At 73.9% G+C, this 57671-nt stretch carries 45 protein-coding genes and 2 tRNA genes (2 of these 47 only partly in view); 31 read left to right on the plus strand and 16 right to left on the minus strand.

Features of this window, described 5'->3' with window-relative positions:
* Positions 1-36 carry the beginning of an aminopeptidase N gene (gene pepN / locus LG379_RS07785; protein ID WP_225754021.1) on the minus strand. It extends 2547 nt beyond the left edge of the window, so the window shows 36 of its 2583 coding nt (coding positions 1-36); the start codon lies at positions 34-36; its stop codon lies beyond the left edge, outside the window.
* Between the two features lie 152 nt (positions 37-188).
* On the opposite strand from pepN, the gene LG379_RS07790 reads away from it, so the two are divergent.
* The 4 genes from LG379_RS07790 (at position 189) to LG379_RS07805 (ending at position 5405) form a co-directional block, all read left to right on the plus strand.
* Positions 189-845, plus strand: a complete 657-nt coding sequence (locus LG379_RS07790) for a DsbA family protein (protein WP_225754022.1) — start codon at positions 189-191, stop codon at positions 843-845.
* A gap of 314 nt (positions 846-1159) precedes the next feature.
* Positions 1160-2968, plus strand: a complete 1809-nt coding sequence (locus tag LG379_RS07795; RefSeq protein ID WP_225754023.1) for a carbohydrate-binding module family 20 domain-containing protein — start codon at positions 1160-1162, stop codon at positions 2966-2968.
* A 144-nt stretch (positions 2969-3112) separates the two neighbouring features.
* Positions 3113-4711 carry an NAD(P)/FAD-dependent oxidoreductase gene (locus LG379_RS07800; RefSeq protein ID WP_225754024.1) on the plus strand — a complete coding sequence of 533 codons (1599 nt, stop codon included), beginning with the start codon at positions 3113-3115 and terminating at the stop codon, positions 4709-4711.
* 118 nt (positions 4712-4829) lie between these two features.
* Positions 4830-5405 carry a DUF6636 domain-containing protein gene (locus tag LG379_RS07805; RefSeq protein ID WP_225754025.1) on the plus strand — a complete coding sequence of 192 codons (576 nt, stop codon included), beginning with the start codon at positions 4830-4832 and terminating at the stop codon, positions 5403-5405.
* Positions 5406-5447: 42 nt separating this feature from the next.
* On the opposite strand, the gene LG379_RS07810 is transcribed toward LG379_RS07805, so the two are convergent.
* On the minus strand, positions 5448-7457 hold the full coding sequence (locus LG379_RS07810) for a M13 family metallopeptidase (RefSeq protein ID WP_225754026.1): 2010 nt from the start codon (positions 7455-7457) through the stop codon (positions 5448-5450).
* A 79-nt stretch (positions 7458-7536) separates the two neighbouring features.
* On the opposite strand from LG379_RS07810, the gene LG379_RS07815 reads away from it, so the two are divergent.
* A complete protein-coding gene (locus tag LG379_RS07815) occupies positions 7537-7998 on the plus strand; it encodes a ribose-5-phosphate isomerase (RefSeq protein WP_225754027.1) in 462 nt (153 codons plus the stop codon).
* Between the two features lie 10 nt (positions 7999-8008).
* On the opposite strand, the gene LG379_RS07820 is transcribed toward LG379_RS07815, so the two are convergent.
* Positions 8009-9247: a GNAT family N-acetyltransferase gene (locus tag LG379_RS07820; RefSeq protein ID WP_225754028.1), complete on the minus strand. Its 1239-nt coding sequence runs from the start codon at positions 9245-9247 to the stop codon at positions 8009-8011.
* A gap of 112 nt (positions 9248-9359) precedes the next feature.
* Here LG379_RS07820 and LG379_RS07825 point away from each other — a divergent pair, with 112 nt between their 5' ends.
* Both LG379_RS07825 and LG379_RS07830 read left to right on the plus strand, forming a co-directional pair.
* The gene (locus tag LG379_RS07825; RefSeq protein ID WP_225754029.1) at positions 9360-10514 is read left to right on the plus strand and encodes a PP2C family protein-serine/threonine phosphatase; all 1155 of its coding nucleotides are present in this window, start codon (positions 9360-9362) and stop codon (positions 10512-10514) included.
* An 8-nt stretch (positions 10515-10522) separates the two neighbouring features.
* Positions 10523-10837 carry an MGMT family protein gene (locus LG379_RS07830; RefSeq protein WP_225754030.1) on the plus strand — a complete coding sequence of 105 codons (315 nt, stop codon included), beginning with the start codon at positions 10523-10525 and terminating at the stop codon, positions 10835-10837.
* Positions 10838-10881: 44 nt separating this feature from the next.
* Here the strand turns inward: LG379_RS07830 and LG379_RS07835 are convergent, their stop codons facing one another.
* The 10 genes from LG379_RS07835 to LG379_RS07880 all read right to left on the minus strand — a co-directional run bounded on the left by LG379_RS07835 (position 10882) and on the right by LG379_RS07880 (position 22046).
* Complete coding sequence (locus LG379_RS07835) at positions 10882-11421, minus strand: CoA-binding protein (protein ID WP_225754031.1); 540 nt, start codon at positions 11419-11421, stop codon at positions 10882-10884.
* The gene (locus LG379_RS07840) at positions 11418-12800 is read right to left on the minus strand and encodes an O-acetylhomoserine aminocarboxypropyltransferase/cysteine synthase family protein (RefSeq protein ID WP_225754032.1); all 1383 of its coding nucleotides are present in this window, start codon (positions 12798-12800) and stop codon (positions 11418-11420) included. The genes LG379_RS07835 and LG379_RS07840 overlap by 4 nt, the downstream gene beginning before the upstream one ends.
* Entirely contained in the window at positions 12797-14851 is a 2055-nt protein-coding gene (gene acs / locus LG379_RS07845) for an acetate--CoA ligase (RefSeq protein WP_225754033.1), read from the minus strand. Before acs ends, LG379_RS07840 begins: the two co-directional genes overlap by 4 nt.
* A 56-nt stretch (positions 14852-14907) precedes the next feature.
* Positions 14908-15855, minus strand: a complete 948-nt coding sequence (locus tag LG379_RS07850) for an ABC transporter permease (RefSeq protein WP_370634470.1) — start codon at positions 15853-15855, stop codon at positions 14908-14910.
* 101 nt (positions 15856-15956) lie between these two features.
* The gene (locus tag LG379_RS07855; RefSeq protein WP_225754034.1) at positions 15957-17006 is read right to left on the minus strand and encodes an aliphatic sulfonate ABC transporter substrate-binding protein; all 1050 of its coding nucleotides are present in this window, start codon (positions 17004-17006) and stop codon (positions 15957-15959) included.
* Between the two features lie 89 nt (positions 17007-17095).
* Complete coding sequence (locus tag LG379_RS07860; protein ID WP_225754035.1) at positions 17096-17929, minus strand: ABC transporter ATP-binding protein; 834 nt, start codon at positions 17927-17929, stop codon at positions 17096-17098.
* A 465-nt stretch (positions 17930-18394) separates the two neighbouring features.
* Positions 18395-18979 (minus strand): serine O-acetyltransferase EpsC, encoded by a 585-nt coding sequence (gene epsC, locus LG379_RS07865; RefSeq protein WP_225754036.1) that lies wholly within the window; start codon positions 18977-18979, stop codon positions 18395-18397.
* A 4-nt stretch (positions 18980-18983) separates the two neighbouring features.
* Positions 18984-19919 carry a cysteine synthase A gene (cysK, locus tag LG379_RS07870; RefSeq protein ID WP_225754037.1) on the minus strand — a complete coding sequence of 312 codons (936 nt, stop codon included), beginning with the start codon at positions 19917-19919 and terminating at the stop codon, positions 18984-18986.
* A gap of 400 nt (positions 19920-20319) precedes the next feature.
* Positions 20320-21915 (minus strand): glycoside hydrolase family 3 N-terminal domain-containing protein, encoded by a 1596-nt coding sequence (locus tag LG379_RS07875; RefSeq protein ID WP_225754038.1) that lies wholly within the window; start codon positions 21913-21915, stop codon positions 20320-20322.
* A 60-nt stretch (positions 21916-21975) separates the two neighbouring features.
* Positions 21976-22046 (minus strand) — tRNA-Gly (locus tag LG379_RS07880).
* Between the two features lie 98 nt (positions 22047-22144).
* Between LG379_RS07880 and LG379_RS07885 the strand changes: the two genes are divergently transcribed.
* From LG379_RS07885 to LG379_RS07910, 6 genes are all read left to right on the plus strand, one after another.
* Positions 22145-22218 (plus strand) — tRNA-Pro (locus LG379_RS07885).
* Positions 22219-22399: 181 nt separating this feature from the next.
* Positions 22400-23803 (plus strand): trigger factor, encoded by a 1404-nt coding sequence (gene tig / locus LG379_RS07890; RefSeq protein WP_225754039.1) that lies wholly within the window; start codon positions 22400-22402, stop codon positions 23801-23803.
* A 235-nt stretch (positions 23804-24038) separates the two neighbouring features.
* Positions 24039-24617: an ATP-dependent Clp protease proteolytic subunit gene (locus tag LG379_RS07895; RefSeq protein ID WP_225754892.1), complete on the plus strand. Its 579-nt coding sequence runs from the start codon at positions 24039-24041 to the stop codon at positions 24615-24617.
* Between the two features lie 44 nt (positions 24618-24661).
* Positions 24662-25372: an ATP-dependent Clp protease proteolytic subunit gene (locus LG379_RS07900; protein WP_304522426.1), complete on the plus strand. Its 711-nt coding sequence runs from the start codon at positions 24662-24664 to the stop codon at positions 25370-25372.
* A gap of 181 nt (positions 25373-25553) precedes the next feature.
* The gene (clpX, locus tag LG379_RS07905) at positions 25554-26825 is read left to right on the plus strand and encodes an ATP-dependent Clp protease ATP-binding subunit ClpX (protein ID WP_225754040.1); all 1272 of its coding nucleotides are present in this window, start codon (positions 25554-25556) and stop codon (positions 26823-26825) included.
* A gap of 142 nt (positions 26826-26967) precedes the next feature.
* The gene (locus LG379_RS07910) at positions 26968-28170 is read left to right on the plus strand and encodes a Vms1/Ankzf1 family peptidyl-tRNA hydrolase (protein WP_225754041.1); all 1203 of its coding nucleotides are present in this window, start codon (positions 26968-26970) and stop codon (positions 28168-28170) included.
* Positions 28171-28246: 76 nt separating this feature from the next.
* Here the strand turns inward: LG379_RS07910 and valS are convergent, their stop codons facing one another.
* Positions 28247-30934 (minus strand): valine--tRNA ligase, encoded by a 2688-nt coding sequence (gene valS / locus LG379_RS07915; protein ID WP_225754042.1) that lies wholly within the window; start codon positions 30932-30934, stop codon positions 28247-28249.
* Positions 30935-31175: 241 nt separating this feature from the next.
* On the opposite strand from valS, the gene LG379_RS07920 reads away from it, so the two are divergent.
* The 4 genes from LG379_RS07920 (at position 31176) to cofE (ending at position 36498) form a co-directional block, all read left to right on the plus strand.
* On the plus strand, positions 31176-32000 hold the full coding sequence (locus tag LG379_RS07920) for an ABC transporter ATP-binding protein (protein WP_225754043.1): 825 nt from the start codon (positions 31176-31178) through the stop codon (positions 31998-32000).
* On the plus strand, positions 31997-34525 hold the full coding sequence (locus tag LG379_RS07925; RefSeq protein WP_225754044.1) for an ABC transporter permease: 2529 nt from the start codon (positions 31997-31999) through the stop codon (positions 34523-34525). The genes LG379_RS07920 and LG379_RS07925 overlap by 4 nt, the downstream gene beginning before the upstream one ends.
* A gap of 114 nt (positions 34526-34639) precedes the next feature.
* A complete protein-coding gene (locus tag LG379_RS07930; protein ID WP_225754045.1) occupies positions 34640-35638 on the plus strand; it encodes a TIGR03557 family F420-dependent LLM class oxidoreductase in 999 nt (332 codons plus the stop codon).
* A 53-nt stretch (positions 35639-35691) separates the two neighbouring features.
* The gene (cofE, locus tag LG379_RS07935) at positions 35692-36498 is read left to right on the plus strand and encodes a coenzyme F420-0:L-glutamate ligase (RefSeq protein ID WP_225754894.1); all 807 of its coding nucleotides are present in this window, start codon (positions 35692-35694) and stop codon (positions 36496-36498) included.
* 20 nt (positions 36499-36518) lie between these two features.
* On the opposite strand, the gene LG379_RS07940 is transcribed toward cofE, so the two are convergent.
* Entirely contained in the window at positions 36519-37100 is a 582-nt protein-coding gene (locus LG379_RS07940; protein WP_225754046.1) for an HhH-GPD-type base excision DNA repair protein, read from the minus strand.
* A gap of 140 nt (positions 37101-37240) precedes the next feature.
* Between LG379_RS07940 and LG379_RS07945 the strand changes: the two genes are divergently transcribed.
* The 4 genes from LG379_RS07945 (at position 37241) to LG379_RS07960 (ending at position 42715) form a co-directional block, all read left to right on the plus strand.
* Positions 37241-38608 (plus strand): aspartate aminotransferase family protein, encoded by a 1368-nt coding sequence (locus tag LG379_RS07945; RefSeq protein ID WP_225754047.1) that lies wholly within the window; start codon positions 37241-37243, stop codon positions 38606-38608.
* Positions 38609-39116: 508 nt separating this feature from the next.
* Complete coding sequence (gene ssuE / locus LG379_RS07950; RefSeq protein WP_225754048.1) at positions 39117-39686, plus strand: NADPH-dependent FMN reductase; 570 nt, start codon at positions 39117-39119, stop codon at positions 39684-39686.
* Between the two features lie 47 nt (positions 39687-39733).
* A complete protein-coding gene (locus tag LG379_RS07955; protein ID WP_225754049.1) occupies positions 39734-41131 on the plus strand; it encodes an LLM class flavin-dependent oxidoreductase in 1398 nt (465 codons plus the stop codon).
* 114 nt (positions 41132-41245) lie between these two features.
* Positions 41246-42715, plus strand: a complete 1470-nt coding sequence (locus tag LG379_RS07960) for an LLM class flavin-dependent oxidoreductase (protein WP_225754050.1) — start codon at positions 41246-41248, stop codon at positions 42713-42715.
* Positions 42716-42766: 51 nt separating this feature from the next.
* Here LG379_RS07960 and LG379_RS07965 read toward each other — a convergent pair whose 3' ends face one another.
* Positions 42767-43564 carry a MerR family transcriptional regulator gene (locus tag LG379_RS07965; RefSeq protein ID WP_225754051.1) on the minus strand — a complete coding sequence of 266 codons (798 nt, stop codon included), beginning with the start codon at positions 43562-43564 and terminating at the stop codon, positions 42767-42769.
* Positions 43565-43894: 330 nt separating this feature from the next.
* Between LG379_RS07965 and ileS the strand changes: the two genes are divergently transcribed.
* The 10 genes from ileS to ftsY form a co-directional block, all read left to right on the plus strand.
* Positions 43895-47257 (plus strand): isoleucine--tRNA ligase, encoded by a 3363-nt coding sequence (gene ileS / locus LG379_RS07970; RefSeq protein WP_370634471.1) that lies wholly within the window; start codon positions 43895-43897, stop codon positions 47255-47257.
* 26 nt (positions 47258-47283) lie between these two features.
* A complete protein-coding gene (locus LG379_RS07975) occupies positions 47284-48618 on the plus strand; it encodes a folylpolyglutamate synthase/dihydrofolate synthase family protein (protein WP_225754896.1) in 1335 nt (444 codons plus the stop codon).
* 187 nt (positions 48619-48805) lie between these two features.
* On the plus strand, positions 48806-49801 hold the full coding sequence (gene dhaK, locus LG379_RS07980; RefSeq protein WP_225754052.1) for a dihydroxyacetone kinase subunit DhaK: 996 nt from the start codon (positions 48806-48808) through the stop codon (positions 49799-49801).
* A gap of 210 nt (positions 49802-50011) precedes the next feature.
* Positions 50012-50662, plus strand: a complete 651-nt coding sequence (gene dhaL, locus LG379_RS07985; protein WP_225754053.1) for a dihydroxyacetone kinase subunit DhaL — start codon at positions 50012-50014, stop codon at positions 50660-50662.
* Positions 50662-51396: a dihydroxyacetone kinase phosphoryl donor subunit DhaM gene (gene dhaM, locus LG379_RS07990; RefSeq protein WP_225754054.1), complete on the plus strand. Its 735-nt coding sequence runs from the start codon at positions 50662-50664 to the stop codon at positions 51394-51396. Before dhaL ends, dhaM begins: the two co-directional genes overlap by 1 nt.
* A 54-nt stretch (positions 51397-51450) precedes the next feature.
* Positions 51451-51909, plus strand: coding sequence for a DUF4233 domain-containing protein (locus LG379_RS07995; protein WP_225754055.1), 459 nt, complete (start codon positions 51451-51453; stop codon positions 51907-51909).
* Between the two features lie 19 nt (positions 51910-51928).
* On the plus strand, positions 51929-52360 hold the full coding sequence (gene ndk / locus LG379_RS08000) for a nucleoside-diphosphate kinase (protein WP_225754056.1): 432 nt from the start codon (positions 51929-51931) through the stop codon (positions 52358-52360).
* A 65-nt stretch (positions 52361-52425) separates the two neighbouring features.
* The gene (gene smc / locus LG379_RS08005; protein WP_225754057.1) at positions 52426-56070 is read left to right on the plus strand and encodes a chromosome segregation protein SMC; all 3645 of its coding nucleotides are present in this window, start codon (positions 52426-52428) and stop codon (positions 56068-56070) included.
* 141 nt (positions 56071-56211) lie between these two features.
* On the plus strand, positions 56212-56616 hold the full coding sequence (locus LG379_RS08010; RefSeq protein WP_225754058.1) for a hypothetical protein: 405 nt from the start codon (positions 56212-56214) through the stop codon (positions 56614-56616).
* A 145-nt stretch (positions 56617-56761) separates the two neighbouring features.
* A protein-coding gene (ftsY, locus tag LG379_RS08015) for a signal recognition particle-docking protein FtsY (protein ID WP_225754059.1) crosses the window boundary here: on the plus strand, positions 56762-57671 show its 5' portion. 266 nt of this gene lie beyond the right edge of the window; only the first 910 of its 1176 coding nucleotides appear in the window; its start codon is at positions 56762-56764; its stop codon lies off the right edge, out of view.

Raw genomic sequence — 57671 nt, forward strand, 5'->3', positions numbered from 1 at the left:
GCGGGCCTCGGCGCGGGTCAGGTTCTCAGCGGGCACAGCGGGTGCTCCTCGGTGTCAGGGGTGTGACGTCCGGGTGATCCTCCCACGCAGGTGCCGGACCCACGCCGGGAATGCCTGCGGCCGCGGACCGTTGTCTCCTGGTGGACGGCCAGGCCCGCGGACGGGCCCCATCGACACCGAGGAGAACGATGACGACGACGGCGAGCGTGCCTAGCCAGGCAGCGGCACCCGATGCTGAGGCCACGGTCCGGGCGGACTTCTGGTTCGACCCCCTGTGCCCCTGGGCGTGGATGACGTCGCGGTGGATGACCGAGGTGGAGCAGCACCGACCCGTCGACCTGCACTGGCACGTCATGAGCCTCGCGGTGCTCAACGAGGGTCGGGAGCTCCCGGAGGACTACCGTCGGCTGATGGACGAGGCGTGGGGACCGGTCCGGGTCGTCACCGCCGCTCGGCTCGCGCACGGCGAGGAGGTCGTCAAGCCGTTGTACGACGCGATCGGCACGCGTCTGCACCCCGGCGGGCGGCGCGAGGAGATGCGTGAGGTGCTCGCGGAGTCGCTGGCCGAGGTCGGCCTGCCGGCCGCGCTCCTCGAGGCCGCTGACACCGACGCGCACGACGACGAGCTGCGGGCCTCCCACCAGCGCGCGATCGACCTCGTGGGGGACGAGGTCGGCACCCCGGTCGTGGCCATCGACGGCGTCGCCTACTTCGGTCCCGTCATGACGCCGGCACCGAAGGGCGAGGACGCCCTGCGCCTGTGGGACGGGCTCGTCCTCATGACGCAGGTGCCCGGGTTCTACGAGCTCAAGCGCACGCGTACTCAGGGCCCTGTGCTCGACTGACACGCATGGACGACCCTCTCCGGAGGGTGACGACGCCGCCGCCGGGCTCCCGGCGGCGGCGTCGTCCGTTTCGGACGCAATCGTCCTGACCTGCGGCGTCGCGTGTCGTCGGACCGCTCGAAGGAGCGCTGGACGGCCCGGACCACCCCTTGCGCCGGCACCCCGAGGGACCTACCGTTGCAACCCTTCCAGGTTGTTGCGGGAGTTGTTGCAGCCCGTTTGCATGCGCTCCATCCGAGGCCGTCGCACCGATGCGGCGGCTGGCCGTCACCGGGTCATCGAGGACCCGGCCGACCCGAATGGACCGAACACACATGAGGGACACGTCCCCCTTCCGGCGCGCGGGGGCGCGCCGGACGCCACGGGCACGCCGCTCGCCGGCAGCACTCCTCAGCGCCGCCATGGTCACGACCGCGCTCGCCGCGGGCCTCACGGCGGCGCCGCTCGCGGCTGAGCCGGCGGTCGCGGCCACCGCGGCGAGCAAGGGCGTCACGGCCGTGATGTTCCAGTGGCCGTTCGCCGCGATCGCGCGGGAGTGCACGAGCAACCTGGGTCCGGCGGGCTACGGCTACGTGCAGACGTCGCCGCCGCAGGAGCACGTCCGGGGCACCCAGTGGTGGACCAGCTACCAGCCGGTGTCCTACAAGGTCGAGAGCCGGTTCGGCACGCGGGCGCAGTTCGCCTCGATGGTCCAGACCTGCAAGAACGCCGGCGTCCAGGTCATCGCGGACGTCGTCATCAACCACATGTCCGGCCAGTCCGCGGGCGGCACCGGCTGGGCCGGCACGGTGTTCCAGCACTACAGCTACCCCGGCACCTACGGCAGCCAGGACTTCCACGACTGCCGCCGGGACATCACCGACTACGGGAACGCCTGGGAGGTGCAGAACTGCAACCTGGTCAACCTGGCGGACCTCAGGACCGAGTCGGACTACGTCCGCGGACGCATCGCGGGGTACATGAACGACCTCATCTCCCTGGGCGTCACCGGCTTCCGCGTCGATGCGGCCAAGCACATCCCGGCCGCCGACATCGCCAACATCAAGAGCCGCCTCACGAACCAGAACGTGTACATGGTGCAGGAGGTCATCGGAGCGGCGGGCGAGCCGATCAAGGATACGGACTACACGTCCATCTCCGACGTCCACGAGTTCGACTACGCCCGGGAGCTCAAGCGCGTGTTCGCCGGCGGCCAGCTCTCCTGGCTGAGCAACTTCGGCGAGGCCTGGGGCCTCATGCCGTCGGCCAGGGCGGGTGTGTTCGTCGACAACCACGACACCGAGCGCAACGGCGAGACGCTGAACCAGACCTACGCGTCGACCTACACGCTCGCCAACGTCTTCATGCTGGCCTGGCCCTACGGCAGCCCGAGCATCCACTCCGGCTACTCGTTCACGGACTACAACGCGGGCCCTCCCGGCGCCGGCACGGGCACGGTCCCCGCGCCCACGTGCTACAGCAACGGCTGGCGGTGCCAGCACGACTGGCGCGAGATCGAGAACATGGTCGGCTTCCGCAACGCCACCGCCGGCGCCGCCGTCGGCAACTGGTGGACCAACGGGAACAACCAGATCGCCTTCGGCCGCGGCGCCAAGGGCTACGTCGTGATCAACCGTGAGGGCGCCGCGCTGAGCCGTACCTTCCAGACGTCGTTGCCCGCGGGGGCGTACTGCGACGTCGCGCAGGGCCTTCCCACGGGCACCGGCTGCGCCGGCCGCAGCATCACGGTCGACGCGTCGGGCCAGTTCACGGCCACCGTGAACGCGAGCACCCCGCTCGCGCTCCACGTCAACGCCAAGGCGGGCGCCGGCACGACGACGCCCACGACGCAGACGACGATCTCCTTCGGCGTCGACGCGACCACCGTGTACGGGCAGAACGTCCGGGTCGTGGGGAACCACCCGTCGCTCGGCTCGTGGAACGCGGCGGCCGGCGTGCCGCTGTCCTCGGCGGCCTACCCGGTGTGGCGCGCGAGCGTCGCGTTCCCGGCCGGGACCCGGGTCGAGTACAAGTACGTCAAGGTCGACGGCAACGGCACCGTCGTCTGGGAGAGCGGGGTGAACCGGGTGGCCACGTCGCCCTCGACCGGGACGCTCACGCTCAGCGACACCTGGCGCAGCTAGCCGGGACCTCGAACGGCGGGGGGCGGGCGTGACCTGGAGCGCACCGCCCGCCCTCCGCCCTTACCTCGCCGCCGCCGCGGCGGGACCCACGGCCGGACGGTTCTCCCAACGTCCGGCCGTGGTGCTGCCCGCTACCGTTCACCCGTGACCGACGAGGGCGCCTCCACACCAGCAACCCGCCCGTCCCGGGCCCGCTACGACGCCGTCGTCGTCGGCGGCGGGCACAACGGGATGACCGCCGCCGCGTACCTGGCCCAGGCGGGCCGCTCCGTCCTCCTCCTGGAGGCCGGCGACCACCTCGGCGGCGCGACGCGGTCCGCGCGGGTCTTCCCCGGCGTGGACGCGCGGCTGTCCCGCTACTCGTACCTCGTCTCCCTCATGCCGGCCGCGGTGCGCGACGAGCTCGGCCTGCGACTGGACCTGCGCCGGCGCCGGTTCTCCTCCTACACGCCCCTGCCGATCGACCCGGCGCGTGGCCTCCTCGTCGACAACGCCGACGACGACGCCACGCGCCGCTCGTTCGAGGCCGTCGGGGCCGCCGACGACGCCACGGCGTGGCGGGCCTTCGGCGCCCGCACCGCTGCGCTGGCGCGGGCCGTGTTCGGCACGGTGACCGATGAGCTGCCGACCGCCGAGGCGGTCCGGGAGCAGATCGGTGCGCAGTGGTGGACAGACCTCGTCGAGCGACCGCTCGGCGAGCTGGTGGAGCGGAGCTTCTCGTCGGACCTGGTGCGGGGAGTCGTCCTCACGGACGCGCTGATCGGGACGTTCGCCGGGGCGCACGACCTCTCGCTGGTGCAGAACCGGTGCTTCCTCTACCACGTCATCGGTGGCGGCACGGGGGACTGGGACGTGCCGGTGGGCGGCATGGGGGCGGTGGCCGCGGAGCTCGAGACCGCCTGCCGGCGTGCCGGGGTCGAGGTGCTCACCTCGGCCCGCGCGACGTCCGTCGGGACGTCCGGCTCTGCCGTGGAGGTCGCCTGGCACGACGCCGACGGCCGTGAGCACGCGGTCGCGGCCGGCCACGTGCTGGCCGGCTGCAGCCCGCGGGACCTGGACCGGCTGCGCGGTCGCGAGCCCGCAGCCGAGCCCGAGGGTGCCCAGCTCAAGGTCAACATGCTCCTCACGCGGCTGCCCCGGCTGCGCGACCCGGCCGTCGACCCGGCGGCCGCCTTCTCCGGCACCTTCCACGTCCACGAGGGGTACGCCCAGCTGCAGCAGGCGTACGAGGAGGCGGCCGCGGGCCGGGTGCCCGCCGTGCCGCCGTCCGAGATCTACTGCCACTCCCTGACGGACCCGTCGATCCTCGGCCCGGACGTGCGGGAGCGCGGGTGGCACACGCTGACGCTGTTCGGGCTGCACATGCCGGCTCGGCTCTTCCGGGGTGACCCGGAGGGGGCGCGTGCGGAGGCCCTCGCGGCCACGCTGCGGTCGCTCGACAGCGTCCTCGCCGAGCCGATCGAGGACTGCATCGCGCTCGACGCCGACGGCCGGCCCTGCCTGGAGGCGCGCAGCCCGGTCGACCTGGAGACGGACGTCGGGCTGCCCGGCGGGCACATCTTCCACCGTGACCTCTCGTGGCCCTGGCGCGACCGCGACGAGGGCGATGCCACCCCCGCCGCCCGGTGGGGCGTGGCGACCGATGACGCGCGGGTGCTCCTCTGCGGTGCCGGGGCCGTCCGCGGTGGAGGGGTCAGCGGCATCCCGGGGCGCTCGGCGGCGATGGCGCTCCTCGGGCGCTGAGGAGGGGCGGTCCACCGACGCGGCGCCGGTCGCCGGCCCCCGGGCGACATCGCCTCCCACGGCGCGGGCGTGGCATGCTGCCTGAGGCATTCACCCGAACGGACCACAGGGAGCCCTCATGTCCACGCCGCCCGCCGGTCGTCCCGCGCGACGGCTCGGACCCGGTCTCACGGCGTTCCTCGTCGTCGACGTGATCCTGGTGCTGGCCTTCCTCGTCGTGCTGGGGACGACCCTCGCCGGCCGCGACAGCGCGGAACCGGAGCCCGTCGCCCAGCCCACGCAGGCGGCACCCGAGCCGGAGACGTCACCCGAGGAGTCGCCCCAGGAGGAGGCGGAGGAGGTGGGCGAGGTCCGAGCGTTCGTCCTGCCGAGCGGCAACATCCACTGCACCATGGACGAGGCGTCCGCGACGTGCACGATCCTGTCCTTCAGCTACGAGCGACCCGCCCCGCCGGAGGGCTGCGCGGGCCAGGTCGGCAACGTGCTGGCGGTCGACGCGGAGGGGAACGCCGGGTTCACGTGCCAGGAGGGCGAGCCGTCGGGCCCGGCCGAGGGCACCCCGGTGCTGGAGTACGGCGAGCAGACCACGGTGGGCGCGATGACCTGCGCGAGCTCCACGAACGGCGTGCTGTGCCGGCACAACGAGAGCGGAGCCGGGTTCTCGGTCGCGCGAGCCGGCTACCTGTTCTTCTGACGTCTCGCGACCTCGTCCGACCTCCTCACGTCGATCGCTTCCTCACCAGATCCGCACCCGCTCCTCGGGCGCCAAGTACAGGGCGTCCCCCGGCTGGACGTCGTACGCCTCGTGGAACTCGTCGAGGTTCCGGACGATCCCGTTGCACCGGAACTCGTTCGGCGAGTGCGGGTCCGTCGCGAGCCGGCGGATCATCTCCTCGTCGCGACCCTTGGACTGCCACACCTGCGCCCAGCCGAGCAGCACCCGCTCGGCGCCCGTCAGGCCGTCCAGCACGGGCGCCTCCGCCAGCGGTCGTCCGAGGGCGATGCGGTAGGCCCTGAGAGCGATGGACAGGCCGCCGAGGTCACCGATGTTCTCGCCCACGGTGAGCGCCCCGTTGACCCGGTGGGAGTCGTCCAGCTGGGCGGGGGAGAACCGGCCGTACTGCTCGACGAGGGCGGTGGTGCGCTTCTCGAACTCCGTCCGGTCCGCCTCGGTCCACCAGTCCTCCAGGCGCCCGAGCCCGTCGTACTTCGAGCCCTGGTCGTCGAACCCGTGGCCGATCTCGTGCCCGATCACGGCGCCGATGCCGCCGTAGTTGACGGCGTCGTCCGCCTCCGGGTCGAAGAACGGCGGCTGCAGGATCGCCGCGGGGAAGACGATCTCGTTCATCCCCGGGTTGTAGTACGCGTTGACGGTCTGGGGCGTCATGAACCACTCGTCGCGGTCGACGGGACGCCCGATCTTGCGCATCTCGCGGTCCTGCTCGTACGCGGACGACCGCCGCACGTTGCCCACGAGGTCGGCCGGGTCGACGACCAGGCCGTCGTAGGACTTCCACCGGTCCGGGTAGCCGATCTTCGGCGTGAAGGCGTCGAGCTTCTCGAGGGCCCGTTGCCGGGTGGCCGGGCCCATCCAGTCCAGCGCCGTGATGGACTCCCGGTACGCGGCGACGAGGTTGTCCACGAGCTCCACCATCCGCGCCTTGTGGCTCGGGGGGAAGTGCCGCTCGACGTACACCTGCCCCACCGCCTCGCCCAGGGCCGCCTCGACCAGGGACACGCCGCGCTTCCACCGGTCCCGGAGCTGCTCGGCGCCCGTCAGCGTGCGGCCGTAGAAGTCGAAGTTCGCCTGCACGAAGCGCTCGCTGAGGTACGGAGCCCGCGCGGACACCAGGTGGTAGCGCAGCCATGCCTGCCACTGCTCGAGCGGTGCCTCCTGCCAGAGCAGCGCGAAGCCGACGGCGAAGTCCGGCTGACGGACCACGAGGTCCGTCATGACGGACTCCTCGATCCCTGCCGCCGCGACCCACGCGCGCCAGTCGAGACCGGGTGCCGCGTCGGCGAGCGCAGCGAGCGTCATGGGGTTGTACGTGAGGTCGGCGTCCCGGTTGCGGACGACGTCCCAGTGGTGCCCGGCCAGGCGCGTCTCCAGCTCGACCACCAGGTCCGCCTGCCGCCGGGACTCCTCGTCGTCCAGACCGGTGAGGCCGAGCATCCGCGCGACGTGCGGCGCGTACTGCTCACGGACACCGGCGTAGGCCTCCTCCCGGTAGTACGACTCGTCCGGCAGCCCCAGGCCGGACTGGTGCAGGTAGACGACGTAGCGCTCCGGGTCCTTCGCGTCGTTGTCGACCCAGAACACCACGCCACCGGCGCCGCCGGTCCGCTGGAGACCGCCGAGGACCTGCGTGAGCGCCGCCAGGTCACCCGCCGCGTCGATCGCCGCGAGCTCGTCGCGGATCGGGTCGAGGTCGAGCTCCTCGATGCGCGCGGTGTCCATGAAGCTCGCGTAGAGCGCCCCCACCTGCTGGGCGGGGCCCGCCTCGGGCGTCGCGGTGGCGCCGTCGTCGGCGACCTGCGCCCCCAGCGTCTCGATGATCGCCCGGACGTGCTCCTCCGCCCGGTCGTGCAGCGCGCGGAAGGCGCCGTCCATCGCCCGGTCGGCGGGGATCTCGTGGCTGTCGAGCCATCGACCGTTGACGTGCCGGTACAGGTCGTCCTGCGGGCGGACCGCGGGGTCGAGCGCAGTCACGTCGATGCCGCTGCGCGGCGTGGCGGGAGTCGTCATGGGCCCAGGCTAGGTGAGGCCGCAGACACGTCCGCCACGGAGCCGCCCCGCGGCAGGACCGCGCTGGCAGGATGACGCCATGCGCATCCACATCGCCGCCGACCACGCCGGGTTCGACCTCAAGCAGGCCCTCCTGGAGCACCTGCGCGCCCAGGGCCACGACGTCGTGGACCACGGGGCCTTCGAGGACGACCCGCAGGACGACTACCCGCCCATGTGCATCGCCGCGGGACGGGCCGTCGTCGCCGAGCCGGGCAGCCTCGGCATCGTGCTGGGCGGCTCGGGCAACGGCGAGCAGATCGCGGCGAACAAGGTCCCGGGCGTCCGGGCCGTGCTCGCCTGGAACGAGGACACGGCGCGGCTGGGTCGTGCGCACAACGACGCGAACGTCGTCGCGATCGGGGCGCGCCAGCACCCCCGCGAGGAGGCGGTCGCGATGGTCGAGGCGTTCCTCGCCGAGCCCTTCAGCGGCGATGCCCGGCACCAGCGCCGCATCGACCTGCTCGCCGCCCACGAGCGGGGCGAGGACATCACCCGCTGACGGGCGGGCGTCAGAAGACCCAGCTGCACCCCGGCGGCACCGGCCACCCGAAGGCGGTCGCCGCGCGGGCGAGCGCGGCCGGCCGCTGGGCCGTGACGAGGCCCGCGGCCGCGAGCGAGGCCAGGGACGGCCCGCCGAGGTACGCGGCGCCGAGCTCCCGCACGTCGAGCACCAGGTCGGGCGAGCGGTCGACCGGCGTCACGACGGCGCCGTCGGCGCCGCCCTCCAGCCGCCAGCGGCCGGAGTTCGCCGGGACGAGGTCGTCGCGGACCTCCAGGACGACGTCGACGTCGGTCGAGTAACGCCGCGCCGCCAGGGCCGCGGGGACGTCGAGCAGCCGCACCCAGACGTTGTCCGTCAGCCGGGGCTCGGTCGCGCGCAGGTCGACGAGCAGGTGCAGCAGGGCGTCGTCCTGCGTCACCCACGCCTCCGTCGTGGCCATGAGGTCCAGGTCCAGCAGCACGCCCCACAGGGCGCGGGCCACGGCGGGGTCCTCGGCCACGAGGTCGCGGACGCGGACCGTCCCGCGGGGGCCAGCGGCCCCCCAGTCCGACTTGCGCCGGAAGAAGGCGTACCCGACCGGCCTGCCGTCCCGCTCGGCGACCGCGATCCGCAGCGCCTCGGCGCCGTTGCGGAACGCCGGCGGGTCGTCGAGGTACGCGGCCCGGAGCTCGGGCGTCTCCCGCGTCGCCCATCCGGGACGGTCCACGGCCTCGTGGAGCGCCTGGACGATCTGGTCGTGCCGCTCCTCCACCCTCTCCAGGCGCACGCGGACCTGGTCCGCCCCGGGGACCGGTCGGAGCGCGGCCGTACGGGGCACCGTGAGCCGGACGTCGTAGGCCGCGACGCCGTAGCCGAAGCGTCCGTAGATCGCGGGCTCGGCGGCGTAGAGGGCCGAGACGGCCTCACCGCGAGCCAGGCTGCGGGCGACGTGGTCGTGGATCATCGCGCGCAGCAGACCGCGACGGCGGTGCGCCGGGTGGACGCCGACCCACGTGAGACCGGCGACGGGCACCCGCGCGCCCGGCACGGGGAACCGGGAGAAGGGGTAGGACGCGTGGACCGCGACGAGCTCGCCGTCGTCGGTCTGGACGCCGCGTGCCCGCTCCCACGTCAGCGGCGACGGCAGGCCGAGAAGGACGTCGTCGTCGACGCTGGAGGGGAAGGCCCAGGTGTCGAGGCCGACGACGTCGGCGTGGCGGGAGGGGTCGAGGTCGACGGCGCGGTACCCCGCGGGGAGGTGGGTCATGGCGCCCATGCTGCTCCGCAGCCGGGCCGGAGCGCACGACCTTTCCGACGCCGTCCGGCGTGGCGGCGGATGGGTGCTGCCCCGGGGCCACGGGCTGGATACAGTCGCGCTCGTGACGACCCTCCCGCCGGACGACGGTCGCCGTCGGCGCCGCGACGACCGCGGGACCCGACGGCGCCGCGCGCGTCGTCGCGCGGGCGCGGTCCGCCAGGTCCGGTGGGGGCGGCTCACGCGGCGGCACACCATGATGCGCCGCCAGATCTTCGGGACGTCCGGGCTCGTCCTGCTCGCCCTCCTCGCTGCCGCCGGGATGGTGCTCTCGCCGCAGTGGATGCCGCAGTCGGCGATGCTGTTCATCCTGCTGCTCGGCGTCTTCATGCTGCGCGTCACCGGCATGGCCCTGCTGTGCGCGACCGTCCTCGGAGCCCTCGTCGTCATGACGACCACCGGCCTGCGCACGGTGCCTCCAGGTGTCTTCGTCGTGGTCACGCTGGGCGCCGTGGCGGGGATGGTCTTCGTCCGCAGCCGGTCGCGGCTCGGTCTGCAGGGCGCCGCCAGCGACCTCATGCTCGTGGACCTGCGCGACCGTCTCGTCGCGCACGGCCGGATCCCGCCGCTGCCGCAGGGATGGCGGGTGGACAGCGTCGTGCGGTCGGCGAACGCCGAGGCCTTCTCGGGCGACTTCGTCGTCGCGGCGCGCTCCCAGCACGGTCAGATGCTCGAGATCGTCCTCGTGGACGTGTCCGGGAAGGGCCAGGAGGCCGGCGTCCGGTCGTTGCTGCTGTCCGGGGCGTTCGGCGGGCTGCTGGGCGCGATGCCGCGCGAGGCGTTCCTGCCCGCAGCCAACAACTACCTGCTCGACCAGAACTGGCCGGAGGGCTTCGCGACGGCGATCCACGTCGCCGTGCGCCTGGACACGGGGCAGTTCTGGGTCTCGACGGCGGGCCATCCGCCGGCGGTGCAGCTGCACGCGGGCTCGGGGCGCATCGAGCGCCTCGACACCACCGGCGGCCCGGCGCTCGGCGTCGTCGTGGCGCCGTTGTTCTCCGTCCACACCGGGGTCCTGCAGCACGGTGACACCGTGATGCTCTACACCGACGGCCTCATCGAGGCGCCCGGCGCCGACGTGGAGCTCGGCATCGACCGGCTCATGGGCGCGGCGGAGCGCTTCATCTCCACCCGCAGCGGGGGTGCCGACGCGGTCCTCGCCGGGGTGCGTGCCGGCGAGGGCGACGACCGCGGCCTCATCCTCATCCACCGCGACTGAGGGCCGGCGTGGACGAGGAGTACCTGGAGGCCGTCCTGGACCTCGTCGCGGCCATCCCCGCCGGACGGGTGATGACCTACGGGACCATCGCGGAGGAGGTCGGGGGCGTCCTCCGGCGAGGGGGCCCGCGCCAGGTGGGGGCGGTGCTCTCGCGGGCCGGCTCCGGCGTGCCGTGGTGGCGCGTGGTCAACGCGTCCGGCCTGCCGCCCGCGTTCAAGCGCGCCGACGCGCTGGCGGTCCTGCGCTCGGAGGGCTGCCCGCTGTCCGCCGACGACGCACGCGTCCGCCTGCGCGACGCGCTGTGGTGGCCCGACGGGACCTGACCGTGCCTGCCGGCGACCTCCAGGACCTCAGGACCGCCGTCCCCTCAGCGCAGGCCGCGTCGGGAGCTGATCACCCCGGTGTCGAAGCCGGCCAGGTGCAGGCCGCCGTGGAACCGCGCGTGCTCGATCTTCACGCAGCGGTCCATGACCACCTCCAGGCCGGCGGCCTCCGCCCGGCGGGCGACCTCCTCGTGCCACGAGCCCAGCTGCAGCCACAGGGTCCTCGCGCCGACGGCCAGCGTCTCGTCGAGCACCGTCGGCAGGTCGTCGTGCCGGCGGAAGACGTCCACGAGGTCCGGCACGACGGGGAGCGCGTCGAGCGACGGGTACACCGGCCGGCCGAGGATCTCGGTCGCCCGCGGGTTGACGAAGTACACGTCGTACGGCGAGGAGGACAGCAGGTAGGTGGCGACGAAGTAGCTGGCACGCGAGGCGTTCGCCGACGCGCCGACGATCGCGATGGACCGGGTGCGCCGCAGGAGGGCGAGGCGCTCGGGGGCGCTGGGGCCGACCCACGTGCGCGCGGCCGCGCCGGGCGCGGGTGCGGGGGCCGGGAGGGCGCAGGCCTGGGCGTCGGTGGTCACGCGGACACCTCCACGGTCTCGGTGCGGGCGGCGGCGTCGTCGTCGGCGGTGAACGCCTCCCGCGGGCCCACGGCGGCCGTGAGGGCCTGGTCGAGGTCCCACAGGACGTCCTCGACGTCCTCGAGCCCGACGCTGATCCGGACGAGGTCCTCCGGGACGCCCGCCGCGGCGAGCTGCTCCGCGGAGAGCTGCTGGTGGGTGGTGGACCCCGGGTGGATGACGAGCGTGCGCGCGTCCCCGACGTTCGCCAGGTGGCTGGCCAGCTGGAGCGCCTCGATGAACCGGCGCCCGGCCTCGCGGCCGGGGACCTCGACGGTCCCGCGCACCCCGAAGGCGAACACCGACCCGGGCCCCAGGGGGAGGTACTGCTGCGCCCGCGCGTGGTGCGGGTGCGACGGGAGCCCGGCCCAGTTGACGTACCCGATGCGGGGGTCGGCCTCGAGCCACGTCGCGACGGCGCGCGCGTGCGCGACGTGCTCCTCGATCCGCTGGGGGAGCGTCTCGACGCCCTGGAGCAGGTTGAACGCGGACTGCGGCGCCAGCGACGGGCCGATGTCGCGGAGCTGCTCCGAGCGCAGCTTCGTGAGGAACCCGTACTCGCCGAAGTTCTCCCACCAGCTCACGCCGCCGTAGGAGGGCACGGGCTCGGTCATCTGGGGGAAGTTCCCGTTGCCCCAGTCGAACCGCCCGCTCTCGACGACGACGCCGCCGAGCGTCGTGCCGTGCCCGCCGAGGAACTTCGTCACCGAGTGGATGACGATGTCCGCGCCGTGCTCGATCGGGCGGCACAGGTACGGCGTGCTCAGCGTCGCGTCGATGACGAGGGGCACGCCGGCGGCGTGGGCGACCTCCGCCAGGCCGGCGATGTCGGTGATCTCGCCGGAGGGGTTCGCGATGACCTCGGCGTAGACGACCTTGGTCTCGGGCCGGATCGCCGCGGCGTAGTCGGCCGGGTCCGTGCCGGGGACGAACGTCGTCTCCACCCCGAACCGCCGCAGGGTCACGTCGAGCTGGGTGACCGTGCCGCCGTACAGCGACGCGGCCGCGACCACGTGGTCGCCCGCGCCGACCAGAGCGGCGAACGTGATGAACTCCGCCGCCATGCCCGACGACGTCGCGACCGCACCGATGCCGCCCTCGAGCGAGGCGATCCGCTCCTCCAGGGCCGCGACCGTGGGGTTGCCGATGCGGCTGTAGATGTTGCCGTACTTCTGCAGCGCGAAGAGGTTCGCGGCGTCGTTCGTGTCGTCGAAGACGAAGCTCGTCGTCTGGTAGATCGGCACGGCGCGGGCGCCGGTGGTCGGGTCGGGGACCCCGCCCGCGTGCAGCGCGCGGGTGCGGAAGCCCCAGCGGCGGTCGCCGGTCGTCGGTTCGGTCACGGGTTCTCCTTCGACGTGGCCGCAGCGCGGGCGCGCAGGACCGCCTGGATGCGGGTGAGGGACGTCTCGTCCTGCAACGACGTCACGTCGCCGAGACTTCCCCCGGCGACGAGGTCCGCAAGCAGACGACGCATGATCTTGCCGGAGCGCGTCTTCGGCAGGTCCGGGACGACGACGACGTCGCGCGGCCTGGCGATCGGTCCGATCTCCTTCGCCACGTGGGCACGGAGCGTCGCCGTGAGCGCGGCCGCGTGCTCCACCCAGGCCGCGGCGTCGTCGGCGGTGGCGGGCGGCTGCGCCGGGATGACGAAGGCGGCGATCGCCTGCCCCGTCGTGGGGTCGCTCACGCCCGCGACGCCGGCCTCGCCCACGGCGGGGTGGGCGACCAGCGCGGACTCGATCTCGATCGTCGACAGCCGGTGGCCGGAGACGTTGATGACGTCGTCGACGCGCCCGAGGAGCCAGATGTCGCCGTCCGCGTCGTAGCGGGCGCCGTCGCCGGCGAGGTAGTAGCCGTGCCGGGCGAAGCGGGACCAGTACGCGTCGCGGTAGCGCTCCGGGTCTCCCCAGACCGTCCGGGCCATGCCCGGCCAGGTGCGGTCCACGACGAGGAAGCCGCCCGCGCCGTGCGGGACCTCGATGCCGTCCTCGTCCACGACCTTCGCGGAGATCCCCGGCAGCGGCCGGGTCGCGGAGCCCGGCTTGAGCGTCGTGACACCCGGCAGCGGCGCGATCATGGTGGCGCCGGTCTCGGACTGCCACCAGGTGTCGACGATCGGCAGCTCGCCGCGGCCCAGCTGCTCGCGGAACCACACCCACGCCTCCGGGTTGATGGACTCCCCGACGGTGCCCAGCAGGCGCAGGCTCGACAGGTCGTAGGAGTCCGGCACGCCGTCCGGGAACCACGTCATGAGCGTCCGGATGAGGGTCGGAGCCGTGTAGTACACGGTGACCCCGTAGCGCTCGATGATCTCCAGGTGCCGCGCCGTGTGCGGGCTGTTCGGCGTCCCCTCGTAGATGACCTGCGTGAGCCCGTTGCTCAGCGGGCCGTAGATCTCGTACGTGTGGGCCGTGACCCAGGCGAGGTCCGCGGTGCACCAGTGGACGTCGTCGTCCTTGGCGTCGAAGAGCGCCCAGTGCGTCCAGGACGCCTGCGTGAGGTAGCCGCCCGCGGTGTGCACGAGGCCCTTCGGCCTGCCGGTGGTGCCCGACGTGTAGATGACGAACAGCGGGGTCTCGGCGTCGAACGCCTCGGCCTCGTGGTGGTCGTCCGCGGTGTCGACGACGTCGTGCCACCACAGGTCCCGGCCGGGCGTCCACGGGACGTCGGGCGTGGCCTCGCCGGTGCGCCGGACGACGAGCACGTGCTCGAGGTGGTCCAGCCCCGCCGCGGCCTCGTCCGCCGTGGCCTTGGTGGGGACGGCCTTCCCGCGGCGGTACTGGCCGTCGGAGGTCACGAGGACCTTGGCCCGGAGGTCCTCGAGCCGGAACCGGAGCGCGTCCGCGGAGAACCCGCCGAAGACGAGGGAGTGGATCGCCCCGATGCGCGCGACGGCGAGCGTGACCACGACCGTCTCGGCGAGCACGGGCAGGTAGACGACCACCCGGTCGCCCTGGCCGACCCCGAGCGCCGTCAGCGCGTTGGCGGCTCGGGCGACCTCGCGCTGCAGGTCGGCGTAGGTGAGGACCCGCCGGTCGCCGGGCTCGCCCTCGACGTACAGGGCCACCTTGTCCCCGCGACCCGCGGCGACGTGCCGGTCGACGCAGTTCACCGCGACGTTGAGCCGGCCGCCGGCGAACCACTCGGCCCGCGGGACGGTGAGCTGCTCCGGGTCGTCGGTGTGCGGCACGGCGGGTGACCACGTGTGTGCGGTGTCCCAGGGCTCCGCCCAGTCGAGCCGCCGTGCGGCGTCCGCCCAGAACGCGACGTGGTCCCGCTCGGCCGCCGCGGTGAGGCGAGCGTGCTCGTCCGGGCCGACGTTCCAGCCGCCGTCGGGCGCCGGGAAGGTCCGGTCCTCGACGAGGAGGTTGCTGATGGTCGCGGTGCTCATGCCGTCCTCGGGTCGGTCGTGGTGGCGGGCGTGCGGGCCGGAAGGGGTGCGCCGCCTCAGAACCGGCGCAGCAGGCGCTTCTCGACGACGCCGATGAGGGCGTCCGTCGTCTTGCCCAGCACCGCCAGGACGACGAGGGCCAGGAAGATCCGGTCCACGCGACCGTTGTTCGCGGAGTCGTTGAGCAGGAAGCCCAGGCCCATCGACGAGGCGATGAGCTCCGCGGCGACGAGGAAGAGCCACGCCTGGGCCAGGCCGAGACGCAGACCCGAGACCACCGACGGGGTCGCGGCAGGCAGCTGCACGCGCAGCAGGAGCGAGGGGCCCCTGAGGCCGTACGCCCGTCCGGCCTCGACCAGGTGGCGGTCGACGTGCCGCAGGGCCGAGGCGACGGTGGTGTAGACGGGGAAGAACGCGCCGATCGCCACGAGGATGACCTTCGAGTCCTCGTTGATCCCCACCCACAGCACCATGAGCGGCACCCAGCCGAGGGACGGCACGGCGCGGACGGCACCGATGGTGCTGCTGAACAGGGCGTCGGCCCACCGTGACAGCCCGACGACCGCACCGACGGCCAGGCCCAGGCCGGCCCCGAGCGCGAAGCCGAGGAGCACGCGCTGGACGGAGATGGCGACGTGCGTCCAGAGCGACGGCCCGCGGTCCCAGGTCGCGAGCTCGACGGCGGCGCTCCACACGGACGTGGGCGACGGGAGCTCGTAGGACGCGAACTGGCCCGTGACCGAGGTGACGAGGTGCCAGACGACGAGCAGGACGAGCGGGACCACGGCGGACACCGCGATGCGCACGCCGCGCCGGGACAGGGGCTCAGGCCGCGGCCGGCCGCTCCGCGGCTGCGGGCCGGGCCCGGAGTCGTCGGGGCGGCCGCCGGCCCCCTCCGACGACGGCGCGGGGCGGCCCGTGTCGACCGGGTTCAGCCCGCGCAGCGGTCGTCCCTGCCGGTCGACGATGGGGCCCGTCCCGGTGCTTCCGAGGATCGTGTCCATGGTGGTCGTCCCTTCCTGGCCTGCGGGGGTGCTGCTGCGGGGCTGGTGCGCGGTGAGAGGGTGCCGGCCCCCGCCCCCCGACGAGGGCCGGCACCGGTTGGTCAGTCCGTGATGGAGGCCGGGTCGGCCTGCGTCACGAACGAGTCCTCGAAGAGGCTGTCGAGCGCCTCGTCGATCTGCTCCTGGTTGGACACGTCGCCGGACTCGACGAAGATCGGGCCGACGACCTCGAGCACGGCGCGCTGCTCCTCGCCCGGCACGGGGTCGAGGTCGATGACGGTGCGCTCGAGGATGACCTTCTCGGCGATGGCGAGGTCGATGCCCGCGACGTCGGCGAGGATCTGCGCCGTCTCCTCCGGGTTCTCCAGCGCCCACGCCCGCGCCTTCTCGTAGGCGTCGACGACGACCTGGGCGAGGTCCGGGGACTGCTCGAGGAACGTCTCGGTCGCGTTGAGGAAGCCGTAGGTGTTGAAGTCGATGTTCCGGTAGATCAGCCTGGACCCGGCATTCACCTCCGAGTCGGCCATGATCGGGTCCAGGCCCGACCACGCCTGCACGGACCCGTTCTCCAGAGCGGTGCGCCCGTCGGCGTGCTGGAGGTTCTGCACCTCGACGTCCGCCAGGGTCAGGCCGTGCTCCTCGAGCGTCTGCAGCAGGAAGAAGTACGGGTCCGTGCCCTTCGTCGCTGCGATGGACGTGCCGGCCAGGTCCTCGACGGACTGGACGGGGGAGTCGGCCGGCACGACGATCGCCGACCACTCGGGCTGCGTGTAGAGGGAGATCGTCTTGATCGGCGACCCGTTCGCCCGGGCGAGGAGCGCCGCGGACCCGGCGGTGGAGCCCACGTCGACGACGCCGGCACGCAGCGCCTCGTTGGCCTTGTTGGAACCGGCGGACTGCACCCACTCCACGGTGACGTCGTCGCCGAGCGTCTCCTCGAGCCAGCCCTGCTCCTTGATGATGAGGCTGAGCGGGTTGTAGGTGGCGAAGTCGACGGTGAGCGTGTCGCTGCTCCAGCCGTCCTCGCTCGTGGCGCCGGGAGCAGGGGCGTCCGCCTGGGTGGCCGAGCCCTCACCCGCGACGCAGCCGCTGAGCATCAGGGCCGCGGCCACGGACGCGGCGGTGACGGACAGTGCTGATCGGATCTTCATGAGTACCTCTCGGGTGGGGGCCGGCGGGTGCCGGCGGTGCCGGCAGGTGCCGGCCGGTCAGGGGTGGGGGGATCTGGGGAGGGTCCGGCTCAGCGCGCCGCGTGGTGGTGCGGGTCGACGCCGAGGCCCTGGAGCAGCTCGGCGCGCAGGTGCGCGAGCTCCGCGTCGCCGCGGTCGCGGGGCCGCGAGCCCGGCACGTCGACGACGGAGCGAACCGTGCTGGGCGTACCCCTCGGCGCGCCCTGCGGCCGGCCGAGCAGGACGACCCGGTCGGCGAGGTAGAGCGCCTCGTCGACGTCGTGGGTGACGAGCAGGACGGTGGCGCGCTCGACCGCGTGCACGTCGAGGAGGAGGTCCTGCATCCGCAGGCGCGTGAGGGCGTCGAGCGCGCCGAACGGCTCGTCGAGGACCAGGACCCCGGGGTTCCGCGCCAGCGCCCGCGCCAACGAGGCCCGCTGCGCCATGCCGCCGCTGATCTGACGCGGCCGGTAGTGGGTGCACTCGCCGAGGCCGACGAGGCCGAGGAGCTCGTGGACGCGCTGCTTGCCGACCGCCCGGTCCGTCCCGCGCGGGAGGCCGACGGCCACGTTCTGGGCCAGCGTGCGCCACGGGAGCAGCCGCGGTTCCTGGAAGGCGACGGCACAGCGGGTGTCCACGCCGTCGACCGGGGCGCCGTCGATGAGGATCTGTCCCGCCGTCGGGGCGTCGAGCCCGCTCACCTGGCGCAGCAGGGTCGACTTGCCGCACCCCGAGGCTCCGATGAGCGCGACGATCTCCCCGGCGCCGATCTCCAGGTCGACGTCGGCGAGGACCGTGGTCGGGCTGCCGCTGCGGTCGCGAGGGGCGAACGTGCGGCCGACGCCGCGGATGCTGACGGGGTGGGCTGGGTGCGAGCGCACGGGGGCAGGGGTGGTGATGGCCATGGCAGGTCCTCGGGGGGTCGGCGGACCCGTGCTCGTCCGGAGCCGCGCGCGCGCAGGCCAGGACGTCGCGCACGGGGGTGCAGGACGGGGCTGGGGTGTCTGCGCTGGCTACCTAGGTCCGCCGTTGGACCGGGACGTGCCGCGGGGTGCTGCCCTCGAGGGGGCGGGTCGGCTCGTCAGGCGCCAGCGCGTGGCATGCAGCCACACATTCGGGCCATCGGCAGCGCCATCGAGTCGTGGTGACCGATCATGGCGCTGACCTCCCTCCCGTGCCGGCGTCCCGAGTCCGAGACGACGCGAGTCGGCCGCTCGGCCGACGTCGTGACAGTAGGCGCACGGCCGGGACCGTGTAAACCAGCGAGACAGATCGGCTCAGATGGCGAGACGCCCGTCGCGCCTACCGACGCCGAAGGGCCCGTGCTCACGCACGGGCCCTTCGGGTGGGACGGCCGCCGTCCGCCTCAGTCAGATGTAGATCGCCGGGTCCTCCACGAGCTCGGCCGCCGGGGCCGCCGCCGGTCGCGTCCGGATCACCGCGGGCACGCCCACGGCGGTGGCCTCGGCGGGGACGTCCTTGACGACCACCGCGTTGGCGCCGATCTGCGCCCCGTCGCCGATCCAGACCGGGCCGAGGATCTTCGCCCCCGCGCCGACGACCACGCGGTCGCCGAGCGTCGGGTGGCGCTTGCCCCGTCGCATGCTCTTGCCCCCGAGCGTGGACCCGTGGAACAGCACGACGTCGTCGCCGACGACCGCCGTCTCGCCGATCACGACACCCATGCCGTGGTCGATGAACAGCCGTCGGCCCAGGTGGGCACCCGGGTGGATCTCGACGCCGGTCGCCGCCCGGGCCGCCTGCGACAGCAGACGGGCCGGGATGCGCAGCCCGGGGCGCTGCCACATGCGGTGCGCCAGCCGGTACACCCAGACGGCGTGAACCCCGGGGTAGCCCAGGGCCACCTCGAGCCGCGACCGCGCCGCCGGGTCTCCGTGACGTGCCGCGTCCAGGTCCTCGACGAGGTCCTGGAGGAAGAGCCAGACAGGGCGCATGCGATCAGTCCACGAGGTCGGAGTAGAGGATCGAGGAGAGGTACCGCTCGCCGAAGCTGGGCACGATGACGACGATCGTCTTGCCCTCGTTCTCCGGGCGCTTGGCGATCTCGACCGCCGCGTGGATCGCGGCGCCGGACGACAGGCCGACGAGGATGCCCTCCTGCTGGGCCGTCTCGCGTGCCACGCGGACGGAGGTCTCGGCGTCGACGTCGAACACCTCGTCGTACACCGTCGTGTCGAGGATCTCGGGGACGAAGTTCGCGCCGATGCCCTGGATCTTGTGCGGGCCCGGCTGGCCGCCGTTGAGGATCGGCGACTCCGCCGGCTCCACGGCCACGACCTTGACGTCGGGCTTGCGGTCCTTGAGCACCTGGCCGACCCCGGTGATCGTGCCTCCCGTGCCGATGCCGGCGACGAAGATGTCGACCTGGCCGTCCGTGTCCGCCCAGATCTCCTCGGCCGTGGTGCGGCGGTGGATCTCCGGGTTGGCCTCGTTGGCGAACTGACGCGCGAGGACGGAGCCCGGCCGCTCGGAGGCGATCTGCTCGGCGCGGGCGACGGCGCCCTTCATGCCCTCCGCGCCCGGGGTGAGGACGAGCTCGGCGCCGAAGGCCCGCAGGAGGACGCGGCGCTCCTTCGACGCCGTCTCCGGCATCGCCAGGACGACCTGGTAGCCCCGCGCCGCGCCGACCATCGCCAGCGCGATCCCGGTGTTGCCGCTGGTGGCCTCGACGATCGTGCCGCCGGGCGGGAGCTCGCCGGACGCCTCCGCGGCGTCGACGATCGCCACGCCGATCCGGTCCTTGACCGAGCTGGCGGGGTTGTAGAACTCGAGCTTCGCCAGCACGGTGGCACCGGCGCCCTCGGTCACGCGGTTGAGCCGGACCAGGGGGGTGTTGCCGATGAGCGTGGTGACGTCGTCGTAGATGCGGGCCATGGTTGTCCTCGTCTCGCTGGGCCTCGTGGGGCGGGTGGTGGCGGGACGCACGGTGTGCCGGCTGCTTCGTGCCGGCGTGCCTGCCGGATGCTCCTGGCTGCACAACCGTGCGGCGTCATGGGGAATTCCGCGGTGTGCCGCGGTGGCCGGGGCTCGAGCGCTGGCGCGTCCTGGGGGTGCGCGGGATCCCGCGCGTGCTCCAGCGCTCTACGGACAGCAGCAGCCGGCGACGCACCCGCAGGGGCGGCCGACCGTCGGGAGCGGGCACGACGGCGGGGCGGCGGAGGGCCGACGGGTGGGGCGAGCGCTCGAGCTCATGCCTCCTCCTCCCGGCCGTGCGGCGGGTCACCGCTCCTGCGGACGAACCTAGCGGATCCACCGCCCCCACCACAGCGGACGGTCATGGTCCGTCGTCGGGCCCGGGCGCTGCAGGAGCGCGGCCGGCGTCCTGCTGGGCCGCTTCGGCCCGGACGGCGGGCAGCTCGACGTCCACGCACGACATCCGCACCGGGTCGCCGCCCGCGAGCGCCGTCACCCGGGCGGCGGCCTCGGACAGCCGGTCCTCGGGCAGGGCGCCGGCGCGCACCGCGGCGACGAGCGCGTCGCGCATCCCTCGCGCCTGCGAGCCGTCGGTGGTCAGCGCCGCGTCCGCCCCCGCCTGCACGGCGAGGACCACCGACTCCGGGAAGTCCCACCGCTGGTGCACCGCGCCCATGCCGAGACTGTCGGTCATGGCGACCCCCTCGAAGCCCATCTCCCGCAGCGCCGCGTACGCGGCGGGGCTCAGGCTGGCCGGCAGGTGCGGGTCCAGGGCGCGGTAGCCCAGGTGGTTGAGCATGACGACGGGCACGCCGTCCTCGACCGCGCGGGCGAACGGCACGAGGTCGGTGCGCAGGAGCTCCCCGAGCGACGTCTCGACCACGTCGCCCTCGGCGTGGGTGTCGGTCACCGACCGGCCGTGGCCGGGGAAGTGCTTGACCGTGGGTGCCACGCCCGCCGATGCCAGGCCCCGCCAGTACGCGGCGGCGTAGCGGGTCACCACGTCGGGGTCCGCGCCGAAGGCCCGGTCACCGATGACGCCGTCGGCCGGACCCTCGTCGAGGTCGACGACCGGTGCGAGGTTCAGCGTGACACCCAGCTCGGCCAGTCGCGTCCCGGACGCCGCCGCGAACTGCTCGACCTCGGCCGGCGTGCTCGACGCGGCGAGGGACCGCGGCGACGGCCCGGCGCCGACGACCTGCCGTGCGAGGGCCACGCGACCGCTCTCCTCGTCCGTCGACACCACGAGCGGACGCCCGTGCGCGACGTCCATGCCGGCCTGGAGCCCGGTGACGAGGTCCGTCGTCTGCCGCGCCGTGCGGACGTTGGAGGAGGACAGGAACACGCCGCCGACACCCAGCTCCACCACCTCGCGGGCCAGGTCCTGGTCGGCGCTCGTGACGCCGGGCAGACCGACGACGAGGACGGCGGCCGCCCGTTCCTCCAGCGGCGCCGGGACGCAGCCCGGTGCCGCTGGGGACGACGCCGCCGCCTCGGACCCCGCGGACGGCTCCGCGCCGGCCGCCGTCCCCGACGTCGTGCCGGGCGTGGTCCCGGTCGCCGCCGCCGGGGCGGGCCCGGGTCCCAGGCCCGCCGGTGCGGGCAGGGTGCCGCCGGGCAGGGGGTCGGGCGGGGGGTCGGCGACCGCGGACGTCAGGTCCGGGACACCCGGCGCCACGGCGGTGCCGTCCGCGCCCCCACCGTCGGGCGCGGAAGACGGAGGCGCTGCCGTGGTGCCCGGGGCCGCGGCAGCGGGCACGTCGGTACGGGCGGCGCCCGCACCGGATGCCGCGATCGCACCCTGCGTGAGCCCCGCCACGAGGAGGAGGCTCGCCGCGGCTCCCGCAGCGAGCGCGTGCCCGGGGGACCGGGCGTCGCCCGAGCGGTGTCGAGGGGGACCGGCCACGGCGCGCGGACGGGACGACCGGTGCCGCCGCGCGGCAGGAGCGGGTCCCATGCGCAGACCCTAGGGACTCGGCGCCGGGACGGCGCGGCGAGCGAGAGCGGGAGCGGCGGGAGCGGGCGACGGGAATCGAACCCGCGTAGCCAGTTTGGAAGACTGGGGCTCTACCATTGAGCTACGCCCGCACGTGCCGTTCCGGCGGGATGCCGCGGCAGCGGGCCCAGGGTAGCCGGATCGTCGGAGACCACGAAGTCGACGCCCACCCCGCTACGCTCGTCGGGCACGGGATGTGGCGCAGGTTGGTAGCGCGTCCGCTTTGGGAGCGGAAGGTCGTCGGTTCGAATCCGTCCATCCCGACCCTGGTGCCCACGCCCGGTGCCGTACGATCGGGGCGCCGCGCGCGTCACCTCGGCGTGCCTGCGCGTGGGCCACGAGGACCGTCACCCCCGCCCTGCCGCCACCCGCGGCGGGCACGTGGCGAGCACCGCACGAGTCGGGGACCGCCCCCGGATCCGTCGAGCCCTGGGAGACCACTGCTGTGAAGAGCGCCGTCGAGAACCTGGACGCCACCACGGTCAAGCTGACCGTCGAGGTGTCGTACGACGAGCTGAAGCCGAGCATCGACCACGCGTACGAGCACATCGGCTCGCAGGTGCAGATCCCCGGCTTCCGCAAGGGCAAGGTCCCCGCCCGCCTGCTGGAGCAGCGCGTCGGCCGCCCCGCGATCATCGAGCACGCCGTCAACGACGGGATGCCCACCTTCTACCGTCAGGCCGTCTCCGAGGCCGACCTGCGACCCCTGGGCCAGCCCGAGATCGAGGTCACCGAGGTGCCGGCGCTGACGGGCACCGAGGGCGGCATGACCTTCACCGCGCAGGTCGAGATCCGGCCGACCGTCGAGCTCCCGTCCCTGGACGGGCTCACCGTCACGGTCGAGGACGTCACGGTCTCCGACGAGGACGTCGAGGAGCGGCTCACCTCGCTGCGCGAGCGCTTCGGCACCCTCGTGGGCGTCGACCGCCCCGCGGGCGACGGCGACTTCGTGGTCGTCGACCTCCGGGCCGCCGTGGGCGAGGAGGAGGTCGACTCGGTCAGCGGGATCTCCTACCAGATCGGCTCCGGCAACCTGCTCGAGGGTCTCGACGAGGCGCTCACCGGCCTCTCGGCCGGGGAGACGACGACGTTCGAGACGGCCCTCGCCGGCGGCGAGCACGCCGGCGAGACGGCGCTCGTCACCGTCACGGCGACCACCGTCAAGACCCGCGAGCTCCCCGCCGCCGACGACGACTTCGCTCAGATGGCGTCCGAGTTCGACACCGTCGAGGAGCTTCGCGAGGACCTGCGGACCCAGGTCGCGGGCACGAAGGCCCAGTCGCAGGCTGTCCAGGCCCGCGACGCCCTCGTCGAGAAGCTGCAGGACGGTCTGGACATCCCGGTGCCCGCCGGCGTCGTCGAGGCGGAGGTGCACCGCCACCTCGAGTCCGAGGGGCGCCTGGAGGACGACGAGCACCGCGCCGAGGTCACGACGCAGGCGCAGGACGCGCTGCGCAACCAGATCCTCCTGGACACGCTCGCCGAGCAGCTGGAGGTCAAGGTCGGCCAGAACGAGCTGCTGGAGTACCTCGTCAGCGCCTCGCGCCAGTACGGCATGGACCCCAACACGTTCATCAAGACCGTGGACGAGCAGGGCCAGATCCCGACGATGATCGCCGAGGTGGGTCGCTCCAAGGCGGTGGCGGTGGCGCTGCGCCGCGTCGCGGTCGTCGACGCCTCCGGCCGGCCGGTCGACCTCAGCGAGTACATCGGCACGGACGAGGACGACGCCGCCGAGGCCGCGTTCGAGACCGTCACGGAGCCGGGGACGGAGCCGGTGGACGCGACGGACGCCGCCGCCGAGGCCGACGACGAGGACTCCGAGGACGCCGCGGCGACCCAGGCCTGACCCGGCAGCAGAGCACGTCCGACGAGCCCCGCACCACCCGCCCGGTGGTGCGGGGCTCGTCGCGTGCGCCGTCAGCGAAACGGTCCGGGAGCGGGCATCAGGCGTCGGTGGCCCGCGTTAGGGTCGCTGCACACGTCAGTCCCGGGGGACGCCCGGGTGGTCCAGGACGAGGAGAGCCGTGAACGACACGCAGGCAGACCTGACCCCGCGGGGGGCGCGCGGGGACGCGCCCTCGATGGGTCTCAACGACAGCATCTACAACCGTCTGCTGCGCGAGCGGATCATCTGGCTCGGCTCCGAGGTCCGGGACGAGAACGCGAACGCCATCTGCGCGCAGATGATGCTCCTGGCCGCGGAGGACCCGGACAAGGACATCTACCTCTACATCAACTCGCCCGGCGGCTCGATCACGGCCGGCATGGCGATCTACGACACGATGCAGTTCATCAAGCCGGACGTCGCCACCGTCGGGATGGGCATGGCCGCGTCGATGGGGCAGTTCCTGCTCTCCTCCGGCGCGAAGGGCAAGCGGTACGCGACCCCGCACGCCCGGGTGATGATGCACCAGCCGTCCGGCGGCATCGGCGGCACCGCCACCGACGTCCGGATCAACGCCGAGCTCATCCTCCACATGAAGCGCGTGCTCGCGGAGCTCATCGCGGAGCAGACGGGCAAGACCGTCGAGCAGATCAACGCCGACTCCGACCGGGACCGGTGGTTCACCGCTCCGGAGGCCCTGGAGTACGGGTTCGTCGACCACGTCGTCACCCACGCCGGCTCGGTCAGCGGGGGCGGCGGCACGGCCGCGTCCTGACCCGCGCACCCCGCCCGACGGCCACCACACATCGAGGAGCACCTGTGAGCACCGAGCACCAGTTCATCGCCCGCGCGTCCGCGCTGGCCGGAGGCACCGCGGGCGGCGCGGCCCTGCCGTTCGGCGCGCCGTCCTCCCGCTACGTCCTCCCGCAGTTCGAGGAGCGCACGGCCTACGGCTTCAAGCGGCAGGACCCGTACACCAAGCTGTTCGAGGACCGGATCATCTTCCTGGGCGTCCAGGTCGACGACGCGTCGGCCGACGACGTGATGGCGCAGCTCCTCGTGCTGGAGAGCCAGGACCCGGACCGCGACATCATCCTGTACATCAACTCGCCCGGCGGCTCCTTCACGGCGCTCACGGCGATCTACGACACGATGCAGTACATCAAGCCGCAGATCCAGACCGTCTGCCTCGGTCAGGCGGCATCGGCCGCCGCGGTGCTGCTGGCCGCCGGGTCGCCGGGCAAGCGCCTCGCGCTGCCCAACGCGCGTGTCCTCATCCACCAGCCCGCCATGGAGGGCGGTGGCTACGCGCAGGCCTCCGACATCGAGATCCACGCCAACGAGCTCATCCGCATGCGGGAGTGGCTCGAGGAGACGATCGCCCTGCACTCCGGCCAGCCGGTGGAGAAGGTCCGCCACGACATCGAGCGCGACAAGATCCTCACGGCCGCCCAGGCGCACGAGTACGGCCTGGTCGACCAGGTGCTGGAGAGCCGCAAGGCGGCGCTGCTCCCTGCTGCATCGTCCTGAGCGCGGGCGCGGGGCACCGGTCTCCCGGTGCCCCGCGAGGTCGGTCGGAGCGTGGCGCGTCCTCCGTATCGATCCGGACACGTACCGTGCGGCGGGCTGACAGCCTCCGGGACGTGGTGTGGAATGGTGGTTGACGCGGTGAAGGGTGCACGCCGGTGCACCCACCAGGAGGGAGCCAGCTGTGGCACGGATCGGCGAGGGCGCAGACCTGCTCAAGTGCTCCTTCTGCGGCAAGAGCCAGAAGCAGGTCAAGAAGCTCATCGCCGGCCCCGGGGTCTACATCTGCGACGAGTGCATCGACCTGTGCAACGAGATCATCGAGGAGGAGCTCGCCGAGGCGACCGAGGTCGGCATGGTGGAGCTCCCCAAGCCGCGGGAGATCTTCGAGTTCCTCGAGCAGTACATCGTCGGCCAGGAGCCGGCGAAGCGGTCCCTCGCCGTCGCCGTGTACAACCACTACAAGCGCATCCAGGCGGGCGAGGCGGCCCGCAGCGCGGGTGACGACGTCGAGCTGGCGAAGTCCAACATCCTGCTCATCGGCCCCACGGGCTGCGGCAAGACCTATCTCGCCCAGACGCTCGCGAAGATGCTCAACGTGCCCTTCGCGATCGCCGACGCGACCGCGCTGACGGAGGCCGGCTACGTCGGCGAGGACGTCGAGAACATCCTGCTCAAGCTCATCCAGGCGGCGGACTACGACGTCAAGAAGGCCGAGACGGGGATCATCTACATCGACGAGGTCGACAAGATCGCCCGCAAGAGCGAGAACCCGTCGATCACCCGGGACGTCTCCGGCGAGGGCGTGCAGCAGGCGCTGCTGAAGATCCTCGAGGGCACGACGGCCTCCGTCCCCCCGCAGGGCGGACGCAAGCACCCGCACCAGGAGTTCATCCAGATCGACACGACGAACGTCCTGTTCATCGTGGCGGGCGCGTTCGCCGGTCTGGACGAGATCATCACGTCCCGCGCAGGGCGCCGGGGCATCGGCTTCGGTGCGCCCCTGCACTCCGCCGACGACACCGACGTGTTCGGCGAGGTCATGCCGGAGGACCTGCTGAAGTTCGGCCTCATCCCCGAGTTCATCGGCCGCGTGCCGGTCATCACGACGGTCTCCCCGCTGGACCAGTCGGCGCTCGTGCGCATCCTCACGGAGCCGCGGAACGCGCTGGTCAAGCAGTACCAGCGGATGTTCGAGATCGACGGGGTGGAGCTGGAGTTCACCTCGGACGCGGTGGAGGCCGTCGCGGACCAGGCCCTGCTGCGGGGCACGGGCGCCCGTGGCCTGCGGGCGATCCTCGAGGAGGTCCTCCAGCAGGTGATGTTCGAGGTGCCGAGCCGCGACGACGTGGCCCGTGTCGTCATCACCCGCGAGGTCGTGCTGGAGAACGTCAACCCGACGATCGTGCCGCGCGAGGCGCCGTCGAAGCGCACCCCCCGCGAGAAGTCGGCCTGACCTCGGCCTGACCCGCGGGCCCTGCGCGTCGGGTCACATCGACGACCCGCAGGGCTGGCGTCGGCCGCCCCCGTGGACCAGGGTGGGAGGGGACCGACGAGCCGGTTCGGCCGGTTCCCGCGACCCCATCGTGAGGTGCTCGATGAAGCTCGACTCGCTCAAGCCCCTGCTCCACCACGACGGCCCTCTGACCACGGTGTGCCTCGACGTCAGCCGGTCCGAGGACGTCGGGGACAAGGAGATCCGGAGCCGCTGGAACGGGTTGCGGCGAGAGCTGGAGCAGCGGGGCGCGCCGACGCGGACCCTCGACGTCATGCAGGACCTGATCCTGCGTCCGACGCACGTCCCCGGGCCCCACGGGCGCTACCTCGTCGTCTCCGGCGAGCAGGTGCTCTTCGACCACGTCCTGCCCGACCCGCCCGTCCGCGACGAGGCGTTCCACGACGGCTCGCCGTCGCTGCTGCCCGCGGTCCGGGCGGCCGACGAGGCCGTCCGGTACCTGCTCGTGGAGATCGACCGCTCCGGGGCGGACCTCAGCTGGTCCGGTGCCGACTCCCACCGCCCGGACACCGAGCTCGGTGAGGTCGAGGGCGGCCACGACGTCCTGCACAAGTTCCAGGGGGGCGGCTGGTCGCACCGTCGCTTCCAGGCCCGCGTGCAGGACTCCTGGGAGCGCAACGCCGAGGCGGTGGCCGAGGAGGTCGAGCGCATCGTCACCCGCTACAAGCCCGAGCTCGTCCTCGTCACCGGCGACGTCCGCGCCGTCGGGCTGCTCAAGGAGGCAGCCGGCCACGAGACGGCCGCGGTCCTCACCGAGGTGCACGGCGGCGCGCGGGCGGACGGCGTCAAGGCGGAGTCCTTCGCCCGGCACGTCGCCGAGGTCCTCGAGGCGCACCGCGCACGCCGTCGCGAGGGTGTCGTCGACCGCGTCCGCGAGGCACTGGGCCGCGGGGACGGCGCCGTGACGGAGCTCGGCGACGTCGTCGACGTGCTCAGGAAGGGTCAGGTCCAGGAGCTCGTGGTCCTGCGCAACGCCGCGGGGGACTCGGTGGCCCACCTCAACGAGCGGTCGCTGTGGGTCGGCTCGGACCCGTTGCTCCTGGCCACGAGCCGGCGGGACCTCGCGGCGCTCGGTGTGCCCGACGACGAGGCGCACGAGCTGCGGGCCGACATCGCCGTCCTGCGCGCCGCCCTCGCCCAGGACGCGGGCTTCACGTTCGCGCTCGAGGGCAGCGTGACCCTCGTGGACGGGCTCGGAGCGCTGCTCCGGTGGACGGACGCGTCGACGCCGCACGAGACCGCCCCGGCGTACACGGGCGACTCCCACCGCCGCGGCCACCACTGACCCGGACGGTGCCGGGCGGTCGGACCGCCCGGCACCGTCCGCCGCGGCGACGTGGGGACCTACCGACTCCCGGGCGTCACGGCTGCTCGAGCTCGGCGCCGCGCACGACGGCCGTCTCCAGCCCCTCCTCGCCGACGAGCGTCAGCCCGACCGCGCGTCCCGCGGCGCGGACGTCCTGCAGGGCGATCTCGACCAGCGGGAGCTGGCCGGCGGGCACCGCGAGCTCGGCCGTGAGGATGCGTGTCCGCATGGAGACCTTCGCCTCCGACTTGACCTTCCGCAGCGCCGCGAGAGCACGGCCGGCCGCCTCGAGGGTGGCGGGGTCCGCGTCGGCGCCCGCGTCCGCGAGGGCGTCCGGTGCGGGCCACGGCGCCCGGTGCACCGAGCCGCTGCGCCACCACGACCAGACCTCCTCGGTCGCGAACGGGAGCACCGGCGCGAGCAGGCGCAGCTGCACGTCCAGGGCGATGCCGAGCGCCGTGCGCGCGGACACGGTGCCGGGCGTCGGCACCTCGTCGCCCGAGCCGTAGGCGCGGTCCTTGACCAGCTCCAGGTAGTCGTCGCAGAAGGTCCAGAAGAACGTCTCGGTGAGCTCGAGGGCACGCGTGTGGTCGTACGCCTCCAGGGCCTCCGTCGCGCGGCGCACGACGTCCGCGAGGCCGGCGAGCATCGCCCGGTCCAGGGGCACGACGACGTCGGCCGGGTCCAGGGGTCGGTCCAGCGGCACGTCCTCGCCCGCGAAGCCGAGCGCGAAGCGGCTCGCGTTGAGCACCTTGATGGCGAGGCGTCGGCCGATCTTCATCTGACCGACCTCGAACGCCGCGTCGGTGCCGAGGCGCGCCGAGGCCGCCCAGTACCGGACCGCGTCCGACCCGTGCTCCTCGAGCAGCCCCATCGGCGTGACGACGTTGCCCTTGGACTTCGACATCTTCTTGCGGTCGGGGTCGAGGATCCAGCCGGAGATGCCGGCGTGCTTCCAGGGCAGCGAGCCGTGCTCGAGGTGGGACCGCAGCACGGTCGAGAACAGCCAGGTGCGGATGATGTCCTGCCCCTGCGGGCGCAGGTCCATGGGGAAGACGCGCTCGAACAGGTCCGGGTCCCGCTCCCAGCCGCCGGCGATCTGGGGGGTCAGGGACGACGTCGCCCAGGTGTCCATGATGTCGGCGTCGCCGACGAACCCACCGGGGGCGCCGCGCTGGTCCTCGGTGAAGCCGGGGGGCACGTCGCTGCTGGGGTCGACCGGCAGCAGCGCCTCCTCCGGGACGATCGGGTGGTCGTGGTCGACCTCGCCGTCGGCCGTCAGGGGGTACCACAGCGGGATCGCGACGCCGAAGAACCGCTGCCGCGAGACGAGCCAGTCGCCGTTGAGCCCGTTCACCCAGTTCTCGTAGCGGACCCGCATGAACTCGGGGTGGAACTGCAGCTCCGCGCCGCGGGCGAGGAGGCCCTCGCGCAGGCCGGCGCCGGTGCCCTCGTCGCGGCCGCCGTTGCGGATGTACCACTGGCGCGAGGTGACGATCTCGAGGGGCTTGTCACCCTTCTCGTAGAAGTTCGCCATCCGCTGGGTGGGCGTCGGCTCACCCTCCAGGTCCCCGGACGAGCGCAGGGCGTCGACGACGGCGGTGCGCGCCGAGAACGTCGTGCGGCCCGCCATGTCCTCGAAGTGGCGTCGTCCGCTGCCGCTCGTGATCCACTCGGGCGTCTCGCGGGCCAGGCGCCCGTCGCGCTGCACGACGGAACGCGTCGGGAGCTGCAGCTCGCGCCACCACTGCACGTCGGTGAGGTCGCCGAAGGTGCAGCACATCGCGATGCCGGCACCCTTGTCCGGCTCCGCGGCGGGATGGGCCAGCACCGGCACCTCGACGTCGAACAGCGGCGAGCGGACCGTCGTGCCGAACAGGGGCTGGTACCGCTCGTCGTCGGGGTGGGCGATGAGCGCGACGCACGCCGGGATGAGCTCCGGACGCGTCGTCTCGACGTGCACCGGTCCGGAGCGGTCGGCCCGATGGAACGCGACCCGGTGGAAGTGGCCGGGGTACTCGCGGGCCTCGAGCTCGGCCTGCGCGACGGCGGTCTGGAACGTCACGTCCCACAGGCCGGGCGCCTCGGCCTGGTACGCCTCGCCGCGGGCGAGGTTGCGCAGGAAGGCCTTCTGGGCGATCGCCCGGGAGCGCTCGTCGATGGTCTGGTACGTCTGCGACCAGTCCACCGACAGGCCGAGCCGGCGCCACAGCGCCTCGAACTGCTGCTCGTCCTCGACGGTGAGCCGCTGGCAGAGCTCGACGAAGTTGCGGCGCGAGACCGGCACCTGGTCCGCCGCCCGCGCGCTCCTGCCCTCGCCGCCCTCCTGCGGCGGGGAGAAGTCGGGGTCGTACGGCAGCGTCGGGTCGCAGCGGACGCCGTAGTAGTTCTGGACGCGACGCTCCGTCGGCAGGCCGTTGTCGTCCCACCCCATGGGGTAGAAGACCTCCCGGCCGCGCATGCGCTGGAACCGCGCGACGACGTCCGTGTGCGTGTACGAGAACACGTGACCGACGTGCAGGGACCCGGACACGGTCGGGGGCGGGGTGTCGATCGAGTACACGTCGGCCCGGGTGCGCGACCGGTCGAACGCGTACGTGCCGCGCTCGTCCCAGACCGTCGACCAGCGCGCCTCGAGGCCCTCCAGACCGACCTTCTCCGGTACGCGCGACAAGGACGCGCTCGGCGACGTCGGCGACGACGTCGGCTCCGGCAGGGGGGCCGTGGGGGTCTGCTCGCTCATGGGCGCCGATTCTCCCAGACTCCGGGACGCTCGGGGTCCGTCCCCTGAGGTCACCCGGGAACGACCCGGACCGTCCGCACGCTTGTACTCAGGGAGGTCTCCGGGCGCTCCCCGATGACGAGGTCCTCGGCGCTCCGCGAAGATCGGCATCGAGACGAGCACCACCGAGACGACACGGGCCGCAGACGGCGGCCGCACGGCGCCCCGCCGGTCACCGGGGGGCACGACCAAGGACGGACACATGCGAGCACTGGCCGCCGACCCGGGCGTGGGCCCGATCGCCTCGGCGCGGGACCTGGTCAAGACCTACGGCAGGGGCGAGGCCGCGGTCCGCGCGCTCGACGGGGTGAGCGTCGACCTGGAGCGGGGCGAGCTGACCGCGATCATGGGCCCGTCCGGGTCCGGCAAGTCGACGCTCATGCACTGCATGGCCGGCCTGGACACCCCGACCGCGGGCTCCGTCGTGGTCGACGGGGAGGAGGTCTCGAGCATGAGCCAGCGCCGGCTGACGCGGCTGCGGCGGGACCGGCTCGGCTTCGTGTTCCAGGCGTTCAACCTCATCCCGACCCTGACGGCGGAGGAGAACATCACCCTCCCCGTCGACATCGCGCGCGGGCGCCTCGACCGTGAGTGGTTCGACACCGTCGTGGACGCCGTCGGGCTGCGGGACCGGCTCGACCACCGACCGGGAGAGCTCTCCGGCGGGCAGCAGCAGCGCGTCGCGTGCGCCCGGGCGCTCATCGCCCGACCGGCGGTCGTGTTCGCCGACGAGCCCACCGGGAACCTGGACTCGCGGTCCTCCGCAGAGGTCCTGGGCTTCCTGCGCGGCTCGGTCGACGAGCTCGGCCAGGCGATCGTCATGGTCACGCACGACCCCACGGCGGCGTCGTACGCGCACCGCGTCCTGTTCCTGGCCGACGGCCGGCTCGTGGGCGAGCTCGAGGACCCGACCTCGGAGTCGGTCCTGGACGCCCTCCGCGAGCTGTCCCCGGCGCACGCCCAGCCGGCCCACCCCGGCCAGGACCGCCGTCACGCCGACGACGCCGCGGGCTCGGTGGCACGGTGACCCGGGTCGCGCTGCGGGGCATCCGCAGCCACCTGGGCCGCTTCCTGCTGTCCGTCCTCGCGGTCCTGCTCGGGGTCGCCTTCGTCGCGGGCACCTTCTCCCTGCGCACCATGCTGTCGAGCACGTTCACGGACATCATCAGCAGCTCGGTCGTGGGCGACGCGTACCTCCGCGGCGCGAGCGAGTCCGCCGGAGCGACCGACCCCACGACCGGGTCCGGCCGCAACCGCATCCCGCTCGACGTCGCGGCGGACGCCGAGCGGGTCGAGGGCGTGCGGTCGGTGCTGCCCGACGTGACTGGGCCGATCGTCGTCGTCGGCGCGGACGGCACCGCCGTCATCAGCGGCGGGGGCGCTCCGAGCTTCGCGGTCGGCCTGCACCCGCAGGACCCGGCGGCGACCGTCGTCGACGGGCGTGCCCCCGACGGCGCCGACGAGATCGCGCTGGAGTCGGCGAGCCTCGCCGCCTCGGGGCTGGAGATCGGCGACACGACCACCGTGGTCGTCGGTCCGGGCCTCGTCGAGGCGGAGGTGGTCGGCGAGGTGCAGTTCGGGGCGCCCGTGGCCGGGGCCACGATCGTGTTCCTCGACGTCGCGACCGCGACCTCGCTCTACGCCGCTGACGGCACCGTCTCCACCATGGCCGTCTACGGCGAGGACGGCGTGTCCGAGCCGGAGCTCGTCGAGCGGCTCGACGCCGCGATCGACCGTCCGGAGGTCGCGGCGGTCACGGGGGAGCAGCTCCGCACGGAGTCCGAGGCGTCGGTGCAGGAGGTGCTCGGCTTCATCTCGACGTTCCTGCTCGTCTTCGCGGCCGTCTCGCTGTTCGTCGGGGCGTTCATCATCGCCAACACCTTCCAGATGGTCGTCCGGCAGCGACAGCGCGAGTTCGCGATGCTGCGGGCCGTCGGCGCCTCGCCCGTGCAGGTGTTCACGTCGATCCTCGTGCAGGCGCTGGTCGTCGGCGTCCTCGGCTCCGCGGCGGGCGTGGGTGCCGGCGTGGCGCTCGTCGCCGGCCTGCGGGGCTTCTTCGCCTCGATGGGCATGGAGCTGTCGGGCCGCATCCCGGTCGACGGTTTCACCGTGGTCGTCTCCGTCGTCACGGGGACCCTGGTGAGCCTGGTGGCGGCCGCCGTCCCGGCGCGTCGCGCGGCCCTCACCCCACCCGTCGAGGCCATGCGCGACGAGGTCACGACGCACGAGCGCGGCTCGGTGGTCCGTGCGGCCGCGGGAGCGGTGCTGCTGGTGGGCGGCGTCGTCGCGGTCGCGGCCGCCACCCGTGGCGTGGAGGAGGCGGGCACCGTGCTCGGGCTGGGCGCCGCGGCGGTGGTCGTCGCGGTGCTCCTGCTCGCACCCGCCGTCGTGCCTCCCGCGCTGGGCCTGCTCGCGTCGCCGTTCGTCGCGGCCGTGCGCCCGCTCGGCGCGCTCGCGCGGGGCAACGTCACCCGCCTCCCGCGCCGCACCGCGAGCACCGCGAGCGCCCTCATGATCGGCATGGCGCTCGTCGGTGCCGCCGCCGTGCTCGCGACGTCCACCCAGGCGTCGACGCGCGTCATCGTGGAGAACGAGTCGACGTCCGACCTCCTCGTGCAGTCCGCCGCGCAGACCGTGCCGGAGGAGGTGGTCCAGCAGGTCGCGGCCCTGGACGCCGTGGAGCGGGCGGACGCCGTCCGCGTGGGGACCCTCGCGGTCGACGGCGACACGACGTTCGCGGTCGGCCTGCCCCCCGGCGCCTTCGGCACGGCGCTCGACGTCCCCCTGGTGGACGGCTCGTTCGAGGCGCTCGCCGACGGGGCGGTGGCGGTCCAGGAGGGCGCCGCGGAGGACGAGGGCTGGGCCGTCGGCGACGAGCTGGAGCTCGTGGGCTCCCTGGGTGAGCGGGTCGTGGAGATCGGTGCGGTCATCGAGTCCCGGGCGATCGGCGCGCCGGTCGTCCTGCCCGAGGACGTCTTCACCGCCCTCGTCTCGGCGACCGAGGGGTCGATCGACACGGTCTTCGTCGTCGCGGCCGAGGGCGCCGACCTCGCGCAGCTGGAGGACGACGTCACCGCCGTCGTGCAGCCGTACGTCGTGCTGTCCGTGCTGGACAACGAGGCGTTCGCGGACCAGCTCGCGGACCAGGTGGACCAGGTCCTCGTCATCCTCTACGCGCTGCTCGGGCTGTCGATCGTCATCGCGGTCCTGGGCATCGTCAACACGCTCGCGCTGTCCATCGCGGAGCGCACGCGCGAGATCGGGCTGCTGCGGGCCGTGGGGCTGGGCCGGCTCCAGCTGGCGTCCGTGGTCACCATCGAGTCGGTCCTCACGGCCGTCTTCGGGACGGTGCTGGGCGTCGCCGTGGGGGTCGGCCTCGCCGCGACCCTCCCGACGGTGTTCGCCGACGAGGGCCTCAGCGAGCTCGCCGTGCCGTGGGGGCAGCTCGGGGTGCTCGTCGGACTCGCGGTCGTCATCGGCGTCCTCGCGGCGCTGTGGCCGGCGATCCGTGCCGCGCGCATGGACGTGCTGGACGCCGTGTCGTACGAGTGAGGCGGCGCCGTCGGCCGGGACTACGCTCGCAGCGCCGGGAGCGACTGCGACACCCGGCCGACGACGAGGTACCGGCTCCGGCCGGCACGGCACGGACGCGGAGGGTGGTGCGCGGTGGCTCTGACCGTGGGGTACGCGGCGGCGCTGGAGCAGATCCACCCGCGTGAGGTGCTGGAGCTGGCGGTGCTGGCGGAGCAGCACGGGTTCTCCGGGGTCATGGCAGCGGACCACTTCCAGCCGTGGGTGCCGGCGCAGGGGCAGTCCTCCTTCGTCTGGAACGTCCTGGCTGCGCTCGGGGAGCGCACGACCGGTGACCTCGGTCCCGGTGTGACGGCTCCGACGTTCCGCTGGCACCCGGCGATGGTGGCCCAGGCGTCGGCGACGCTCGCGGCGATGTACCCCGGTCGCCACTGGCTCGGCATCGGCTCCGGCGAGGCGCTCAACGAGCACGTCGTCGGCGGCTACTGGCCGGAGGCGCCCGAGCGGATCCACCGGATGTTCGAGGCCCTGGAGATCATCCGCAAGCTCTTCACGGGCTCCCTCGCCGGCCGGGACGTCAAGCACCAGGGCACGTACTACCGGCTGGAGTCGACGCGGCTGTGGACCATGCCGGACGAGGCGCCGGACGTCCTCGTGGCCACGGCCGGGCCGGTCACCGCCCGGCGCGCCGGGCGTCACGCCGACGGACTCATCACGGTCGGCGCGCCGCCGGAGAAGATCGCCCACCTGTTCGCGCGCTTCGACGAGGGCGCGCGGGAGGTGGGCCGCGACCCGGCGACGATGCCCCGGGTCCTCCAGGTCCACCTGTCCTGGGCGGCCACGGACGAGGAGGCGATGGCCAACGCCCTGCGCGAGTGGCCCAACGGCGGCATGCGCTTCCCCAAGGCGGACGTGCGCAACCCGTCGGACTTCGAGCAGATGGCGCGGCTCGTGCGCCCCGAGGACTTCGCAGGCCGGATGGTCGTCTCCGCGGACCCGGACGTGCATCGCGCCGCTCTCCAGCGGTACGTCGACCTCGGGTTCGACCGGATCTACCTGCACAACGTCGGACGCAACCAGCGGGAGTGGATCGAGGTGTTCGGCCGCGACGTCCTGCCCGCGCTGACCCGGTGAGCGGCGCGCAGGCGGGCGGCCCCGCACGGCTGCTGGTGTGGGCTCCCGGCGGGATGGGGGAGGTCGCGCCGGGTGACGACCTCGTCGCCCGCGTCGGCGACCTCCTGGCGGCCGACGGCGGGCTGGAGGACGGCGACGTCGTCGTCGTCACGAGCAAGATCGTCTCCAAGGCGGAGGGCCGCGTGGTCCAGGCGGCGGACCGGGAGGACGCGATCACGGCGGAGACCGTCCGGGTCGTCGCGACGCGCGCGCGCCCCGACGGCACGCCTGCGCTCCGGATCGTGGAGAACCGCCTCGGCCTGGTCATGGCCGCGGCCGGTGTCGACGCCTCGAACACCCCCGACGGCACGGTGCTGCTCCTCCCCGAGGACCCCGATGCCTCGGCGTCGCGGCTGCGGCGGGGGCTGCAGGAGCGCCTCGGCGTGCGGCTCGCCGTCGTCCTCAGCGACACGGCCGGGCGCCCGTGGCGGGACGGGCTCACGGACATGGCGATCGGTGTCGCGGGGCTGCCCCCCCTGCTGGACCTGCGAGGCGGTCTCGACGCGCACGGCAGGCCGCTCTCGGTCACCGTGACGGCGCTCGCCGACGAGGTGGCCGCGGCCACCGAGCTGGTGCGCGGGAAGGCGGAGGGCCGTCCCGTCGCCGTCGTCCGCGGGCTCGGCGGGTCCGTGACCGACGACGACGGCCCCGGCGCCCGGGTGCTCGTCCGGCCCTCCGAGGAGGACCTCTTCCGGCTCGGCAGCGCCGAGGCGCACGAGGAGGGCCGGCGCGAGGGGTACCGGGCGGGCTGGGCGGAGGGGCACGACGCCGGCTACGAGGCCGGCGTCCGTGCGGCCGGCGCCGCTGCGGCGGAGGACTGAACGAGCCCGGTGGCCGCCGGTCAGGCCTTCGCGGTGCGGGCGGCGGCCTTGACGGCACGCTTGGTCTCGCGGACCTTGATCAGGGAATCGGCGTCGGTGACGTCCGCGATGGAGCGGTGCACGTCCGCGGCACCGTAGTCGCCGGCCACCTCCCGCCACCCCGCCGGCGTGACGCCGCGCTGCTTGCCGAGCAGGGCGAGGAAGATCCTGGCCTTCTGGTCCCCGAAGCCCGGGAGGGCCTTGAGGCGCCGCAGCACCTCGCGGGCGTCCGGGTCGCCCTCGCCCCACAGCCGTGTGACGTCACCGTCGCGCTCGTCGACGACCGCCCGGGCCACGGCCTGGATGCGGGCGGCCATCGACCCGGGGTACCGGTGGACCGCCGGCGGCTCGGCGCACAGCGCGGCGAACCGGTCGGGGTCCGCGTCGGCGATCGCGCGGACGTCCCAGCGCCCCATGCGGTCCGCGATCTTCGCGGGCCCCGCGAAGGCCGTCTCCATCGCGACCTGCTGGTCCAGGAGCATGCCCACGAGGAGGGCGAACGGGTCCTCCGTGAGGAGCCGGTCCGCCGCGTCGTCGCCGGTGAGCCACAGGGTCGTCGCCATGGGGCCATCCTGCCACCGGCGCGGGGGGTCGGGTGATCTTGGCGGCGCCGCCACGGCCCTCTCCCGGCGCGCCGGCGCGGGCGGCATACTGCGGTGGGGCGCGCGACGGGGCTCGCCCGCACGACCAGGAGGCGGCACAGATGACCCACGCGGTCGACGAGGCAGGCGGTACCGGGGGCACGACCGGGGCCGGCGGTGCGAGCGACCCCGGTGAGGCGCTGCGGCTGGACCGGGCGCACGTCTTCCACTCCTGGTCGGCGCAGGGTGCGCTGAGCCCGCTGACCCTCGCCGGCGGTTCGGGCAGCGTCGTGTGGGACGAGACGGGCCGCCGCTACCTGGACTTCTCCAGCCAGCTCGTCAACATGAACATCGGTCACTGCCACCCGCGGGTGGTCGCCGCGATCCAGGAGCAGGCCGCCCGGCTGCCCATGGTCGCGCCGCCGCACGCGGAGATCTCCCGCGGGAGGGCGGCGGAGGCGGTCCTGCGGCACGCGCCGTCCGGCATGTCGAAGGTCTTCTTCACCAACGGCGGCGCCGACGCGAACGAGAACGCGATCCGCATGGCGCGGCTGCACACGGGCCGGACCAAGGTCATCTCGACCTACCGGTCGTACCACGGCAACACCGGAGCGGCGGTCGTCGCGACGGGTGACTGGCGGCGGATCCCCAACGAGTACGCGACCGGCCATGTCCACGTGTTCGGGCCGTACCTGTACCGGACGGAGTTCTGGGCCACGACGGCCGAGGAGGAGGCGGCCCGCGCGCTGCACCACCTCCAGCGCGTCATCGAGTCCGAGGGGCCCGGGTCGGTCGCCGCGATCCTGCTGGAGACGGTCCCCGGGACCGCGGGCGTCCTCGTCCCGCCGCCGGGCTACCTCGCGGGCGTCCGAGCGCTCGCGGACCGGTTCGGCATCATGCTGATCCTGGACGAGGTCATGGCCGGGTTCGGCCGGACCGGCGCCTGGTTCGCCCGGGACCACTGGGCAGTGCGGCCGGACCTCATCACGTTCGCCAAGGGGGTCAACTCCGGCTACGTCCCGGTGGGCGGCGTCATCATCTCCGACGAGATCGCGGCGACCTTCGACGAGCGGGTGTTCCCCGGCGGCCTGACGTACTCGGGGCACGCGCTCGCGGCGGCGTCGATCGTGGCCTCGGTCGAGGCGATGGAGGACGAGGGCGTCGTGGAGCACGCCGCGCGCATCGGCGCGGAGGTGCTCGCCCCGGGCCTGCAGGCGCTCGCCGAGCGCCACCCGTCGGTGGGGGAGGCCCGCGGCATGGGGGTGTTCTGGGCGCTGGAGCTCGTCGCCGACCGGACGACCAGGGAGCCCGTCCCGGCCGCCGTCATGGGGACGGTCAGGACCGAGCTGGTCGCTCGCGGCGTCCTGCCCTTCACCGCGGACAACCGGATCCACGTCGTGCCGCCGTGCGTCGTCACGGCCGCCGAGGTCGAGCAGGCACTGGCCGCGTACGACGAGGTGCTGGGCCTCGTGGACGACGCCGTGCGCTGAGCCCCCGCTCGGGCTCACATGATGGGACGCGGCTTCCCGCGTCGTGGTCGGCCTGCCACTGTTCGTCACATGCGTTCCCACCGGCAGCCGACCGTGCACCGCGACGTCGTCGCGGCACGAATGTGCATGCCCGTGGGAACCGCGGACCAGCGCTGAGTCGTCGCCACACACCGACACCACGCCACCGGAGCCCGGCGGCCGTCGCACGGCCTGCTGACGACGCTCCCGGCGCCTGCGCCCGCCCCCCGACGTCACCGCACCGGCCACGGCCGCACGCGGTGACGACTCGCGGTTCCCGCCTCGCCCCGTAGGTCCGCGCACCGCGCCCCTGCGGGGAGCCCTGCCGTCCGCGGCGTCGTCACCCTGCCCGCCTGCGCTCACGCTCGCCCGCAGCCGCCACCGACGACGCCGCGCCCCGGCACGGTCCGTCCGTCCCGGCGCGCTGTCGCGCCCGAGGACCCACCCGCCCGAGCGCGTTGCCGCGCGCCCGTCCGAAGGAGAAACGACGATGGCCTCCGTCCTCGTCCTGACCGGATCACCCTCCATCACGTCCCGCACCTCCGCCCTGGCCCACCACGTCGCCGACGAGCTCGTCCTGTCCGGGCACGACGTCCATGTCCTGGACCTGCGGGACCTGCCTGCCGCGGCCCTGCTCGCGGCCGACACCTCCCACCCGCGGATCGTCGACGCGGTCCAGGCGGTGCTCGCGGCCGACGGCGTCATCGTGGCCACCCCCATCTACAAGGCGTCCTACTCCGGCCTGCTCAAGGTCTTCCTCGACCTCCTGCCGCAGCGCGCCCTGGAGGGCAAGGTCGTCCTGCCGCTCGCCACCGGAGGCACGGTCGCGCACCTGCTGGCCATCGACTACTCGCTGCGCCCCGTCCTCGTCTCGCTGGGTGCCGGTCACATCACCACGGGGCGGTTCGTCCTCGACCAGCACATCGACCACACCTCGGGCGGCCCGCTGCTCGCCGACGAGTCGACGCGGGCGTGCGTCGCCCGCACCGCCGACGCGTTCCGGGTGGCGCTGCGGGAGGCCGAGCACGAGCTGCCGGTCGCCCTGGCGACCCCGGCCTGAGCGACCACCGGGCAGACCCGTCCCCGACGAGCACGAGAGAGATCATCATGACGAAGCAGATCCACGTGAACGCGTTCGAGATGGCCACCCCCGGCCACATCAACCACGGGTTGTGGCGCGTGCCGGGCAACCGGCGCACGCAGTACAAGGACCTGGGCTACTGGACCGACCTGGCCCGCGTCCTCGAACGTGGCCTGTTCGACGCGGTCTTCCTGGCCGACGTCGTCGGGACCTACACGACCTACGGCGGGTCGCGCCGGGCCGCGCTGCGCGCCGGGATGCAGGTCCCGAACATCGACCCGTCGCTCGTCGTGTCGGCGATGGCGTCGGTGACGGAGCACCTCGGCTTCGCGGTGACCTCCACCACGACGTACGAGCCGCCCTTCGGCCACGCCCGGCGGCTCTCGACGCTGGACCACCTCACCCGCGGCCGGCTGGCCTGGAACATCGTCACGGGCTACCTGCCGGACGCGGCGCGCAACTTCGGCCTCAGCGAGCAGATCAAGCACGACGACCGGTATGCCATCGCCGAGGAGTACCTGGAGGTGGTCTACCGCCTGCTCGAGGGCTCGTGGGAGGACGACGCGGTCGTCCTCGACACGGAGAACGCCGTGTACACGGACCCGGACAAGGTGCACGAGATCGGGTTCGAGGGCGAGTACTTCTCCGTCGCAGGGCCCCACCTGGCCGAGCCGTCGCCGCAGCGGACCCCCGTCCTCTACCAGGCGGGCACGTCGAGCCGTGGCAAGTCCTTCGCCGCCCGCCACGCGGAGGCCGTGTTCCTCCTCCCGCGCGACGACGTCCAGGGCCGGGAGGAGATCGCCGACCTGCGTCGCCTCGCCGTCGAGGCCGGCCGCGCCCCCGACGACGTCAAGGCGTTCGTCGGAGCAGAGGTCGTCGTCGGCGCGACGCGCACGGAGGTGGAGGAGAAGCTCGCCGTCCTCCAGCAGTTCCGCGACCTGGAGGGGCACCTGGTCCTCTTCAGCGGCTGGGCCGGCATCGACCTGTCCGGCGACGACGTCGACGCCTACCTCGAGTACCGCGGGGGTGACGCGATGCAGACCTTCGAGCGGATGTGGTCCGAGGGGTCGGAGCGCAAGAAGGTGGGTGAGCTCGTCTCGCACCTGTCGCGCCCGGAGAACGACCCGCGCTTCATCGCCGGGACGCCGCAGGAGGTCGCGGACCGGATCGAGGAGCTCGTCGACGGCACCGACGCCGACGGGCTCAACCTCATCCAGCACCTCTCGCCCGGGACCTTCGCCGACTTCACGGAGCACGTGGTCCCCGAGCTCCAGCGGCGCGGGCGCTACCGCACGGCGTACACGCCGGGGGAGACGCTGCGTGAGCGGCTCTTCGGCGAGGGGCAGACGCGTCCGCGCGCGGGCCACCCGTCCCGGGCGGCCGCCGTCGGGCAGCCGCAGCTCGCGGGCGTCGTCCAGGGCTGACCCGAACCGGTGCCGGGCGGACGCGGTCCGTCCGCCCGGCACCTTCCCCGCCGGTTGCCGCCGGCGGGCACGTCCACCGCCCCGAGGGCCGGTGTCCATCACGCAGGGAGAAGTATGTCCGTCACCACGACGGAGGCGGTAGGCGCCTCCCCTCGCCGCGAGCCGCGGCCGATCGGCTTCAACCTCTTCGAGATGAACTGCGTGGGCCACATCTCGCACGGCCTGTGGGTCCATCCCGACAACACCCGGCACCGGTTCAACGACCTGGACTTCTGGACGTCCGAGGCCCGGCTGCTGGAGGAGGGGCTGTTCGACGCGGTCTTCCTCGCCGACGTCATCGGCGCCTACGACGGCTACCGGGGCGGTCCGGAGACGGCCCTGCGGGAGGCGGTGCAGATCCCGAGCAACGACCCCCTGCTCGTCATCCCCGCCATGGCGGCGGTGACGCAGCACCTCGGCTTCGCGGCGACCTTCTCCACGACGTACGAGCCGCCCTTCGCGTTCGCGCGCCGGGCGAGCACCCTGGACCACCTCACGAAGGGGCGCTTCGGCTGGAACGTCGTCACGTCGTACCTGCCCAACGCCGCGCGGAACTTCGGGCTCGCGGGCGAGGTGGAGCACGACACCCGGTACGCCATCGCGGACGAGTACCTCGACGTGCTCTACAAGCTCTGGGAGGGCTCCTGGGACGACGACGCCGTGGTGCGGGACCGCGACCACCGCGTCTACACCGACCCGTCGAAGGTGCGGTACGTCGACCACGTCGGGGAGCGGTTCTCCGTCGCGGGCCCGCACCTGGTGCAGCCCTCGCCGCAGCGCACGCCGGTGATCTTCCAGGCCGGCTCCTCCCCGGCGGGCCGGGCGTTCGCCGCGCGGCACGCGGAGGGCGTCTTCGTCGGCGGGTACGACCTGGCGTCCTACCGCGACACCGTGGCCGACATCCGCCGGCAGGCCGTCGCGAACGGGCGGGACCCGTACGACGTCCGGACGTACGCGATGGCCGTCGTCATCGTGGGGCGCACGCGTGAGGACGCCGAGCGCAAGGCCGACGAGTTCGCCCTGCTCTCCCGCGCCGAGGGCCACCTCGCCCATGCCGGTGGCGGCGGCGTGGACCTGGCCGCCTACCCGCCGGACACGCTCATGAGCGACGTCCTGGCGGCCGAGGCGGCTGCGGGACGTGACCAAACGAGGCAGGCGCGGTTCCACCGCGCCGACGGCACCGTCGGGGACGCGCTGCGCGAGGTCACCCGCTTCGACCGGGGACCGTTCTTCGCGGTCGGCACGCCCACGCAGGTCGTCGACGCGATCGAGGAGTGGGTCGCCGCCACCGACCTCGACGGCTTCAACCTGCGGCAGTTCCTCACGCCCGGGACGGCCGAGGACTTCGTCGGCCTGGTCGTGCCCGAGCTCCAGCGGCGGGGGCTGTACCGCACGCGGTACGAGGAGGCGACGCTGCGGGAGCGGCTCTTCGGCGCCGGCCGGGCGCGCGTGCCCGACACGCACCCCGCGGCCCGGTACCGCGGCGGGGCGAACCTCGGCGCGCGGTCCGTGGCCTCGACGCTCGAGGAGCTCGTCGAGGCCTGAGCGCCGGACGCGGCGGGTCGGGGCACGCTGGGGGAGCCCCGACCCGCCGCCTCACCACGCCGCGACGTGGACCCGCAGCGCGTCGCGGACGAACGTGGCGCCCGCCTCCCCGCCGTAGTGGGCGGCGAAGCGCGGGTCGGCGACGTACATGTCCGCGAGCCCGAGCACGTACCCCGGATCGGGACGCCCGCCGCCGTGGCCGGGCGTGCCGGGGATGCTCCCCATCCAGCCGACGTGGCGAGCGGCCAGCCGCTGCCCTCGCTCCCCGGCCGGGTCCGCCCCCGACGACGCCGCCTCCGCCCAGTCGCGCCCGAGGTCGGCGCTGCGCTCCTGCCACTCGCGTCGTCCGTCCTCGCCCAGACCGCGCCACCACGCGTCGCCGTCGGCGTACGCCTGTGCACCCCAGCGGCGCTCGACCTCCTCGCGGTGCCAGCTGTGGTCGAACCCGTCGAACATCTCCTCGGCCACGAGCGGGCCTCCTTCCTCCAGTGCGGTGATGGTGCGTTCAACGGACGCCACCTGCCGGGCGAGGCGGTCCGCCTCGCGCCGCAGCTGCTCCCGGTGCTCGCGCAGCGCGGCCAGGGCGGACGTCGGTCCACCGACGTCGCCGACGGCGTCGCGGATGGTGGCCAGCGGCACCCCGAGGTCGCGCAGCACGAGGATCCGCTGCAGGCGCAGCAGCTCCTGCCGGCCGTACCGCCGGACCCCGCCGTCACCGACGGACGACGGCGCCAGGAGCCCGACGCTGTCGTAGTGCCGCAGGGTGCGGCTCGTCACGCCCGTCAGGCGCGCCACCTCCTGGATCGACCACTCCTGCGCCACGGCTCTCGTGCCCGTTCCCGTACCCATGCGGTCCCTCCGTCCCGTCCTGCGTCCACGGTAGGACTTGACGCTGCGTCAACCGCAAGAACCCGTTGCGGCCCTGGGCCGCGGCGCGGGTAGCATCGGCGGTCACAGGCGTCGACCCGGCCATCACCGGCGAGCCTCCGGAAGAACGGGTCGCCCGCCCCCGGGCGGACGGCCTCAGTAGAACCGGACGGGTGGGCCCGTCACAGCCCACGACGAGCGGCCCCGCCGTCGTCGTCCGGACGTCGTGCGTGCACGGTGACCGAGCGGCGGCGTCGACGGCAAGCGAGGTGGTACCGCGGTGACCCGGTGACGGGACGTCGTCCTCGCACGATGTGTCAGCTGACCCACACCGTGCTGGACCCGTGGAGGAGCCTCGTGGCCTACCCGATGCACCGGACCGCCGAGAACGGCGCCCCCGTGAGCGTGCCCGCCTCGCCGGACCTGCCCGCCCTGGAGCGCGACGTCCTCGCCCACTGGGAGAAGGACGGGACGTTCGCCGCGTCGGTCGAGCAGCGGCCGGCGGGTGAGAACGGCGCCAACGAGTTCGTCTTCTACGACGGCCCTCCGTTCGCCAACGGCCTGCCCCACTACGGCCACCTCCTCACCGGCTACGTCAAGGACGTCGTCCCGCGCTACCGGACGATGCGTGGGCAGCGTGTCGAGCGCCGGTTCGGCTGGGACACGCACGGACTGCCCGCGGAGCTGGAGGCCGAGCGCGTCCTCGGCATCACCGACAAGGCGCAGATCGACGAGATGGGCATCGCGGCGTTCAACGAGGCGTGCCGCGCGTCGGTGCTCAGGTACACCGACGAGTGGGAGGCCTACGTCACGCGCCAGGCGCGCTGGGTCGACTTCGAGAACGACTACAAGACGCTCGACCTGCCGTTCATGGAGTCGGTCATCTGGGCGTTCAAGCAGCTCCACGACAAGGGCCTGGCCTACGAGGGCTACCGCGTCCTGCCGTACTGCTGGCGGGACCAGACGCCGCTGTCCAACCACGAGCTGCGGATGGACGACGACGTCTACTCCGACGTGCAGGACCAGACGGTGACCGTGACGTTCCCGTTCACGGGCGAGAAGGCCGACGCCCTGTGGCTCACGGGCGTCCGGGCGCTGGCGTGGACGACGACGCCCTGGACCCTCCCCACGAACTCGGCCCTGGCCGCGGGGCCGGACATCACCTACGTCGTGGTGCCCCACGCCGTCGCGCCCGAGGCGCGCGAGGGCACCCAGAGCGGGCTGCAGGGCGAGCACTTCCTGCTCGCCAAGGAGCTCCTGCCCGGCTACGCCAAGGACCTCGGCTACGCGAGCGCGGACGAGGCGAGCGCCGCCGTCGTCCGCGAGCTGCAGGGGACGGAGCTCGCGGGCGTGCGCTACGAACCGCTCTTCGACTACCTCCTGGACCGGCCCGGGATGGAGAACGGCTTCCAGGTCCTGCCGGCCGACTACGTCACGACCGAGGACGGCACGGGCCTGGTGCACCAGGCGCCCGCGTACGGCGAGGCGGACCAGGAGGTCTGCGAGGCCGTCGGCATCCCGACGGTGCTCAGCGTCGACGACGGCGGTCGGTTCACGTCGCTGGTGCCGGACTTCGAGGGACTGCAGGTCTTCGAGGCGAACAAGCCGATCACCCAGCGGCTGCGCGCGGACGGACGGCTCCTGCGCCAGGCGTCCTACGTCCACGCGTACCCGCACTGCTGGCGCTGCAAGAACCCGCTCATCTACAAGGCCGTCTCGAGCTGGTTCATCAAGGTCACGGACTTCAGGGACCGGATGGTCGAGCTCAACGAGCAGATCGAGTGGACGCCCGAGCACATCATGCACGGTCAGTTCGGCAAGTGGCTGGAGAACGCCCGCGACTGGTCCGTCTCGCGGAACCGCTACTGGGGCACGCCCATCCCGGTGTGGGTGAGCGACGACCCGGCGTACCCGCGCATCGACGTCTACGGCTCGGTCGCCGAGCTGGAGCGCGACTTCGGCGTGCCGGTCACGGACCTGCACCGGCCCTTCATCGACGAGCTCACGCGGCCCAACCCCGACGACCCGACCGGCGCCTCGACCATGCGTCGCATCCCGGAGGTCCTGGACGTCTGGTTCGACTCGGGCTCGATGTCGTTCGCGCAGGTCCACTACCCGTTCGAGAACGCCGAGTGGTTCGAGCACCACTACCCGGGCGACTTCATCGTCGAGTACATCGGCCAGACGCGCGGCTGGTTCTACACGCTGCACGTCCTCGCGACGGCGCTCTTCGACCGCCCGGCGTTCCGCTCGTGCGTCTCGCACGGCATCGTGCTGGGCTCCGACGGTCGCAAGATGAGCAAGAGCCTGCGCAACTACCCGGACGTCAACGAGGTCTTCGACCGCGACGGCTCCGACGCGATGCGCTGGTTCCTCATGGCCGGGTCCGTCCTGCGTGGCGGGAACATCCTCGTGACCGAGGAGGGCATCCGCGACGTCGTGCGTCAGGTCCACCTGCCGCTGTGGAGCACGTACTACTTCTTCACGCTCTACGCCGGCGCCGCCGACGGCGGCCGCGGATACGTGGCGCAGCCCCTCACCCCCGAGCGCGTCGCCGGGCTCGGCTCGCTCGACCGCTACCTCCTGGCGCGCACCCGCGGACTCGTCACGCGCGTGCAGCAGCAGCTGGACGCGTACGACGTCGCCGGCGCGTGCGAGACGGTGCGCGAGCACCTCGACATGCTCACCAACTGGTACGTGCGCACCCAGCGCGACCGGTTCTGGGCCGAGGACGCCGACGCCTTCGACACCCTGTGGACCGCGCTGGAGGTGCTCACCCGCGTCATGGCGCCCCTCGCGCCGCTGCTGACGGAGGAGATCTGGCGTGGCCTGACCGGGGGGCGCAGCGTCCACCTCGCTGACTGGCCGGCGGTCGTCGACGGGTCCGGTGCCGACACCGGGCTCGGCGCGCTCCTCGTCGCCGACGACGACCTGGTGCCCTCGATGGAGCAGGTCCGCGAGATCGTCTCCACGACGCTCGGCCTGCGCAAGGCGCACGGCCTGCGCGTGCGCCAGCCGCTGCGTGAGCTGGGCCTCGCGCTCTCGGACCCCGAGGGCGTGCAGCCGTACGCCGACCTCATCCGCACCGAGCTCAACGTCAAGCACGTCACCCTCGTGCCGCTGACGGAGGTCGGGCCCGCCGACCTGGGTGTCACGACCCGCCTGGCGGTCAACGCGCGGGCCGCCGGTCCGCGTCTGGGTCGCGGGGTCCAGGCGGTCATCCAGGCCGCGCGGTCGGGGGAGTGGGAGCAGTCCGACGGCGGCGTCGTCGTGCGGACGGCGGACGGCGAGGTGCCGCTCGAGCCGGCGGAGTACGAGCTGACGACCGTCGTGGCGGACACCGGCGACGGCGAGCAGACGACCGTCGCGGCCGTCCTCGCCGACGGTGGCGTGGTCCTGCTGGACACCGGCCTGGACGACGCCCTGCGCGCGGAGGGCTACGCCCGGGACGTCGTCCGGGTGGTGCAGGACGAGCGCAAGGCCGCGGGCCTGCAGGTCTCCGACCGCATCCGCCTCACGCTCGCCGTCCCGGCCGAGCGCGTGCCGGCGGTCGAGGAGCACCGGGCGATGATCGCCCGCGAGACCCTCGCCGTCGAGGTCGACGTCTCCGCAGCCGACGACGCGCCCGCCGTGGCGCGCGTGGCCGTGGCGAAGGTCGACGAGGTGCAGGCGTGACCGGCAGCGGGGACGAGACCGCGGAGATGGCGCTCCGCGAGGTCTACGCGGGCATCCTCGACCGGGCCCCGGAGCACGACTTCGAGCCGACGCTGGACCGCGTCCGCCGCGTGTGCGACCTGCTCGGTGAGCCGCAGCGGGCGTTCCGCGTCGTGCACCTGACCGGCACCAACGGGAAGACGTCGACCTCGCGGATGGTCGAGCGGCTGGTGCGGGAGCACGGCCTGCGGACCGGGCGGTTCACCAGCCCGCACCTGACGAGCGTCACCGAGCGCATCGCGATCGACGGCGAGCCCGTCAGCGCCGAGCGGTTCGTCGAGCTGTGGCAGGACGTGGCGCCGTACGTCCACATGGTCGACACCGAGTCGCTCGCGGCGGGCGGGCCGCGCATGAGCTTCTTCGAGGTGCTCACAGTCATGGCCCTCGCCGCCTTCGCCGACGCACCCGTGGACGTCGCGGTGGTCGAGGTCGGCATGGGCGGCGTCTGGGACGCGACGAACGTGGTCGACGCGGACGTCGCCGTCGTCACGCCGGTCGCGATGGACCACGAGCGCTGGCTGGGGCACGCGCTCGTCGACATCGCGGGCGAGAAGTCCGGGATCATCAAGGACGGCTGCACCCTCGTCCTCGCCGAGCAGCGCGACGAGGTCGACGGCGTGATGCTGGCGGCGGCTGCGGAGCGCGGCGCACGCGTCCTGCGGGAGGGCGTCGACCTCGAGGTCGTCACGCGCCACGTCGCCGTCGGCGGCCAGGTCGTGGACCTGCGGACCTCCGGCGGTCTCTACACGGGCATCCCGCTGCCGCTGCACGGCGCGCACCAGGCGCACAACGCTCTCCTCGCGCTGTCCGCGACCGAGGCGCTCCTGCGCTCCGGCGGCGCGCTCGCGGGCGACGTGGTCGAGGCCGCGTTCGGCGACGTGACGTCCCCGGGCCGGCTGGAGGTCGTGCGCACGTCCCCCACGGTGCTGGTGGACGCCGCGCACAACCCCGCGGGGGTGGACGCCCTCGTGGCTGCGGTCGAGGAGGCCTTCGCCTTCTCGCGGCTCGTCGGGGTCGTCGGGATCATGGAGGACAAGGACGCCGAGCAGATCCTCGCGGGCCTCGAGCCGCTCCTGGCGGAGGTCGTCGTGACACGGTCCTCGTCCGCCCGGTCGCTCGACGTGGAGGACCTCCGTCAGGTGGCCGTGGACGTCTTCGGCGAGGACCGGGTGCACGTCGCGGAGCGGCTGGACGAGGCGGTGGCCCGGGCGGTCGAGGTCGCCGAGGGCGGCAACGAGGGGGCGCTGACGGCCGCCGGGGTACTCGTGACGGGCTCGGTCGTGCTCGCCGCGGAGGCCCGGACGCTGCTCGGGAAGGCGTAGCCGTGCACGGATGTGCAACCGCGGCGCACGCGATCCCCTTGACCCTCTGACCTGCGTCTTCGATGCTGGCACGCAGGGACGGCTCCGTCCGGCCCCACCCCGCTGCCGTGGTCGGCCGTGGGGCGGAGGTGTCCCGCGGGCGCGGCGAGGACGCCGCGTGCCTCCGTGAGCTGACAAGGAGTCCAGCGTGAAGAAGCTGATCAACGACCCGTCCCGCGTCGTCGACGAGTCCGTCGAGGGCTTCGGCCTGGCGCACGCCGACCTCGTGGCGGTCCACACCGATCCCATCTTCGTCAGCCGCGCCGGCGGTGCCGTCCAGGGCAAGGTCGGCCTCGTCAGCGGCGGCGGCAGCGGCCACGAGCCCCTGCACGCCGGCTTCGTCGGGCTCGGCATGCTCGACGCCGCCGTGCCCGGTGCGATGTTCACGTCCCCCACGCCGGACGCGATCGCCCCCGCGACGGTCGCCGCGAACGGTGGTGCAGGGGTCCTGCACATCGTCAAGAACTACACCGGCGACGTCCTCAACTTCGAGACGGCCGCCGAGCTCGCCGACGCCGACGGCATCGAGGTGCGCTCGGTCATCGTCAACGACGACGTCGCGGTCGAGGACTCGCTCTACACGGCGGGACGCCGCGGTGTCGCGGGCACGGTCATGGTCGAGAAGATCGCGGGTGCCGCCGCCGAGCGCGGGGACGACCTCGCGTCCGTCGCCGAGATCGCCGAGCGCGTCAACGCCAACGTGCGGAGCATGGGCGTGGCGCTGAGCGCCTGCACGGTCCCGCACGCCGGCACGCCGAGCTTCGAGCTCACCGAGGCGGAGATCGAGATCGGCATCGGCATCCACGGTGAGCCCGGCCGCCGCCGGATCCCCATGGCGCCCGCCGACGAGATCACGGAGATGCTCACGAACCCGGTCATGGACGACCTCGGCGTGGGTGGCAGCGACCAGGTGCTCCTCCTGGTCAACGGCATGGGCGGCACGCCGCTGTCGGAGCTGTACGTCGTGTACCGCACGGCCCGCCGGCTCCTCGAGGGCCGCGGTGCGACGGTCGCGCGGTCGCTCGTGGGCAACTACGTGACGTCCCTGGAGATGCAGGGCTGCTCCGTCACGGTCCTCCGCCTGGACGACGAGATGACGGCGCTGTGGGACGCCCCCGTCCACACGGCCGCGCTGCGGTGGTGACCGCTCGGTGACGGAGGTGCGCTGACAGCGCGCTCGACGCAGCGACGCAGGGCCGGTCGGCCGTCCGACCGGCCCTGCGTCCGCGAGCCGTGCCGCTGGCCAGCACGGTTGACACGATCGTGGGGCCCCGCTGGGGCAGCGATGGGGCACCCGCACGTGGCACGCTACGAGGACCGCCCGGTCCGGGCGGACGAGCGACGAAGGAGAGTCATGAGCCTCGACGTGGCGTGGGCGCTGGACTGGGTGCGCAGGACCGCACAGGTCGTCCTGGAGAACCGGGACTACCTCGTGGAGCTCGACCGGAAGATCGGTGACGGCGACCACGGCGAGAACCTCAAGCGTGGCTTCACCGCGGTGGTCGCCAAGCTCGACGCGGCGACCGAGCCGCCGGGCCAGCCGGGCGACGTCCTCAAGACGGTCGCCACGACGCTCATGTCGACCGTCGGCGGGGCCGCCGGTCCCCTCTACGGGACGGCCTACCTGCGCGCCGCGAAGGTGACGGGCACCGACGTGCTGGACGCCGCGGGCGTCGTCGCCATGCTCGAGGCCGGGCTGGAGGGCATCGTGGCCCGCGGCAAGGCGCACCCGGGCGAGAAGACGATGGTGGACGCCTGGAGCCCCGCGGTCACGGCCGCGCAGCAGGCCGCCGCCGACGGCGCCTCCGCCGAGCAGGTGCTCGCGGCGGCCGCCGCGGCAGCGGAGGAGGGCGCCGTCGCCACCGACCCGCTCGTCGCGACCAAGGGCCGGGCCAGCTACCTCGGCGAGCGCAGCGCCGGCCACCGCGACCCCGGTGCCGCGTCCTCGGCGCTCGTCCTGCGCGCGGCGGCGGACGCGGCGGCGGCCGCCGACGGGGCGGCGTGATGCCCCGGGTCGCGCTCGTCCTCGTCTCGCACTCCCGCGCGGCGGCCGAGGGGGTCGCCGAGATCGCGGCGCAGATGGCGCCGGACGTCACGCTCCTGCCCGCGGGCGGCATCGACGACGGGATCGGCACGGACTTCGCCCGGATCCTCGAGGCCGTGGAGACGGCGACCGGAGGCGACGTGGACGGCGCCGTCGTCCTGACCGACCTGGGCTCGGCCGTCCTCACCACGGAGTCCGTGCTCGAGGCGCTCGAGGAGGACGTCGTCGGCAGCGTGCGGCTCGCCGACGCGCCGTTCCTCGAGGGCGCGGTCGCGGCGGCCGTGGCCGCGCAGCAGGGCGACGGGCTCGACGACGTCCTGGCCGCGGCCGAGCGGGCCGGTGCGCTCTTCGCCACGGCGACCGCGGGACGGGGTGCGGACGAGGCGGGGCCGGGGGCCGGCGTGCCGTCGCCGACCGACGACGACGCGGCCGGCGACGGTCGGGTGACCCGCACGGTGACGCTCCGCAACCCGCTCGGGCTGCACGCCCGGCCCGCCGCCGTGGTGGCCCGCGCGGTCGCCGACGGGGGCGTGCCGCTGACGATCGACGGCGTCAACGGTGCGAGCGTCCTGGAGCTCATGGCGATGGGGGCGACCGGGGGTCAGGAGATCTCCGTGGCCGCGACGGGCCCGGGCGCCCAGGAGGCGGTCGACCGCGTCGTCGAGCTCGTCGAGTCGGGCTTCGGCGAGGTCTGAGAGCGACCCGCGACGGCGCGCCGACGGCTCCCGCGGCCCGGATACCCTGGGCCGGTGAGCAGCCAGGGCCGACCGGGCACGCCGTCCGCCGAGGGCGGGCGACCCGACGCGGCCGCGCCGGCGACCCGGGGCGGCACCGCTGCTCGGCGACGGTCGGCCCGGCGTCAGTTCGCCGCGACGATGCTCGTCCTGGAGGCGTTCGTCGTCTTCTTCGCGACGCTGGTCGCCTTCGGGCTGCGCGTGGGCGACCCGGTCGCGATCTTCGTCGTCGGGGGCACCCTGTCCCTCGCGATGGTGCTCGTCGCCGGGATGCTGCGCTGGCCGGCGGGCTACGTGGCCGGGTCCGCCCTGCAGGTGCCGATGGTGGCGATCGGGTTCGTGGTGCCGCTGATGTTCGGCGTCGCGGCCGTCTTCGTGGTGCTGTGGGTCTGGAGCCTGCGCCTGGGTGCGCGCATCGACCGCGAGCGGGACGAGCGGGCGGCCGCCGAGGACGCGGGAGGGCGGCCCGCCTGACGCGGTTAGGGTGTGCGCCATGACGTCTGCTGCTGAGCGCACCCTGGTCCTCGTCAAGCCCGACGGCGTCCGTCGGGGCCTGGTGGGCGAGGTGCTGCGGCGCATCGAGGCGAAGGGCTACACCGTCGCGGCCCTGGAGATGAGGACCGCCGCCCCGGAGCTGCTCGAGGCGCACTACGCCGAGCACACAGGGAAGCCGTTCTTCGCGCCCCTCGTCGAGTTCATGGGCTCGGGCCCCGTCGTCGCCGCCGTCGTGGAGGGGCACCGCGCCATCGAGGGCTTCCGCTCCCTCGCGGGGGCGACCGACCCCACCTCGGCCGCGCCCGGCACGCTGCGCGGTGACCTCGGGCGGGACTGGGGCGAGAGCGTCGTGCAGAACCTCGTCCACGGCTCGGACTCGCCGGAGTCGGCGAGCCGCGAGATCGGGCTCTGGTTCCCCGGCCTGTCGTGACGACGGCGCCCCCGGGCACCGCGCGGCTGCGCGTCGGCCGCCGCCGGACCTCCTAGGCTCGCGGCGTGCACCTCAAGACGCTCACCCTGCGCGGGTTCAAGTCGTTCGCCTCGGCGACGACGCTGAGCTTCGAGCCGGGCGTGACGTGCGTCGTCGGGCCGAACGGGTCGGGGAAGTCCAACGTCGTGGACGCGCTCGCCTGGGTCATGGGGGAGCAGGGGGCCAAGTCCCTGCGCGGCGGCAAGATGGAGGACGTCATCTTCGCCGGCACCTCCGGGCGCCCGCCGCTGGGCCGCGCCGAGGTCAGCCTGACGATCGACAACAGCGACGGCGCCCTGCCCATCGACTACACCGAGGTGACGATCTCGCGGACGCTGTTCCGCAGCGGCGGCTCGGAGTACGCGATCAACGGCTCCGCGTGCCGGCTGCTCGACATCCAGGACCTCCTGTCGGACTCGGGGCTCGGCCGCGAGATGCACGTCATCGTGGGCCAGGGCCAGCTCGACGCGGTGCTGCGCGCGACGCCGGAGGACCGCCGCGGCTTCATCGAGGAGGCCGCGGGCGTCCTCAAGCACCGCAAGCGCAAGGAGAAGGCGCTCCGCAAGCTCGAGGCGATGCAGGCGAACCTCACGCGCCTCAACGACCTCACGAGCGAGATCCGCCGTCAGCTGGGCCCGCTCGGCAAGCAGGCGGAGGTGGCCCGCCGCGCGCAGTCGGTCCAGGCGGACCTGCGCGACGCCCGTGCCCGGCTGCTCGCCGACGACCTGGCCCAGCTCACGGCCACCCTGGAGCAGGAGATCGCCGACGAGACCGCCGTCCGGGCACGCAGGGCGGAGGTGGAGACGGCGCTGCAGACCGCCCGGCACCGCCTGGCGCAGCTCGAGGCGGAGGCGGCGGCGGCGGCCCCCGCCCTGTCCGAGGCGAGCGAGGTCTGGTACCGCCTGTCGTCCGTGCGCGAACGGCTGCGCGGCGTCTCGACCCTCGCCGGGGAGCGCCTGCGGCTGCTCGGCTCCGCCGGCGAGGAGACGTCCGGCGGGCGCGACCCCGAGGACCTCGAGGCGCAGGCGGCGCGCGCGCGGGCCGCGGAGGCGGAGCTGGCGAGCGAGGTCGAGCTCGCCCGCACCGCGGTCGAGGCCGCCGCCGCCCAGCGGCAGGAGCTCGAGGAGGCGGCGCGGACGGCGGAACGCCAGGTCACGGCGCTCCAGCGCGCCGTCGCCGACCGGCGCGAGGGCCTGGCCCGGCTCGCCGGCCAGGTCGCCGCCCGCCGCAGCCGGGTCGAGGCCGCAGAGGCCGAGATCGGCAGGCTCCGCGAGGCCGTCGCGGAGGCGGAGCGGCGCGGGCACGAGGCGACGGTCGAGTTCGCCGCGCTGGAGTCGCGGGTCGCCGGGGCGGAGGAGGGCGAGGAGGGCCTCGACGCCGAGCACGAGGCGGCCGTCGAGGCGCTGGACGCGGCGGTCGCCGAGCTGTCGCGCCTCAAGGACGCCGAGCAGGCCGCGGACAAGGACCGGGCCACCTGGGCGGCGCGGGTCGAGGCCCTGGAGATGAGCCTCGTCCGCAAGGACGGCGCGGGCGCGCTCCTCGCCACCGACGACCTGCCCGGGCTCCTGGGCTCCGTGGCCGCGCTGGTGAGCGTCCGTGCCGGCTACGAGGACGCCATCACCGCCGCCCTCGGCGCCGCGGCCGACGCCGTCGCGGTCGAGTCCGTCGAGGTCGCCGTCGACGCGCTGCGCCGCCTGCGCACCGACGACGCGGGTCGCGCGACGCTCGTCGTGGGCGGCGTGGAGGTGCCGGCCGCCGCCACGGAGGGCCGTGCCCTGCCCGAGGGCGCGGTCGCCGCCCTGGACCTCGTCCAGGTCGCGCCCCCGCTGGCCCACGCCGCGCGCGTCCTGCTCGCCGACGTCGTCGTCGTCGAGGACCTCGCGCACGCGCGTGCCCTGGTCACGCAGCACCCCGACCTCACCGCCGTGACCCGGGCCGGGGACCTGCTCGGGCTGGCCCGGGCGTCCGGCGGCTCGGCGAGCGCGCCGTCGGCGCTGGAGCTGCAGGGTGCCCTCGACGACGCCCGGGACCGGCTCGCCGACGCCGTGGCGCGCGGCGAGCGCACCCGCTTCGAGCTCACGGCGGCGCGGGCCGCGGAGGTCGCCGCGCGCGAGCACCACGACGGCACCCTGGAGCGGCTGCACGAGTCCGACGCGGCGCTGGCCGCGGTCGCCGAGCAGCTCGGGCACCTCGGGTCGGTGGCGCGGTCGGCCCGCGCCGAGGTGGAGCGGGCGCAGCGGTCCCTCGAGGCGGCGGGGGAGCGGCTCGCGGCCGACCAGGCCGAGCTGGCCGAGCTCGCCGAGCGGCTGGAGCACGCCGAGCGGGACCCGGAGGAGTCGGACGACAGGATCGAGGAGGCCGCGGCGGAGCGCGAGCGGACCGCCGCCGAGGCGTCGGCCGCGCGTGCGCGCGAGACCGAGGCGCGCCTGACGCTGCGGACCAGCGAGGAGCGGGCGCGTGCGCTGAGCGGGCGCGCGCAGTCCCTCGAGCGCGCGGCCGCGACCGAGCGCCAGGCGCGGGAGCGGGCCGCCGAGCGCGCCCGGCAGAGGGCGGAGCAGGCCCGGCGGGCCCTCGCCGTGCGCACGGGTGCGGACCGTGCGCTGGTCCTGCTGGAGGAGTCGCTGCGCCGCGCGACCGGTGAGCGGGAGGCCGTCGAGGCGGCCCAGGCGGAGCGGGACGGCCAGGTGCGTACGGTCCGGGTGGAGGTGGACCGGTGGGCCGCCGAGCTGGCCGAGCTGACCGACGTCGCCCACCGGGACGAGGTGGCGCGGGCGCAGCAGCGCCTGCGGATCGAGCAGCTGCAGAGCCGTGCCGTGGAGGACCTGGGCCTGGACCCGCAGGTCCTCCTGGACGAGTACGGCCCGCACGCCCCCGTCCCGGTCTGGGGCGACCGCGCGGACGCGCTGCGGGCGGCCCGCGACCGGGCGGCGGACGGGGGGCGGGCCGACGGGCCGGACGAGCCGGACGACGACGCACCGGAGGACGCGCCGGCCGAGTCGGTGCCGTTCGTCCGCGCCGAGCAGGAGAAGCGGCTGCGGGCGGCGGAGCGGGCGCTGTCCCTCCTCGGCCGCGTCAACCCCCTGGCGCTGGAGGAGTTCGCGGCGCTGGAGGAGCGGCACACCTTCCTGTCCACCCAGCTCGCCGACCTCAAGAAGTCGCGCACCGACCTGCTGCAGATCGTCAAGGAGATCGACGAGCGGGTCGAGCAGGTCTTCGCGGAGGCGTACCGCGACACGGCGGTGCAGTTCGAGCGGGTGTTCACCCGCCTCTTCCCCGGCGGCGAGGGCCGCCTCGTGCTCACCGAGCCGGGCGACATGCTCACCACGGGCATCGAGGTCGAGGCGCGTCCGGCCGGCAAGAAGGTCAAGCGGCTGTCGCTCCTGTCCGGGGGCGAGCGGTCGCTGACCGCCGTGGCCCTGCTCGTCGCGATCTTCAAGGCCCGGCCCAGCCCCTTCTACGTCATGGACGAGGTGGAGGCCGCGCTGGACGACGCGAACCTGGGCCGGCTCCTGGACATCTTCACGGAGCTGCAGGAGGACTCCCAGCTCATCGTCGTGACGCACCAGAAGCGCACGATGGAGATCGCCGACGCCCTCTACGGGGTGACGATGCGCGGGGACGGCGTCACGACGGTCATCAGCCAGCGCCTGCGGGAGGACGCGCGACCCTGACGGACGAACGCGGCCGCCGACGACGAGGGTGCCGCCGCGAGCCGCTCCGGGCCGGAGGCCGTGTGGAGATGATGTGACGATCGACGCCGCACGACGCGCGGACGGCTCCCGCCGGCGGTCGTCCGGGCGATACTCGCAGACATGGGATCTGTTGCCGCACCTGTCGCCCTCGCCGTCGTCGTCGCTCTCGCCGTCCTGGTGATGAGCGCCCTCGCGTCGGCCGGACGACCGGCTCGCGAGGTCGTCGTCGACGCGCGGGACGCCCTGCGCGGCGGACTCGCGCGGGAGCGATGGACCGGTCTGCGCGGCGGGCAGCCCGAGGGCTCGCTGCGTCGCCGCGCCGCCGGCGTCCTGGAGGGTGCGCTGCGCGCCGACGGGCCCGACGGGACGGATGACGACGAGTCATCGGTGACCGACCTGTTCCGGGTCGGCCGTCCGGTGCCGGACGGCTACGTCACGGCGGACCGCCTCGCGGCCGCCCTCGAGAAGGCGCAGGGCGTCGTCGTCGACGGCGTGCAGCAGGTGCAGCACCGCGTCCGTCGCTGAGCCGAGACCGCGGGTCGTGCCCGAGCCGCCCCTGCGGGTCGTGCCCGAGCCGCCCCTGCGGGTCGTGCCCGAGCCGCCCCTGCGGGTCGTGCCCGAGCCGCCCCTGCGGGTCGAGGACCCGCCCCGACCCTGAGAGACTGCCCGCGTGAACGACCTCACCGATCTTCTCGTCTACGGCCTGCCCGCACTGCTCGTCGTCGGTCTCGGCGTCGTAGGGCTCCGCTCCCGCCGCGGCCGCACCCCGGAGCCGCCCACCACGACGGCCGAGGGCGTGGAGCACGCCCCGACCACCGACGGCACCGCCCCCACCGCCACCGTCGAGGTGAGCACGGGCGAGGCGGTGGTGGCCGAACCCGTCGCCCCGGCGGTGGAGGCACCCGAGCCCGTCGCCGGCCGTCTGGTGCGTCTGCGCGAGCGGCTGGCCCGGTCGGGCTCGCCGCTGGGCACGCGGCTGCTCCAGGTCCTCTCCCGGGACCACCTGTCCGAGGACGACTGGGACGAGATCGAGGAGACCCTGCTCCTGGCCGACGTCGGCGCCGGCCCGACGGCCGAGCTCGTCGACCGCCTGCGGGAGCGCGTGCGGGTCCTCGGCGTCCGGGAGCCCGGGGCGGTGCACGACCTGCTCCGCGAGCAGCTGCTCGAGCTCGTCGACCCCACCCTGGACCGCACCCTGCGCACCGCGCCCGGTGTCGCCGACGACGGCACGCCGCACCCCGCCGTCGTGCTCGTCGTCGGGGTGAACGGCACGGGCAAGACGACCACCGTCGGCAAGCTCGCCCGCGTCCTCGTCGCCGAGAACCGCTCCGTGGTGCTGGGCGCCGCCGACACGTTCCGCGCCGCCGCCGCGGACCAGCTGCAGACCTGGGGTGCCCGCGTGGGTGTGCCGACGGTGCGCTCGGAGAAGGACGGCGGCGACCCCGCGGCCGTCGCCTTCGACGCCGTCCGGCGCGCCGCGGACGAGGGCGCCGACGTCGTCCTCGTCGACACCGCGGGCCGGCTGCAGAACAAGGCGGGTCTCATGGACGAGCTGGGCAAGATCACGCGGGTGCTGTCGC

This window comes from Actinotalea sp. Marseille-Q4924, assembly GCF_916618755.1.
GTDB lineage: Bacteria > Actinomycetota > Actinomycetes > Actinomycetales > Cellulomonadaceae > Actinotalea.

Excerpts from the sequence above, each read along its gene's own strand:
- epsC (WP_225754036.1), bottom strand. The coding sequence starts at position 18,979 with ATGCGCCCTGTCTGGCTCTTCCTCCAGGACCTCGTCGAGGACCTGGAC.
- LG379_RS07795 (WP_225754023.1), top strand. The coding sequence starts at position 1,160 with ATGAGGGACACGTCCCCCTTCCGGCGCGCGGGGGCGCGCCGGACGCCA.
- LG379_RS07975 (WP_225754896.1), top strand. The coding sequence starts at position 47,284 with ATGGCGCTCCGCGAGGTCTACGCGGGCATCCTCGACCGGGCCCCGGAG.
- LG379_RS07875 (WP_225754038.1), bottom strand. The coding sequence starts at position 21,915 with ATGGGACCCGCTCCTGCCGCGCGGCGGCACCGGTCGTCCCGTCCGCGC.
- LG379_RS07940 (WP_225754046.1), bottom strand. The coding sequence starts at position 37,100 with ATGGCGACGACCCTGTGGCTCACCGGCGACGACGCGGCGGACCGGCTC.
- cysK (WP_225754037.1), bottom strand. The coding sequence starts at position 19,919 with ATGGCCCGCATCTACGACGACGTCACCACGCTCATCGGCAACACCCCC.
- valS (WP_225754042.1), bottom strand. The coding sequence starts at position 30,934 with ATGAGCGAGCAGACCCCCACGGCCCCCCTGCCGGAGCCGACGTCGTCG.
- LG379_RS07815 (WP_225754027.1), top strand. The coding sequence starts at position 7,537 with ATGCGCATCCACATCGCCGCCGACCACGCCGGGTTCGACCTCAAGCAG.
- LG379_RS07945 (WP_225754047.1), top strand. The coding sequence starts at position 37,241 with ATGACCCACGCGGTCGACGAGGCAGGCGGTACCGGGGGCACGACCGGG.
- LG379_RS07790 (WP_225754022.1), top strand. The coding sequence starts at position 189 with ATGACGACGACGGCGAGCGTGCCTAGCCAGGCAGCGGCACCCGATGCT.
- ileS (WP_370634471.1), top strand. The coding sequence starts at position 43,895 with ATGTGTCAGCTGACCCACACCGTGCTGGACCCGTGGAGGAGCCTCGTG.
- LG379_RS07910 (WP_225754041.1), top strand. The coding sequence starts at position 26,968 with ATGAAGCTCGACTCGCTCAAGCCCCTGCTCCACCACGACGGCCCTCTG.
- LG379_RS07805 (WP_225754025.1), top strand. The coding sequence starts at position 4,830 with ATGTCCACGCCGCCCGCCGGTCGTCCCGCGCGACGGCTCGGACCCGGT.
- LG379_RS07850 (WP_370634470.1), bottom strand. The coding sequence starts at position 15,855 with ATGGACACGATCCTCGGAAGCACCGGGACGGGCCCCATCGTCGACCGG.
- LG379_RS07820 (WP_225754028.1), bottom strand. The coding sequence starts at position 9,247 with ATGACCCACCTCCCCGCGGGGTACCGCGCCGTCGACCTCGACCCCTCC.
- LG379_RS07960 (WP_225754050.1), top strand. The coding sequence starts at position 41,246 with ATGTCCGTCACCACGACGGAGGCGGTAGGCGCCTCCCCTCGCCGCGAG.
- LG379_RS07860 (WP_225754035.1), bottom strand. The coding sequence starts at position 17,929 with ATGGCCATCACCACCCCTGCCCCCGTGCGCTCGCACCCAGCCCACCCC.
- ndk (WP_225754056.1), top strand. The coding sequence starts at position 51,929 with ATGACGTCTGCTGCTGAGCGCACCCTGGTCCTCGTCAAGCCCGACGGC.
- cofE (WP_225754894.1), top strand. The coding sequence starts at position 35,692 with ATGGGGGAGGTCGCGCCGGGTGACGACCTCGTCGCCCGCGTCGGCGAC.
- LG379_RS08010 (WP_225754058.1), top strand. The coding sequence starts at position 56,212 with ATGGGATCTGTTGCCGCACCTGTCGCCCTCGCCGTCGTCGTCGCTCTC.
- acs (WP_225754033.1), bottom strand. The coding sequence starts at position 14,851 with ATGAGCACCGCGACCATCAGCAACCTCCTCGTCGAGGACCGGACCTTC.
- LG379_RS07955 (WP_225754049.1), top strand. The coding sequence starts at position 39,734 with ATGACGAAGCAGATCCACGTGAACGCGTTCGAGATGGCCACCCCCGGC.
- dhaM (WP_225754054.1), top strand. The coding sequence starts at position 50,662 with ATGCCCCGGGTCGCGCTCGTCCTCGTCTCGCACTCCCGCGCGGCGGCC.
- LG379_RS07895 (WP_225754892.1), top strand. The coding sequence starts at position 24,039 with ATGGGTCTCAACGACAGCATCTACAACCGTCTGCTGCGCGAGCGGATC.
- LG379_RS07965 (WP_225754051.1), bottom strand. The coding sequence starts at position 43,564 with ATGGGTACGGGAACGGGCACGAGAGCCGTGGCGCAGGAGTGGTCGATC.
- LG379_RS07810 (WP_225754026.1), bottom strand. The coding sequence starts at position 7,457 with ATGACGACTCCCGCCACGCCGCGCAGCGGCATCGACGTGACTGCGCTC.
- dhaL (WP_225754053.1), top strand. The coding sequence starts at position 50,012 with ATGAGCCTCGACGTGGCGTGGGCGCTGGACTGGGTGCGCAGGACCGCA.
- ssuE (WP_225754048.1), top strand. The coding sequence starts at position 39,117 with ATGGCCTCCGTCCTCGTCCTGACCGGATCACCCTCCATCACGTCCCGC.
- LG379_RS07920 (WP_225754043.1), top strand. The coding sequence starts at position 31,176 with ATGCGAGCACTGGCCGCCGACCCGGGCGTGGGCCCGATCGCCTCGGCG.
- LG379_RS07855 (WP_225754034.1), bottom strand. The coding sequence starts at position 17,006 with ATGAAGATCCGATCAGCACTGTCCGTCACCGCCGCGTCCGTGGCCGCG.